The 56,016-nt window shown below is 60.6% G+C and carries 53 protein-coding genes and 1 riboswitch (2 of these 54 cut by a window edge); of the genes, 31 read left to right on the top strand and 22 right to left on the bottom strand.

What is annotated here, in order from left to right:
• The 9 genes in view from mdcA to madM are tightly spaced (at most 57 nt apart) and all read left to right on the top strand, a layout consistent with a single transcriptional unit that may run on beyond the window.
• Nucleotides 1-1,652 carry the 3' portion of a malonate decarboxylase subunit alpha gene (gene mdcA / locus BSF40_RS04180; protein WP_095964193.1) on the top strand. It extends 19 nt beyond the left edge of the window, so the window shows 1,652 of its 1,671 coding nt (coding positions 20-1,671); its start codon lies beyond the left edge, outside the window; the stop codon is at nt 1,650-1,652.
• The gene (locus BSF40_RS04175; protein WP_095964192.1) at nt 1,652-2,527 is read left to right on the top strand and encodes a triphosphoribosyl-dephospho-CoA synthase; all 876 of its coding nucleotides are present in this window, start codon (nt 1,652-1,654) and stop codon (nt 2,525-2,527) included. The genes mdcA and BSF40_RS04175 overlap by 1 nt, the downstream gene beginning before the upstream one ends.
• Complete coding sequence (locus BSF40_RS04170; protein WP_095964191.1) at nt 2,527-2,826, top strand: malonate decarboxylase subunit delta; 300 nt, start codon at nt 2,527-2,529, stop codon at nt 2,824-2,826. Before BSF40_RS04175 ends, BSF40_RS04170 begins: the two co-directional genes overlap by 1 nt.
• The gene (locus tag BSF40_RS04165; RefSeq protein ID WP_095964190.1) at nt 2,819-3,670 is read left to right on the top strand and encodes a biotin-independent malonate decarboxylase subunit beta; all 852 of its coding nucleotides are present in this window, start codon (nt 2,819-2,821) and stop codon (nt 3,668-3,670) included. Before BSF40_RS04170 ends, BSF40_RS04165 begins: the two co-directional genes overlap by 8 nt.
• Nucleotides 3,667-4,470: a biotin-independent malonate decarboxylase subunit gamma gene (gene mdcE / locus BSF40_RS04160; RefSeq protein WP_095964189.1), complete on the top strand. Its 804-nt coding sequence runs from the start codon at nt 3,667-3,669 to the stop codon at nt 4,468-4,470. The genes BSF40_RS04165 and mdcE overlap by 4 nt, the downstream gene beginning before the upstream one ends.
• Nucleotides 4,464-5,084 (top strand): malonate decarboxylase holo-ACP synthase, encoded by a 621-nt coding sequence (locus tag BSF40_RS04155; RefSeq protein ID WP_095964188.1) that lies wholly within the window; start codon nt 4,464-4,466, stop codon nt 5,082-5,084. The genes mdcE and BSF40_RS04155 overlap by 7 nt, the downstream gene beginning before the upstream one ends.
• Entirely contained in the window at nt 5,081-5,992 is a 912-nt protein-coding gene (gene mdcH, locus BSF40_RS04150) for a malonate decarboxylase subunit epsilon (RefSeq protein ID WP_095964187.1), read from the top strand. The genes BSF40_RS04155 and mdcH overlap by 4 nt, the downstream gene beginning before the upstream one ends.
• A 57-nt stretch (nt 5,993-6,049) precedes the next feature.
• Nucleotides 6,050-6,466, top strand: coding sequence for a malonate transporter subunit MadL (madL, locus tag BSF40_RS04145; RefSeq protein ID WP_095964186.1), 417 nt, complete (start codon nt 6,050-6,052; stop codon nt 6,464-6,466).
• A 1-nt stretch (nt 6,467) separates the two neighbouring features.
• Entirely contained in the window at nt 6,468-7,232 is a 765-nt protein-coding gene (gene madM / locus BSF40_RS04140; RefSeq protein WP_095964185.1) for a malonate transporter subunit MadM, read from the top strand.
• 111 nt (nt 7,233-7,343) lie between these two features.
• On the opposite strand, the gene BSF40_RS04135 is transcribed toward madM, so the two are convergent.
• Nucleotides 7,344-8,258, bottom strand: a complete 915-nt coding sequence (locus BSF40_RS04135) for a LysR substrate-binding domain-containing protein (protein WP_015097186.1) — start codon at nt 8,256-8,258, stop codon at nt 7,344-7,346.
• A gap of 167 nt (nt 8,259-8,425) precedes the next feature.
• On the opposite strand from BSF40_RS04135, the gene BSF40_RS04130 reads away from it, so the two are divergent.
• Nucleotides 8,426-9,043, top strand: coding sequence for a hemolysin III family protein (locus tag BSF40_RS04130; RefSeq protein ID WP_007975433.1), 618 nt, complete (start codon nt 8,426-8,428; stop codon nt 9,041-9,043).
• Here the strand turns inward: BSF40_RS04130 and BSF40_RS04125 are convergent.
• The gene (locus BSF40_RS04125) at nt 9,040-9,957 is read right to left on the bottom strand and encodes a LysR family transcriptional regulator (protein WP_095964184.1); all 918 of its coding nucleotides are present in this window, start codon (nt 9,955-9,957) and stop codon (nt 9,040-9,042) included. The genes BSF40_RS04130 and BSF40_RS04125 overlap by 4 nt on opposite strands.
• A gap of 108 nt (nt 9,958-10,065) precedes the next feature.
• Between BSF40_RS04125 and BSF40_RS04120 the strand changes: the two genes are divergently transcribed.
• The 3 genes from BSF40_RS04120 to BSF40_RS04110 are packed head-to-tail and all read left to right on the top strand — an operon-like array spanning nt 10,066 to nt 12,617.
• Nucleotides 10,066-11,307, top strand: coding sequence for a D-amino acid dehydrogenase (locus BSF40_RS04120; protein WP_095964183.1), 1,242 nt, complete (start codon nt 10,066-10,068; stop codon nt 11,305-11,307).
• A 27-nt stretch (nt 11,308-11,334) separates the two neighbouring features.
• Entirely contained in the window at nt 11,335-11,685 is a 351-nt protein-coding gene (locus BSF40_RS04115; protein ID WP_007975437.1) for a RidA family protein, read from the top strand.
• Between the two features lie 29 nt (nt 11,686-11,714).
• Nucleotides 11,715-12,617: a transporter substrate-binding domain-containing protein gene (locus BSF40_RS04110; protein WP_095964182.1), complete on the top strand. Its 903-nt coding sequence runs from the start codon at nt 11,715-11,717 to the stop codon at nt 12,615-12,617.
• Between the two features lie 101 nt (nt 12,618-12,718).
• Here BSF40_RS04110 and BSF40_RS04105 read toward each other — a convergent pair whose 3' ends face one another.
• Together BSF40_RS04105 and BSF40_RS04100 are read right to left on the bottom strand one after the other, a co-directional pair.
• Complete coding sequence (locus BSF40_RS04105) at nt 12,719-13,438, bottom strand: 16S rRNA (uracil(1498)-N(3))-methyltransferase (RefSeq protein WP_095964181.1); 720 nt, start codon at nt 13,436-13,438, stop codon at nt 12,719-12,721.
• A 144-nt stretch (nt 13,439-13,582) separates the two neighbouring features.
• Nucleotides 13,583-14,989, bottom strand: a complete 1,407-nt coding sequence (locus BSF40_RS04100) for an adenosylmethionine--8-amino-7-oxononanoate transaminase (protein WP_095964180.1) — start codon at nt 14,987-14,989, stop codon at nt 13,583-13,585.
• A gap of 223 nt (nt 14,990-15,212) precedes the next feature.
• On the opposite strand from BSF40_RS04100, the gene BSF40_RS04095 reads away from it, so the two are divergent.
• On the top strand, nt 15,213-16,976 hold the full coding sequence (locus BSF40_RS04095; RefSeq protein WP_095964179.1) for a flavin monoamine oxidase family protein: 1,764 nt from the start codon (nt 15,213-15,215) through the stop codon (nt 16,974-16,976).
• Between the two features lie 416 nt (nt 16,977-17,392).
• Here the strand turns inward: BSF40_RS04095 and BSF40_RS04085 are convergent, their stop codons facing one another.
• Together BSF40_RS04085 and BSF40_RS32940 are read right to left on the bottom strand one after the other, a co-directional pair.
• On the bottom strand, nt 17,393-17,881 hold the full coding sequence (locus BSF40_RS04085) for a hypothetical protein (protein ID WP_095964177.1): 489 nt from the start codon (nt 17,879-17,881) through the stop codon (nt 17,393-17,395).
• Between the two features lie 531 nt (nt 17,882-18,412).
• Nucleotides 18,413-18,691, bottom strand: coding sequence for a hypothetical protein (locus BSF40_RS32940; RefSeq protein ID WP_256589412.1), 279 nt, complete (start codon nt 18,689-18,691; stop codon nt 18,413-18,415).
• Nucleotides 18,692-19,459: 768 nt separating this feature from the next.
• Between BSF40_RS32940 and BSF40_RS04075 the strand changes: the two genes are divergently transcribed.
• Nucleotides 19,460-20,011: a cytochrome b gene (locus BSF40_RS04075; protein WP_095964176.1), complete on the top strand. Its 552-nt coding sequence runs from the start codon at nt 19,460-19,462 to the stop codon at nt 20,009-20,011.
• Nucleotides 20,012-20,043: 32 nt separating this feature from the next.
• Complete coding sequence (locus BSF40_RS04070) at nt 20,044-20,631, top strand: YceI family protein (RefSeq protein ID WP_015097179.1); 588 nt, start codon at nt 20,044-20,046, stop codon at nt 20,629-20,631.
• A gap of 179 nt (nt 20,632-20,810) precedes the next feature.
• Here the strand turns inward: BSF40_RS04070 and BSF40_RS04065 are convergent, their stop codons facing one another.
• The 4 genes from BSF40_RS04065 to ahcY all read right to left on the bottom strand — a co-directional run bounded on the left by BSF40_RS04065 (nt 20,811) and on the right by ahcY (nt 26,301).
• A complete protein-coding gene (locus BSF40_RS04065; RefSeq protein ID WP_007975446.1) occupies nt 20,811-22,673 on the bottom strand; it encodes a DEAD/DEAH box helicase in 1,863 nt (620 codons plus the stop codon).
• Nucleotides 22,674-22,895: 222 nt separating this feature from the next.
• A complete protein-coding gene (locus tag BSF40_RS04060) occupies nt 22,896-23,711 on the bottom strand; it encodes an ABC transporter substrate-binding protein (protein WP_015097178.1) in 816 nt (271 codons plus the stop codon).
• 175 nt (nt 23,712-23,886) lie between these two features.
• Nucleotides 23,887-24,732 carry a methylenetetrahydrofolate reductase [NAD(P)H] gene (gene metF, locus BSF40_RS04055; RefSeq protein WP_095964175.1) on the bottom strand — a complete coding sequence of 282 codons (846 nt, stop codon included), beginning with the start codon at nt 24,730-24,732 and terminating at the stop codon, nt 23,887-23,889.
• Nucleotides 24,733-24,891: 159 nt separating this feature from the next.
• Nucleotides 24,892-26,301, bottom strand: coding sequence for an adenosylhomocysteinase (gene ahcY / locus BSF40_RS04050; RefSeq protein WP_007975450.1), 1,410 nt, complete (start codon nt 26,299-26,301; stop codon nt 24,892-24,894).
• 23 nt (nt 26,302-26,324) lie between these two features.
• Nucleotides 26,325-26,424: riboswitch (S-adenosyl-L-homocysteine riboswitch) on the bottom strand.
• 188 nt (nt 26,425-26,612) lie between these two features.
• On the opposite strand from ahcY, the gene BSF40_RS04045 reads away from it, so the two are divergent.
• Together BSF40_RS04045 and BSF40_RS04040 are read left to right on the top strand one after the other, a co-directional pair.
• Nucleotides 26,613-27,017: an acyl-CoA thioesterase gene (locus BSF40_RS04045; protein ID WP_007975451.1), complete on the top strand. Its 405-nt coding sequence runs from the start codon at nt 26,613-26,615 to the stop codon at nt 27,015-27,017.
• A 176-nt stretch (nt 27,018-27,193) separates the two neighbouring features.
• Nucleotides 27,194-28,090, top strand: a complete 897-nt coding sequence (locus tag BSF40_RS04040; protein WP_095964174.1) for a formate/nitrite transporter family protein — start codon at nt 27,194-27,196, stop codon at nt 28,088-28,090.
• A gap of 3 nt (nt 28,091-28,093) precedes the next feature.
• Here BSF40_RS04040 and BSF40_RS04035 read toward each other — a convergent pair whose 3' ends face one another.
• Complete coding sequence (locus BSF40_RS04035) at nt 28,094-29,263, bottom strand: MFS transporter (RefSeq protein ID WP_095964173.1); 1,170 nt, start codon at nt 29,261-29,263, stop codon at nt 28,094-28,096.
• A 319-nt stretch (nt 29,264-29,582) separates the two neighbouring features.
• On the opposite strand from BSF40_RS04035, the gene BSF40_RS04030 reads away from it, so the two are divergent.
• The gene (locus BSF40_RS04030; RefSeq protein WP_095964172.1) at nt 29,583-30,416 is read left to right on the top strand and encodes an EamA family transporter; all 834 of its coding nucleotides are present in this window, start codon (nt 29,583-29,585) and stop codon (nt 30,414-30,416) included.
• A gap of 49 nt (nt 30,417-30,465) precedes the next feature.
• Nucleotides 30,466-30,849 (top strand): MAPEG family protein, encoded by a 384-nt coding sequence (locus tag BSF40_RS04025; RefSeq protein ID WP_095964171.1) that lies wholly within the window; start codon nt 30,466-30,468, stop codon nt 30,847-30,849.
• A 142-nt stretch (nt 30,850-30,991) separates the two neighbouring features.
• Here BSF40_RS04025 and BSF40_RS04020 read toward each other — a convergent pair whose 3' ends face one another.
• Nucleotides 30,992-32,176 carry a murein transglycosylase A gene (locus tag BSF40_RS04020; RefSeq protein ID WP_095964170.1) on the bottom strand — a complete coding sequence of 395 codons (1,185 nt, stop codon included), beginning with the start codon at nt 32,174-32,176 and terminating at the stop codon, nt 30,992-30,994.
• A gap of 128 nt (nt 32,177-32,304) precedes the next feature.
• Between BSF40_RS04020 and BSF40_RS04015 the strand changes: the two genes are divergently transcribed.
• Complete coding sequence (locus tag BSF40_RS04015; protein ID WP_095964169.1) at nt 32,305-32,754, top strand: cytochrome c; 450 nt, start codon at nt 32,305-32,307, stop codon at nt 32,752-32,754.
• A gap of 159 nt (nt 32,755-32,913) precedes the next feature.
• On the opposite strand, the gene BSF40_RS04010 is transcribed toward BSF40_RS04015, so the two are convergent.
• The 4 genes from BSF40_RS04010 to BSF40_RS03995 all read right to left on the bottom strand — a co-directional run bounded on the left by BSF40_RS04010 (nt 32,914) and on the right by BSF40_RS03995 (nt 37,561).
• The gene (locus BSF40_RS04010) at nt 32,914-33,309 is read right to left on the bottom strand and encodes a DUF1090 domain-containing protein (RefSeq protein WP_095964168.1); all 396 of its coding nucleotides are present in this window, start codon (nt 33,307-33,309) and stop codon (nt 32,914-32,916) included.
• Nucleotides 33,310-33,405: 96 nt separating this feature from the next.
• The gene (gene ligB, locus BSF40_RS04005) at nt 33,406-35,085 is read right to left on the bottom strand and encodes an NAD-dependent DNA ligase LigB (protein WP_095964167.1); all 1,680 of its coding nucleotides are present in this window, start codon (nt 35,083-35,085) and stop codon (nt 33,406-33,408) included.
• A 271-nt stretch (nt 35,086-35,356) separates the two neighbouring features.
• Nucleotides 35,357-36,547: a methionine adenosyltransferase gene (gene metK / locus BSF40_RS04000; protein WP_008050251.1), complete on the bottom strand. Its 1,191-nt coding sequence runs from the start codon at nt 36,545-36,547 to the stop codon at nt 35,357-35,359.
• An 18-nt stretch (nt 36,548-36,565) separates the two neighbouring features.
• Nucleotides 36,566-37,561 carry a metalloregulator ArsR/SmtB family transcription factor gene (locus tag BSF40_RS03995; protein WP_095964166.1) on the bottom strand — a complete coding sequence of 332 codons (996 nt, stop codon included), beginning with the start codon at nt 37,559-37,561 and terminating at the stop codon, nt 36,566-36,568.
• A 262-nt stretch (nt 37,562-37,823) separates the two neighbouring features.
• On the opposite strand from BSF40_RS03995, the gene tkt reads away from it, so the two are divergent.
• The 6 genes from tkt to fba all read left to right on the top strand — a co-directional run bounded on the left by tkt (nt 37,824) and on the right by fba (nt 44,233).
• Nucleotides 37,824-39,821 carry a transketolase gene (gene tkt, locus BSF40_RS03990; protein WP_095964165.1) on the top strand — a complete coding sequence of 666 codons (1,998 nt, stop codon included), beginning with the start codon at nt 37,824-37,826 and terminating at the stop codon, nt 39,819-39,821.
• A gap of 185 nt (nt 39,822-40,006) precedes the next feature.
• Nucleotides 40,007-41,059 carry an erythrose-4-phosphate dehydrogenase gene (gene epd, locus BSF40_RS03985; protein ID WP_015097166.1) on the top strand — a complete coding sequence of 351 codons (1,053 nt, stop codon included), beginning with the start codon at nt 40,007-40,009 and terminating at the stop codon, nt 41,057-41,059.
• Between the two features lie 12 nt (nt 41,060-41,071).
• A complete protein-coding gene (locus BSF40_RS03980; protein WP_007975464.1) occupies nt 41,072-42,235 on the top strand; it encodes a phosphoglycerate kinase in 1,164 nt (387 codons plus the stop codon).
• A 35-nt stretch (nt 42,236-42,270) separates the two neighbouring features.
• Nucleotides 42,271-42,492: a hypothetical protein gene (locus BSF40_RS03975; protein ID WP_015097165.1), complete on the top strand. Its 222-nt coding sequence runs from the start codon at nt 42,271-42,273 to the stop codon at nt 42,490-42,492.
• A gap of 56 nt (nt 42,493-42,548) precedes the next feature.
• Entirely contained in the window at nt 42,549-42,890 is a 342-nt protein-coding gene (locus BSF40_RS03970) for an MliC family protein (RefSeq protein WP_095964164.1), read from the top strand.
• A gap of 278 nt (nt 42,891-43,168) precedes the next feature.
• Nucleotides 43,169-44,233: a class II fructose-bisphosphate aldolase gene (gene fba / locus BSF40_RS03965; protein ID WP_007981624.1), complete on the top strand. Its 1,065-nt coding sequence runs from the start codon at nt 43,169-43,171 to the stop codon at nt 44,231-44,233.
• A gap of 192 nt (nt 44,234-44,425) precedes the next feature.
• Here fba and BSF40_RS03955 read toward each other — a convergent pair whose 3' ends face one another.
• Nucleotides 44,426-45,094, bottom strand: a complete 669-nt coding sequence (locus BSF40_RS03955) for a polysaccharide lyase family 7 protein (RefSeq protein WP_095964163.1) — start codon at nt 45,092-45,094, stop codon at nt 44,426-44,428.
• 321 nt (nt 45,095-45,415) lie between these two features.
• Here BSF40_RS03955 and BSF40_RS03950 point away from each other — a divergent pair, with 321 nt between their 5' ends.
• From BSF40_RS03950 to BSF40_RS03940, 3 genes are read left to right on the top strand one after another with little or no spacing between them, the layout of a single operon-like run.
• The gene (locus tag BSF40_RS03950) at nt 45,416-47,539 is read left to right on the top strand and encodes a bifunctional diguanylate cyclase/phosphodiesterase (RefSeq protein WP_095964162.1); all 2,124 of its coding nucleotides are present in this window, start codon (nt 45,416-45,418) and stop codon (nt 47,537-47,539) included.
• A gap of 45 nt (nt 47,540-47,584) precedes the next feature.
• On the top strand, nt 47,585-48,073 hold the full coding sequence (locus tag BSF40_RS03945; RefSeq protein WP_095964161.1) for a YgjP-like metallopeptidase domain-containing protein: 489 nt from the start codon (nt 47,585-47,587) through the stop codon (nt 48,071-48,073).
• 37 nt (nt 48,074-48,110) lie between these two features.
• A complete protein-coding gene (locus BSF40_RS03940) occupies nt 48,111-48,407 on the top strand; it encodes a helix-turn-helix domain-containing protein (protein ID WP_095964160.1) in 297 nt (98 codons plus the stop codon).
• Between the two features lie 97 nt (nt 48,408-48,504).
• Here BSF40_RS03940 and BSF40_RS03935 read toward each other — a convergent pair whose 3' ends face one another.
• The gene (locus BSF40_RS03935) at nt 48,505-48,957 is read right to left on the bottom strand and encodes a GNAT family N-acetyltransferase (RefSeq protein ID WP_095964159.1); all 453 of its coding nucleotides are present in this window, start codon (nt 48,955-48,957) and stop codon (nt 48,505-48,507) included.
• A 258-nt stretch (nt 48,958-49,215) separates the two neighbouring features.
• Here BSF40_RS03935 and BSF40_RS03930 point away from each other — a divergent pair, with 258 nt between their 5' ends.
• Complete coding sequence (locus BSF40_RS03930; RefSeq protein WP_095964158.1) at nt 49,216-49,953, top strand: ABC transporter substrate-binding protein; 738 nt, start codon at nt 49,216-49,218, stop codon at nt 49,951-49,953.
• 139 nt (nt 49,954-50,092) lie between these two features.
• Here the strand turns inward: BSF40_RS03930 and yccS are convergent, their stop codons facing one another.
• The 4 genes from yccS to mdtD all read right to left on the bottom strand — a co-directional run.
• A complete protein-coding gene (yccS, locus tag BSF40_RS03925) occupies nt 50,093-52,276 on the bottom strand; it encodes a YccS family putative transporter (protein ID WP_095964157.1) in 2,184 nt (727 codons plus the stop codon).
• Between the two features lie 256 nt (nt 52,277-52,532).
• Complete coding sequence (locus BSF40_RS03920; RefSeq protein ID WP_095964156.1) at nt 52,533-53,711, bottom strand: NAD(P)/FAD-dependent oxidoreductase; 1,179 nt, start codon at nt 53,709-53,711, stop codon at nt 52,533-52,535.
• Nucleotides 53,712-53,863: 152 nt separating this feature from the next.
• Entirely contained in the window at nt 53,864-55,201 is a 1,338-nt protein-coding gene (dbpA, locus tag BSF40_RS03915) for an ATP-dependent RNA helicase DbpA (protein WP_238540823.1), read from the bottom strand.
• 105 nt (nt 55,202-55,306) lie between these two features.
• Nucleotides 55,307-56,016, bottom strand: the end of a protein-coding gene (gene mdtD / locus BSF40_RS03910) for a multidrug transporter subunit MdtD (RefSeq protein WP_015097157.1). Its footprint extends 718 nt past the window's final position; only the last 710 of its 1,428 coding nucleotides appear in the window; its start codon lies off the right edge, out of view — the gene reads right to left on this strand; its stop codon occupies nt 55,307-55,309.

Below are 56,016 nucleotides of genomic sequence, written 5' to 3'. Positions count from 1 at the left end.
CCGACTCGCGATGGACGCGGCGGCGCAGCGAAAAGCAGCGGCGTCTCGAGCTGGTGCGAGGTCTTGCCGACGGTGTGGTGTTGCCCACCGATAACATCGTCGCGGCGCTGGAGGCGTTGATCCTGCCGGGCGACCGCGTGGTGCTCGAAGGCAACAACCAGAAGCAGGCGGATTTCCTTTCACGTTCCCTGGCCAAGGCCGACCCCGCGAAGTTGCATGACCTGCACATGATCATGCCCAGCGTCGGGCGCTCCGAGCACCTGGACCTGTTCGAACGCGGTATCGCGCGCAAGCTCGACTTCTCTTTCGCCGGCACCCAAAGCCTGCGCATCAGCCAGTTGCTCGAAGACGGCCTGCTGGAAATCGGCGCGATCCACACCTACATCGAGCTCTACGCACGGCTGGTGGTGGACCTGATTCCCAACGTCGTGCTCTCGGCCGGCTTCATGGCCGACCGCGCCGGCAACATCTATACCGGGCCGAGCACCGAAGACACCCCGGCACTGATCGAACCGGCGGCCTTCAGCGACGGCATCGTCATCGTCCAGGTCAACCAGTTGGTGGACGATGTCAGCGACCTGCCGCGCGTCGACATTCCCGCCTCCTGGGTCGACTTCGTGGTGGTGGCCGACAAACCGTTCTACATCGAACCGCTGTTCACCCGCGATCCACGGCACATCAAGCCGGTGCACGTGCTGATGGCGATGATGGCGATTCGCGGCATCTACGAAAAACACAACGTGCAGTCCCTCAACCACGGCATCGGTTTCAACACCGCGGCCATCGAGCTGATCCTGCCGACCTACGGCGAATCCCTCGGCCTCAAAGGCAAGATCTGCCGCAACTGGACGCTCAATCCGCACCCGACCCTGATTCCGGCGATTGAAAGTGGCTGGGTCGAAAGCGTGCATTGCTTCGGCACCGAACTGGGGATGGAGAACTACATTGCAGCGCGGCCGGATGTGTTCTTTACCGGGCGCGACGGTTCCCTGCGTTCCAACCGGATGTTCAGCCAACTGGCCGGGCAATACGCCGTGGACCTGTTCATCGGCGCGACATTGCAGGTCGATGGCGACGGCCATTCCTCCACCGTGACCCGTGGGCGTCTGGCCGGTTTCGGCGGTGCGCCGAACATGGGCCACGACCCGCGCGGTCGTCGCCACGGTACACCCGCCTGGCTCGACATGCGCAACACCGACGTGGCCGAGCCGATGCTCGAGCGCGGCAAGAAACTCGTGGTGCAGATGGTCGAGACCTTCCAGGAGGGCGGCAAACCGACCTTCGTCGAAACCCTTGATGCCGTTGAGGTGGCGAAGAAAAGCGGCATGCCGCTGGCACCGATCATGGTCTACGGCGACGACGTCACCCATTTGTTGACCGAAGAAGGCATCGCCTACCTGTACAAGGCGCGCTCGCTGGAAGAACGCCAGGCGATGATCGCCGCCGTCGCCGGGGTGACCGCCATCGGTTTGCGCCACAACCCCAAAGACACCGCGCGCATGCGCCGCGAAGGCCTGATCGCTTTGCCCGAAGACCTCGGCATCCGTCGCACCGACGCCACCCGCGAACTGCTCGCGGCGAAAAGCGTGGCCGATCTGGTGGAGTGGTCCGGTGGCCTCTACAACCCGCCCGCCAAGTTCAGGAGCTGGTAATGCACGCATTCAACCTGCAACCCAAAACCCTGAGCCTGGCCGAACGGCTGGCGGACCTGGCGGTGGACGCGCTGATCGACGAGGCTGATCTGTCGCCGAAGCCGGCACTGGTCGACCGTCGTGGCAATGGCGCCCACAGCGATTTGCACCTGGGGCTGATGCACGATTCGGCGCTGTCCCTGTGGCCGGCCTTCAAGGCGATGGCCGATGCTGCGACAGCGTTCGGTGAGATCGGCTTGCCCCTGCGCGAAGCCGTCGGCCGCATCGGTCGCGAAGGCGAGCAAGCGATGCTCGACACCACGGGCGGCGTGAATACTCATCGCGGGGCGATCTGGGCCTTGGGCCTGTTGGTGACGGCCGCTGCGCTGGACCCTGAGTCCACGGCTGCAAGCAGCGTATCGATTCGTGCGGCGCGCCTGGCTCTGCTCGACGACCGTTACGCGCCGCGCCCGCTCAGTCATGGCGCTCAAGTCGCCCAACGCTACGGCGCACGGGGCGCCCGTGAGGAGGCACAACTCGGTTTTCCGGCAGTGACCCAACGCGCTCTGCCACAACTCTTGCGCAGTCGTGCAGCCGGTCATGGCGAGCAGCACGCCCGGCTCGATGCGCTGCTGGCGATCATGACGAATCTGGCCGACACCTGCGTGCTTTACCGCGCCGGGGAACAAGGCCTGAACACCATGCAACGGGGCGCCCAAGCGGTGCTCGATGCGGGTGGCAGTTCCAGCCTCGCCGGACGTCGCCGCCTGCATGAGCTGGACCAACAACTCATCGCGTTGAATGCCTCGCCCGGCGGCGCTGCCGACCTGCTCGCAGCCTGCCTGTTCATCGACCGCATCGAGTCGGGCGACAGCCTCAAACAGGGAGCTTTCTGATGGAAACCTTATCTTTTGAATTCCTCGCCGGGCAGCCGCCACGTGGCCGCACCCTGGTGGGTTGTGTCGGCTCGGGCGATCTGGAAGTGCTGATCGAACCGGGTCAGGCCGGCAAGCTGACGATCAACGTGCAGACCTCGGTCAATGGCAGCGAACAACGCTGGCGGCATCTGTTCGCACGGATGTTCGACGGCCAGACGCCACCGGCGATGGACATCGACATCCACGATTTCGGCGCGACCCCCGGCGTGGTGCGCCTGCGTCTGGAACAGGGTTTCGAGGAGATCGGCCATGACTGACAGCGCATCCCTGCTGAACAAGCACAGCTTCGTCGAACTCGGTGCGCGGCAACGGGCCAAGGCCCTGCTCGACGCCGGCACCTTCCGCGAACTGCTCGATCCCTTTCAACGGATCATGTCGCCATGGCTGTCGCGCCAGGGCGTGGTGCCGCAAGCCGACGACGGCGTGGTGATCGTCAAGGGCAACCTTGATGGGTTGCCGGTGGTGATCGCCGCCATTGAAGGCGCGTTCCAGGGCGGCAGCCTCGGTGAAGTCGGCGGGGCAAAAATCGCCGGTGCGCTGGAACTGGCCGCCGAAGACAACCGCAACGGCATCCCGACCCGCGCCGTGCTGCTGCTGGAAACCGGCGGCGTACGTTTGCAGGAAGCCAACCTAGGCCTGGCGGCGATTGCTGACATCCACGCGGCGATTGTCGATTTGCAGCAGTACCAACCCGTGGTCGGAGTCGTGGCGGGCAGCGTCGGTTGCTTTGGCGGCATGTCGATTGCTGCCGGGTTGTGCAGCTACCTGTTGGTGACCCAGGAAGCGCGACTGGGTCTGAATGGGCCGCAGGTGATTGAACAGGAGGCCGGGCTTGAAGAGTACGACTCCCGCGACCGGCCCTTCATCTGGAGCCTGACCGGTGGCGAACAGCGCTTCGCCAGTGGTCTGGTGGATCGCTATGTGGCCGACGACGTGGCGCAGATTCGCCAGCAGGTGGGTGAGTTGCTCCAGCAAGGTTTGCAGGCGCAATCACGCAGTCGTCAGGCCGAACTGTTCCTGCAACGCCTGGCACGCCTGGACGCCGAACCGCAAATCGAGCCGTCCGTGGTTCGCGATCTGTACCAAGGAGAACGCCCATGAGCTCGTATTCCCTGCGTGGTTTGAACTGGTTCAACGCCTTGAGTGCCGGGGCGAAAGCGGTCGAAGGCTTGCCGGCTTCGCTGAAGGTCGCGGACGGTGCGCTGGGCGATCAGCCTGTGCGTTTCATCGCAGTGGTGGCCGACCCGGAAAACCGCTTCGTCCGTGCACGCAATGGCGAAGTGGGGTTGCTCGAAGGCTGGGGCCTGGCCAAGGCCGTGGATGAAGTCATCGCCGCCGATCAGAGCAAGGCCCGCAAACGCGCCCTGATCGCCATCGTCGACGTGCCGAGCCAGGCTTACGGTCGCCGCGAAGAAGCCCTCGGCATTCATCAGGCGCTGGCCGCAGCGGCGGGCAGTTACGCCCGTGCCCGCCTGGCCGGTCATGCGGTGATCGGTTTGCTGGTGGGCAAGGCAATGTCCGGGGCGTTCCTGGCCCACGGCTATCAGGCCAATCGCTTGGTCGCCCTGCGCGATCCGGGGGTGATGGTGCATGCCATGGGCAAGGCGTCGGCGGCGCGGGTGACCTTGCGCAGTGTCGAAGAACTCGAAGCCCTGGCGGCCAGCGTGCCGCCGATGGCCTATGACATCGACAGCTATGCCAGCCTCGGGCTGCTGTGGGAAACCTTGTCGGTGGAACAGATCGAGCAGCCGACTGCGGCGGATCTGGCGCGGGTGACCGAGTGCCTGGGTCAGGCGATGGGCGATATCGCCGAGAAGGGGGCAGATCTCAGCGGTCGTCTCGGTGCGGCCAATCGTGCGGCGTCGAGCAAGGTTCGCCAATTGCTGAGGGCACAGTGGTGAGTGCGCTTCTGGCTCACGACCTGCTGTGGGGCATGACCCCGCGGCAGGTGTCTGCGGATGCCCCGACCTGGGTGATCGACTCGATCAGTGCCGGCCAGCCGGTGGTGGTCCGTCGCGCCTTGAGCGCGGCGGGGCAGGTGGCGGTGGGTGTGCGCGGACCGTTGCGCGAGCAGCGGTTTGCGACACAGATGGAAGTCGCCGCCATCACACGGCGGGTGCGGCCGGAAGAACTTTGCCATGTTCAAGGCCTGCGTGACTTCCCGGCGCTGCGTGCCTTGGCGCAACTGCGTTCGCACCTTGATGAGAGTGGCTGGGTCTGGGGTGTCAGTGGCAGTGCCGGGTTTGAGTTGGCCAGCGGGTTTGCCGCGCTGCACGAGGGCAGCGATCTCGATCTGATCCTGCGTACACCGCGTCCGTTGAGTCGTGCCGATGCGCAGGCGCTGGTGGCCGTTCTCGACACGGCCGTGTGCCGTGTGGACCTGCAGTTGCAGACACCCTTGGGCGCCGTTGCCTTGCGCGAATGGGCCGGCACTGCGTCGCGGGTCCTGCTGAAAAATGCCACTCAGGCCCGTCTGGTCACTGACCCGTGGCATCCACAGGAGCAGGCAGCGTGAGCAGCTTGCTGGTGTTCCCCGGCCAAGGTGCGCAGCAACCCGGCATGCTGGCGCGTTTGCCTCGGGAAACGTTGAACGAGGCGAGCGATTGGCTCGGTGAAGACGTGACGCAGCTGGATTCTGCCGAAGCACTGCGGTCGACGAGGGCGGTTCAGCTTTGCCTGCTGATCGCTGGCGTCGCCGCTTCACGCCAGCTGGCCATGGCCCCGGACTACGTGGCCGGCTTGTCGATCGGCGCTTATCCGGCGGCAGTGGTGGCGGGTGCCTTGGGTTTCAGCGATGCACTGCACCTGGTCAGCCTGCGCGGTGAGCTGATGCAGCAGGCTTATCCACAGGGTTACGGCATGACCGCGATCATCGGTCTGGACCTGGCCAAAGTGGAAGGATTACTGGCTCTGGTGCACAGCGTAGAAATGCCGGTTTATCTGGCCAATATCAACGCCGATAACCAGGTAGTGATTGCCGGCAGCGATGCAGCGATGAAAGCGGTGGCGGAGTTGGCGAAAGGTTGCGGAGCTGGCCTGGTCAAGCGTCTGGCAGTGAGCGTGCCATCCCACTGCCCATTACTTGAAGCACCCGCGCAACAGTTGGCCGAAGCCTTCGCCAAGGTGCCGCTGCAAACCCCGAAGGTGGGCTATCTGAGCGGCAGCCGTGCGCGTCCGCTGATCAAGCCTGAAGCCTTGCGTGACGACCTGGCGTTCAACATGTGCCGCATCGTCGACTGGCGCGGCACGGTACAAAGCGCCTACGAGCGCGGCGTACGTCTACAGATCGAACTGCCGCCCGGTGCGGTACTGACCGGGCTGGCGCGCCGGGTGTTCGAGCAGGGCACCGTGATTGCCTTCGACGGTGCGCGGCTCGATACCTTGCAGGCGCTGATGCGTGAGGAGGGAAGCCGCCACTCCTGAAACTCAGGCTTCGAACAACAAAAACAACATTCGAAATGCACTTTGAGGACTACGACAATGATTATTTACGGTGTGGCGCTGTTGGCGATCTGTACGCTGGCAGGGGTGATCATGGGTGACATGCTCGGCGTGTTGCTGGGCGTGAAATCAAACGTCGGCGGCGTCGGGATCGCGATGATCCTGCTGATTTGCGCACGGTTGTGGATGCACAGGCGTGGCGGCATGACCCGGGAGTGCGAGATGGGCGTCGGCTTCTGGGGCGCGATGTACATCCCGGTGGTGGTGGCGATGGCGGCGCAACAAAACGTGGTCACGGCGCTGCACGGTGGTCCGGTAGCGGTGTTGGCGGCGATCGGTTCGGTGGTGGTCTGCGGTTGCACCATTGCCCTGATCAGCCGGACCCACAAAGGCGAACCCTTGCCCGATGAACCGGCGGATGTAACGTCGGTTGGCGCACCGGCAGGAGGTCGCTGATATGTGGGATCTGATCAAGAGCGGTCTGGAACACAACGGTCTGGTCACCGCATTCGCCTTCGTCGGCGTGATCATGTGGGTGTCAGTGGTGATCTCCAAACGCCTGACCTTCGGACGCATCCACGGTTCGGCGATTGCCATCGTCATCGGCCTGGTGCTGGCCTGGGTTGGCGGAACTATGACCGGCGGGCAAAAGGGCCTGGCGGACTTGACGCTGTTTTCCGGTATCGGGTTGATGGGTGGTGCCATGCTGCGGGACTTTGCCATCGTCGCCACGGCATTCGAGGTGCAGGCCACCGAAGCGAAAAAGGCCGGTTTGATCGGCGTGATCGCGCTTTTGTTGGGCACGGTGCTGCCGTTTATCGTCGGCGCGTGCATGGCCTGGGTATTCGGTTACCGCGATGCGGTGAGCATGACCACCATTGGCGCTGGTGCGGTGACCTACATCGTCGGGCCAGTGACCGGGGCCGCGATTGGCGCCAGTTCCGATGTGATGGCGCTGTCGATTGCCACCGGCCTGATCAAGGCGATCCTGGTGATGGTCGGCACGCCGATGGCGGCGCGCTGGATGGGCCTGGACAACCCGCGCTCGGCGATGGTGTTTGGCGGGCTGGCCGGCACTGTGAGCGGTGTGACGGCGGGGCTGGCGGCGACAGATCGACGCCTGGTGCCTTATGGCGCGTTGACCGCGACCTTCCACACCGGGCTTGGCTGCTTGCTGGGGCCTTCGCTGTTGTTCTTCATTGTTCGCGGGATTGTCGGCTAGGTTCAGGGGCTGAGTTTTCGGGTCTGACGCTTTCGCGAGCAAGCCCGCTCCCACATTTGGAATGCGGTCGAATGTGGGAGCGGGCTTGCTCGCGAAGGGCGCGACTCGGTTTCAAGCCTGCCGATTGGCATACATCCGACACTCCGCCAGCAACGCCAGCAGGTTTGGATCACGCTCCTTGGCCTTCAGAAACACCACGCCAATGTGTTGCTGTAACCGATACTTTTCCTGCAACGGGATCAGCTTCACCCGATTCTCATACACCGCCGCAATCCGTCCCGGCAGCAACGCATAACCCACGCCCGAACTGACCATGCTCAGCAGGGTGAATATGTCGTTGACCTGCATCGCCACCTTCGGCTCGAACCCTGCCTGCTCGAATACCCGCTTGCCGTCCTGATGGGTGGCGAAGCCCTGGGTCAGGGTGATGAAGGTTTCGTCGCGGACCTCGGCCAGGTCGACTTCAGTCCGCTGGGCAAACTTCGAGTCGGCGGGTGTGGCGAGGAAGATGTCATCGGAAAACAACGGGATCTGTTCGCAATCCGGGTCGTTGATGCTGTCGTCCAGCGACACCAGGATCGCATCGACTTCCATGTTCTTGAGCTTGTAGAGCAGGTCGATGTTGGAGCCCAGAATCAGGTCGATGTTGAGTTCGCTGCGGCGGATTTTCAGGCCCATGATCAGTTGCGGTACGGTCTTCACCGTCAGCGAATACAGCGAGCCCAACTTGAAACGCTCGGCCGAGAACCCAGCGGCCTCGCGGGTCAGGCGCACGCTTTCGACGACATCCTGAATCAGCTTCTGCGCCCGTTCTTCCAGCACGTAAGCGCTTTCCAGCGGCGTAAGGCTACGGCCTTCGTGTTTGAACAACGGACAGCGCAGGGCACTTTCCAGGGAATGGATCGCCCGATGCACGCTGACGTTGCTGGTCTGCAATTCGGCGGCGGCGCGTGCCAGGTTGCCGGTGCGCATGAAGGCCAGGAACACCTCGAGTTTTTTCAGGGTCAACTCTTCATCGATCAGCATGGGGCGGACTCTTTTTGGTATCGGTCAATTGTGCCCGTTAAACACTGAGCGTTGTAGGAGCTGCCGAAGGCTCCTACACGGGATTGCGCTATACGGAAACATTGCGCTTTTAACCTTGAGGCCTGAGCCTAGCGCGTTGTGCTGATGAAATTCGAGGTGAGCACCACATGTATCACGGAGAAAGACTGAACGCCTGGACGCATCTGGCCGGGGCGGTGGCGGCGTTTATCGGCGGGGTGTGGCTGATTGTGCTGGCCAGTCTCGACGGCAGCCCGTGGAAGATTGTCAGCATGGCGATCTACGCCTTTACCTTGCTGGTGCTTTACAGCGCATCGACCGTGTACCACAGCGTGCGCGGGCGCAAGAAAGCGATCATGCAGAAGGTCGATCACTTCTCGATCTACCTGTTGATCGCCGGCAGCTACACGCCGTTCTGCCTGGTGACCCTGCGCGGGCCGTGGGGCTGGACCTTGTTCGGGATTGTCTGGGGGCTGGCGCTGATCGGCATCCTGCAAGAAATCAAGCCGCGCTCGGAGGCGCGGATTCTGTCGATCGTGATTTATGCGGTGATGGGCTGGATTGTGCTGGTGGCGGTCAAGCCACTGCTCGCGGCGCTGGGCGGCGCCGGATTTGCGTGGTTGGCCTCGGGCGGGGTGTTGTACACGGTGGGGATTATCTTTTTTGCCCTTGATCATCGCCTGCGCCATGCCCACGGGATCTGGCATCTGTTCGTGATCGCCGGGAGTTTGCTGCACTTTGTGGCGATTTTCTTTTATGTCCTTTAAGGCTGTACCGGGGCCAGCCGATCCAGCTGCTCCCGGGCTCGGCGGCTGAACACCTGCAACAGGTCGTTCAAGGTGTGGGGCGGCGGTTCGGCGGCACGGGTCACTGCGTACAGGGTGATGGGTAACGGCGGTGCCAGGGGGCGGATCATTGTGTTGGCGGGAGAGGCGCCAAGGGCGGTGAACGGATCGATCACCGCCAGGCCCGCGCCGGATTCCACCATCGCCCGTGCCAGTGAGTAGGTTTGCACGGCGATGCGTACCCGGGGCGGCGGTTCGACCGCTTCCAGGTAACTGTCGAGCCGCGCGGCCAGTGGATCGGCGCTGGATAGGCCGATCAGCGGCGCATCCGCCAGCGCCATCAGCGGCAACGGTTTACCCACTTCTCCCTGAGGCCAGTAACCACTCGGCGCCAGCGCCACCAACACGCCGGACGCCAGCGCCTGAGCCTTGAGTCCCGGGTGATCCGGGCGTTGCAGGGTCAGGGCGACATCCACTTCGCGCATCAACAGGTTCTGTACCAGTTCGCGACTGTGGGCACTGGAGAGTTCGCAAGCGATGTCCGGGTAACGCCTGGTCCATTCGTGAATGGCCGGCGGCAGCAATGACAGGGCCAGCGCCGGGGTGGCACCGATGCGCAGGCTGTGGCCCGGTTCGCGGCGCAGGCTCTGCGCCAAGCGTCGCACGCCTTGCAGGCTTTCACTGACCTTGTCCACTTCACGCTCCAGCTCCAGCGCTTCCGGCGTCGCCTGCAACTTGCCGCGTACCCGCAGGAACAGCGGGAAACCCAATTGTTGCTCGGCGTGCTGCAACACCTTGCTCACCGCTGGCTGCGAGACGTGCAGCAATTGCGCAGCAGCGCTGATCGAACCGGTCTGGCGGATGGCCTGGAAAATCTCGATATGGCGAAGGCGCATGGCAAGTCCATAACCTTTTTTTATGGGTTTGCCATCTTTATGCATTGTTCAACGTCTGTCACCTGGCTCTAACCTTGGCCTCGTCTTCACAACGGTTTAAGGACGGACATGGCTCAGCGTGTGTGCATCATCGGTGGCGGTGTGATTGGCCTGGCAACGGCCTATGCGCTGGTGCGCGACGGCTTTGAGGTGACGGTGGTCGAGGCACGGGACTCGCTGGGCAGCGAAACCAGCTTCGCCAACGGCGGCCAGTTGTCCTATCGCTATGTCGCGCCCCTGGCCGACGCCGGTGTGCCTTTGCAAGCCATTGGCTGGATGCTGCGCGGCGACTCACCGTTGAAGCTGCGCCCGCGCTTTGACCCGGCCCAGTGGCGCTGGATGGCATCGTTCCTCGGCGCCTGCCGCCGCTCGGTCAACCGCGAGAACGCCGCGCACTTGCTGCGCCTGGCGCTGTTCAGCCAGGACACTTTGAAGTCCTGGCGCGAGGACGATGGGCTGACGGGATTCCAGTGGCGGCGCAATGGCAAACTGGTGACTTTCCGTCAGGACAGCAGCTTCGAGCATGCGCGCCAGAGCCTGGCCGACCCGCAGCAACAGCAGGTGTTGTCGCCGGCCGAATGCGTGCAACTGGAACCGGCGCTGATCGATGCGCCCTTTGTCGGGGCGATCTACACCCCGGACGAAGAGGTGGGCGACTGCCACGGTTTTTGCCAGCAACTGGCCGCCCGGCTGCAAGCGTCCGGTCGTTGCGAGTTTCGTCTCGGGCAAGCGGTAACCGGCATCCGCCACAGCAATGGCAGCGTCAACGCCATCGAACTGGGCGAGCAAGTGCTGCCGGTCGATCAACTGGTGATCGCCGCCGGTCACCGCAGTCCGCTGTTGGCGCTGCCCGGGCTGCAGCTGCCGCTTTATCCGCTCAAGGGCTACAGCCTGACCGTGCCGATCGGCGCCGGTCACCGGGCGCCGGACGTGAGCATCACCGACTACGACCGCAAGATCGTCTATGCCCGCATCGGCAAGCAATTGCGAGTGGCGGCAATGGTCGACATTGTCGGCTTCGACCCTGCTTTGGACCCCAAGCGCCTGGCGCTGATCAAGCGCCAGGCCCATGACACCTTTCCAAATGCCGGCGCCTACGACGAAGCCGTCGAGTGGGCTGGCATGCGCCCGGCCACCCCTGGCGGTGTGCCGTTGCTGGGCGCGACGGCGTATCGCAACCTGTGGCTCAACCTCGGCCACGGCGCGCTGGGTTTCACCCTGGCATGCGGCAGCGGGTGCTTGCTCAGCGAGCTGATCGGCGAGCGCGAGCCTTCCATCGACCTGCGCGGTTTCAACCACCGGGCCGCCTGAATAGCGATTTCTGAAGAGGACACTGTAATGACCATTACCCGACTGCACAGCAACCCGCGCCTGTCCGGCGCCGTGACCTTTGGCGACCTGGTGTTTCTCTCCGGGCAGGTGCCGGGCGATGCCCGGGATGCCAGCGGCCAGACCCGCGAAGTGCTGGCGAAAATCGATACCTTGCTGGCCGAGGCGGGCAGCGACAAGGATCATCTGCTCAGTGCGACCATTTACCTGAAGAACATCACCGAGGATTTCGCCGCGATGAACGAGGTCTGGTCGGCCTGGCTATCGCCGGGGCAGGCACCGAGCCGCACCACGGTGCAGGCCGAACTGGCCCGCCCGCAGGTGCTGGTGGAAATCACCGTCATCGCTGCACGCGTCTGATAAACCAACACCCACAACGGAGAATAACAATGCAAAAAATCACGTTGCTCGCTTGTACGCTTGGCCTGTTGCTCGGCAGTCAGGTTCAGGCCAATGAAGCGCCGCTGACCGGCACCCTGAGTAAAATCGCCAGCGCCAACAGCATCACCCTGGGCTATCGCGATGCTTCGGTGCCGTTCTCCTACGTGGGTGATCACAGCGGCACGCCGATGGGTTACTCGGTGGATCTGGCGGGCAAGATCGTCGAGCGCATCCAGCAGCAACTGGCGCTACCGGACTTGAAGGTGAAGTACAACCTGGTGACCTCGCAGACCCGTATTCCACTGGTGCAAAACGGCACCGTGGACCTGGAGTGCGGCTCTACCGGCGTGACTGCCGAACGACAGAAGCAGGTGGCGTTCTCTTATGGTTTCATCTACGTCAAAGGCCAGTTGCTGACCGCGAAGGACAGCGGGATCAAGAGCTTCGCTGACCTGCGCGGCAAGAACGTGGTGACCACCGCCGGCACCACCAACGAGCGCTTCCTGAAAAGCTACAACGTCGATCACAAGATCGACATGTTCGTGATCAGCGCCAAGGACCACGGCGAAGCCTTCCAGATGCTGCAGTCGGGCCGGGCGGTGGCGTTCTACATGGACGACGCGCTGCTCTATGGCGAACGCGCAAAGGCCAACGACCCGCACAAATGGGTGGTGGTCGGGGAGGAGCAATCGCGGGAGATCTACAGCTGCATGGTGCGCAAGGACGATCCGCAGTTCCTGGCGCTGGTCAACGGTGCGTTGGCGGAGCTGTACAGCTCGGGCGAGATCAATGGCATCTACAAACGCTGGTTCGAGCAGCCGATCCCGCCGAAGGGTTTGAACCTTGAGTTCCCGATGACCAGCGAACTCAAGGCGATCATTGCCAAACCGGTGAGTGATCCGGTGCAGTAGCAGCCAGATCGGCCTCTAGACCGTGTCGCGGCCATTCGCGAGCAAGCCCGCTCCCACAGAACGCGTTCCAATGTGGGAGCGAGCTTGCTCGCGAAGAGGCACTAGAAGTCACCCCAGAGTTGCTGGGCCACCGCCAACGCCACCACCGGCGCGGTTTCGGTGCGCAGTACTCGTGGACCGAGGCGGGCGGCGTGGAAGCCGCCGGCCTTGGCCTGATCGACTTCGGCATCGGACAAACCACCCTCCGGACCGATCAGAAATGCCAGGCTTGAAGGTTTGGCATGGCTCACCAGCGGCTCGGCCACCGGGTGCAGCACCAGCTTCAACTCGGCTTGCGTCTGCTTCAACCAGTCAGCCAGCAGCAGCGGCGGATGAATCACCGGTACCCGTGAGCGCCCGCATTGCTCGCAAGCGCTGATCGCCACCTGGCGCCAGTGCAGCAGGCGTTTGTCGGCGCGCTCGTCCTTGAGCCGGACTTCGCAGCGTTCGGTGAAGATCGGGGTGATTTCGCTGACGCCCAGTTCCGTGGCTTTCTGAATCGCCCAGTCCATGCGCTCGCCCCGGGACAGGCCCTGGCCGAGATGGATCTGCAGCGGCGATTCGATCTGCCCGGCAAAGCTTTCATCGATCTGCACCACCACGCGCTTTTTGCCGACTTCGACCAGCCTGGCGCGAAACTCCTGGCCCGAGCCGTCGAACAATTGCAACGCATCGCCCTCGGCCATGCGCAGCACGCGGCTGATGTAATGGGCCTGGGCTTCGGGCAACTCGTGCTCGCCGGTGCTCAGGGGGGCGTCGATGAAGAAGCGGGACAGTCTCATGCGGGGTCTCTGTAATTCGTGTGTAGGTCTTATGGGCGCCTTCGCGAGCAAGCCCGCTCCCACAGGGTAATGCGGTCAACTGTGGGAGCGGGCTTGCTCGCGAAGGCGTCAGCCCTGACCCCACAACAGTCCAGGTAAAAACAATCAACCCGGATCACGGAACCCCGGATGGAAGTCCTTCGGCACCGCCACGCTGACGCTGTCACGGGTGGCAATGTCGATCCCTTCGCTGGCCACATCGGCCAGGAAGTCGATCTGCTCCGGGGTGATCACGTACGGCGGCAGGAAATACACCACGCTGCCCAATGGACGCAGTAAGGCACCGCGCTCCAGGGCGTGCTGGAACACCTTCAGGCCTCGGCGTTCCTGCCACGGGTAAGCCTCTTTGCTGGCCTTGTCCTTGACCATCTCGATGGCCAGCACCATGCCGGTCTGGCGCACTTCGGACACGTTCGGATGATCCACCAGATGCGCCGTCGACGAAGCCATGCGCTGCGCCAGGGCCTTGTTGTTCTCGATGACGTTGTCTTCTTCGAAAATGTCCAGGGTCGCCAGGGCCGCCGCGCACGCCAGCGGGTTGCCGGTGTAGCTGTGGGAGTGCAGGAAGGCGCGCAGGGTCGGGTAGTCGTCGTAGAAGGCGCTGTAGACCTCGTCTGTGGTCATGCACGCCGCCAGCGGCAGATAGCCGCCGGTCAGGGCCTTGGACAGGCACAAGAAGTCCGGGCGGATACCGGCCTGTTCACAGGCGAACATCGTCCCGGTGCGGCCGAAACCGACGGCGATTTCGTCGTGGATCAGGTGCACGCCGTAGCGGTCGCAGGCTTCGCGCAGCAGCCTGAGGTACACCGGATGGTACATGCGCATGCCACCGGCGCCCTGGATCAGCGGCTCGACAATCACGGCTGCGACGCTGTCATGGTTCTCGGCCAGGGTCTGCTCCATCGCAGCGAACATATTGCGCGAATGGTCTTCCCAGCTCATGCCCTCGGGACGCTGGTAGCAGTCCGGGCTCGGCACTTTGATGGTGTCCATCAATAGCGCCTTGTAGGTCTCGGTGAACAGCGGCACGTCGCCCACCGACATCGCCGCCATGGTTTCGCCGTGGTAGCTGTTGGTCAGGGTGACGAAGCGCTTCTTGTTCGGCTGACCGCGATTGAGCCAGTAGTGAAAGCTCATTTTCAGCGCGACTTCGATGCAGGACGAGCCGTTATCGGCGTAGAAGCACCGGGTCAGGCCTTCCGGCGTCATTTTCACCAGGCGTTCGGACAACTCGATCACCGGTTGATGACTGAAGCCGGCAAGGATCACATGTTCGAGCTGATCGACCTGATCCTTGATGCGCTGATTGATCCGCGGGTTGGCGTGCCCGAACACATTGACCCACCAGGAGCTGACCGCATCGAGGTAGCGTTTGCCTTCGAAGTCTTCCAGCCACACGCCTTCCCCGCGTTTGATCGGGATCAGCGGCAGTTGTTCGTGATCTTTCATCTGGGTGCAGGGATGCCACAACACGGCGAGATCGCGTTGCATCCACTGATTATTCAGGCCCATTTTCACTCTCCTGGAGGCGGTCCGTGACCTGCGCGGACAAACAATCGGGCAAGCCTATGCAATGCGTGCCACGGGGACAACCCATTGTGTCGAATGAACTACTTTGTTCAGGCCGATCGACGTTGCTGGCAGGTGCCTGATGGCTGACGTATCCTTCGCGGCTCTTGAGCCGTCTGGCTCGCAAAAACTGCTGTTTTCCTTGTGTAATTCCGGAGTTCGCTGAATGTCTGTCGGTTGGCTGCGCGCCTGTGCGCTGGTGATGTTGGGGCTGTTCAGCGTGTCTGCGCTGGCCAAGGATAAAACCGCGATCGTGATCGGCGGCGGCCTGTCGGGCCTGACTGCCGCGTACGAGCTGCAGAGCAAGGGCTGGCAGGTCACCCTGCTGGAAGCCAGGTCGAGCCTGGGCGGCCGTTCCGGCATGGCCACCAGCGAGTGGATCGGCAACGACAAGACTCAGCCGGTGCTGAACAAGTACGTATCGAACTTCAAGCTGAGCACCACGCCGGCCCCTGAATTCGTGCGGACCCCAAGCTACCTGATCGATGGCGAGTATTTCTCTGCCGCCGATCTGGCGACTAAACAACCGGCCACCGCCGAGGCGCTCAAGCGCTTCGACAAGACCGTCGACGATCTGGCGCGTTCGATCGATGACCCGCTGAACCCGGCCGCCAACAACACGCTGCACGCGCTGGATCAGATCAACGTGTCGAGCTGGCTCGACAAGCAGAACCTGCCGGCCACCGCCCGTCAGTTGATCAACCAGCAGATCCGTACCCGCTACGACGAACCTTCGCGCTTGTCGCTGCTGTACTTCGCGCAGCAGAGCCGCGTCTACCGTGGCGTCTCCGATCGCGACCTGCGCGCTTCGCGGCTGGTCGGTGGCAGCCCGGTGCTGGCCCAGGCCCTGGTCAAGCAGCTTAAAACCATCAAGACCAACTCCCCCGTCTCGTCGATCATTCAGGACAAGGATGGCGTGGCCGTCAAAGTCGATGGTGTTGGCTATCGGGCTGACTACGTGGTGTTGGCGGTGCCACTGCGCGCCCTGAACAAGATCCAGATGACCCCGGCGCTGGACGCCCAGCACCTGGCGGCGATCAAGGGCACCAACTACGGCTGGCGTGACCAGATCATGCTGAAGTTCAAGACGCCGGTGTGGGAAAGCAAGGCGCGCATGTCCGGCGAGATCTACAGCAACACCGGCCTGGGCATGTTGTGGGTCGAGCCTGCCCTGAAGGGCGGCGCCAACGTGGTGATCAACCTGTCCGGCGACAATGCGCGAGTAATGCAGGCGTTCGGCGACAAGCAGATGGTCGATCAGGTGTTGATCCGCCTGCACGCGTTCTATCCACAGGCCCGTGGTTCGTTCACCGGTTATGAAATCCGTCGCTACAGCACCGACCCATCGACTGGTGGCGCCTACCTGGCCTTCGGCCCGGGCCAGATCAGCAAGTTCTGGCGCCTGTGGGAACGCCCGGTTCAGCGCGTAGCCTTCGCTGGCGAACACACCGATACCCTGTACCCGGGCACTCTGGAAGGCGCGCTGCGCACCGGTCAACGTGCAGCCAGCCAGGTTGAAGACCTGGCGGCGGGCAAGTCGTTCGAACCCGCCAAAGTAGTCCCGGCAGCGGCTGCTGCGGCAGGCGCTGGTGCGGTGGCGGCGAAAAAAGGCAACTTCTTCAGCAACCTGTTCGGCGGCTCGGATGACGAGAAGAAGCCGGAACCGGTCAAGACGCCTGAGCCTGTTGCACCGCCAGCACCTGCTCCGACACCAGCCCCGGCCGCCGCGCCGGCCCCGGTGGAAGCACCGAAGCCTGCGGCACCGGTAAAAACCGAGCCAGCCAAGAAGGCTCCAGCCAAGACCGCGGCGAAACCGGCAGCCAAGACCGAGGCCAAAAAAGCCCCGGCCAAGGCTCCGGCAAAAAAAACTGAACCGGCGAAGAAGCCAGCAGCCAAGCCGGCGGCGACCACTGAGACCAAGGCTCAGTAACGTTCAGGCGTAAAAAAGCGCGGCCCGAGGGCCGCGTTTTTTTTGTTCATTTGGTTTTGCTTGCACTCCATCTCTGCAATCGTAACGTCATAATTTCAGTCCTACAGGTTTTTACGATGTATCAGAAGCTTCCCACAAAATAATCAGATTTAAATGATCGATAGGCTTGAGTTTGAAGCATATGTTCTTCAAAAATGTGGAGGGATATATGAAATTACTTCTGATGGTTTTGGTTTTTATGACGTTTTCTGGCTGTGTAGTCGGCGATTATAGAGATCCTCTAAAGATACATATGCTTTCCAAGCGAGATGCTGAGCTGGCTCACAAATGCCAAATGGACGCTTACAAGCCAGAGTGCTCAGTTAATTAATTGCTGTAATTTGATGGTTTTTCTGTGTTTAAAGCGGAGTGGCTAATTACCACTCCCAATGAAAAATCGGTATGCCTTGGATTACAAAAATCTGCCTTTGCTTGGGGAAACGACCTGGAACAAATCCAAAGCGAGCCCAGCACGGATTACCCGTGCGCTGATCGTAAATGACCAAATTTCCGTCATCCTGAATGATCATGCACGTGTTGTACCAGAGCGATTTATCAGTGCTGTGAGTGCTTTCAGCAATCCATGTCCTCCTTCTGGTTGGATCATAAAGAAAGCCGCTATTACTGATTACAAACATCAGAGGTTCACGCATTTTTTTCGGATGCAAAGTTCTACTATAAGGCTGGTTGGCATCTGCAATCCAAGTTATAGCACCATTGTCCGTAATGACTAAGTTTCCATCTGCCTGCAACAATAATCGAAATCGCCCGCTCTGCGACATTAGATATTGTCCCGGTGACATTGTTTGATTGGGCGGTAGCACCATCGAGCCACTTGCTTGAAATGGGGTGTAAGTAATAGCCATATTTAGATCCTTGTTAACAAGTTAGTGAGAGCTCATTCAATAAATATTTAATAGATGGGTGGCGATATATATTTATCGCTTTTCTTATTAGTAGTCAGCGCAGGTTGATGTGAAGCGAAACGAAGCGGCAGCCATAGTCTTCCAGCGCTTTGGTTCGGTGAAGGCGAACCTCACCCGCATTCAGGCGCAAAACCTTTTTTTTGCCATCAAACATGAAACATCCGGTTTTTGCTGCGCGGTCCTACATGCGGCAGTGATGCATCAGAAGCTTCCCACAAAAAATTCGGAACTAAATGATAGCTGGATACTGATATTTATTTTTATACTCTTCAGGTAATTGGAGGGTATATGAGATCACTAGCAGTAATAATCATATTGATAGCACTTTCTGGCTGTGTAAGTAGCGAATGGTTTCCTAAGGGGTATAGCCATGAACTGGCCTATAAATGCCAGATAAATCCGTACGATCCTGATTGTTTGCAACCACCTCCGGTTTTCAAAAGTTCTTAATTGTGTAAGTGGTTTACACGGTTAAAGAGGGTCTAATGAGAACTTCCAAGTTTTAATCTCCTTATCTTCAAATAAAATTTTTATCGGATTTGGCTTTGAAATGCGACCAGGGACGAATCCAAAGCGGGCCCAGCACAGGCTGCCATTGCGCTGATCGTAAATGACTAAATTTCCATCGTCTTGAATAGCCATACAAGCGTTGTACCAAAGCGATTTATCAATGCTGTGGGTGCTTTCAGCAACCCATAAGCGCCTTCTGGACGGATCATAGAGAAAACCACTATTGCTGATTGCATACATCAGAGGCTCTCGCATTCTTTTTGGGTAGGTAGTTCGACTATAAGGCTGATTGCTATCTGCAACCCAGATTACAGCTTCGCCATCTTTAATGATCAGATTACCATCAGCCTGTAATATCAATTTAAAGCGTCCATGTCGCGGACATAAGGTACTGCCCCGGCGACATCCTTTGATTGGGAGGCAGCAAAGGCAAGCCGCTTGCTTGAAAGGGTGTGTAAGTAATAGCCATATTTTTTCCTTGATTAATGAGTTGTTGAGCTCTCATTCAATCAGGTCAAAAATCGAAAGTGGCTATACATATTTATATCTTTTCTAAAACCTACATTACAGGTTCGCGTGAAACAGAAAGGCAACGGGCGCCATCAAGGGCTCTGGATCGGTGAAGGTTGTGCCGTCGCTCATTGTAGGCGCGAGCTTGCTCGCGATGGTCGTAAACGATGATGCAGACCCACTGGGTACCCCGCGGTGTTCTTGAGCCCATCGCGAGCAGGCTCGCTCCCACAAAATCCTTAACCGATCAGCATTCGGCTCAAGGGCCGCGCTTTTTTTTGCCTGGAGAAAAACCGGGACCAGAATCGAATAAATCTTTTGATACAGGTGTTCTCTGGTTTGTATTCACTTTTCCTCACAATTTCGACTTTAATCTTTCCTTAACTCGCAGGCTTCAGACTGTTGATCGTATTTTTCGATATTTCAAAGCAAATTTTTCCGCTTTAATTCGATAGATAACTCGATACTCTTGAGCCGGCACATACAGGGATCCAGGCAATGCAGCTACGAAACTCTACCTCCCGCTACGGCTGGGTCAGTATCTTCATGCACTGGGGCGTGGCACTGGCCGTATTCGGTTTGTTCGCGCTTGGGTTGTGGATGGTCGGGCTCGACTACTACAGCACCTGGCGCAAAGACGCGCCGGACCTGCACAAGAGCATCGGCCTGGTGGTGCTGGGTGTGATGCTGCTGCGGGTACTGTGGCGCTTCATCAGCCCGCCGCCGCCAACCCTGACCAGCTACAGCCGCATGACGCGCCTCGGCGCCAGGTTCGGTCATGGCTTCCTGTACCTCAGTCTGTTTGCCGTGTTGATTGCCGGTTACCTGATTTCCACCGCAGAAGGCGTCGGTATCCCGGTGTTTGGCTTGTTTGAAGTGCCTGCTCTGGTCTCCGGATTGCCGGACCAGGCAGATACCGCTGGCGTGATTCACCTCTATCTGGCGTGGGTGCTGGTAATTTTTTCCGGCCTCCATGCGTTGGCAGCATTGAAGCACCACTTTATCGACCGTGATGTGACCCTCAAGCGAATGCTGGGTCGCAAAGCCTGAAGTTCAACCTCGACTCCCAAGGAAAACAAAGCATGTTGAAAAAGACTCTGGCCGCTCTGGCAATCGGTTCGGCCCTGTTGTCCGCCGGTAACGTAATGGCCGCTGATTACGTGGTCGACAAGGAAGGCCAGCACGCCTTCGTTGACTTCAAGATCAGCCACCTGGGCTACAGCTTCATCACCGGTACTTTCAAGGACATCGACGGCAAGTTCAGCTTCGACGCTGCCAAGCCTGAAGACAGCAAGATCGAGTTCAACGTGAATACCGCCAGCGTGTTCACCAACAACGCCGAGCGTGACAAGCACATCGCCAGCAAAGATTTCCTGAACGCCAGCAAAGCCACTTTTGTTTCCACCAGCGTCAAACCCACCGGCAAAAACGCCGCTGGCAAGGACACTGCTGACGTGGCTGGCGACCTGACGATCCTTGGCGTGACCAAGCCAATCGTGGTCAAGGCCACTTTCCTGGGCGAAGGCAAGGATCCATGGGGCGGCTACCGTGCAGGCTTTGAGGGTACTTTCAGCCTCAAGCGTTCCGATTTCGGCAAGCAGAAAGACCTGGGCCCATCGTCCGACGCGGTTGAGATGTACGTGACGTTCGAAGGTGTCAAAGCGAAGTGATGCTGAGTCTGTAGGAGCGAGCCTGCTCGCGATAGACGTGAGAGCGCCGCGGAGCATCAGGCTTCCAGCGTTATCGTTGACGACCATCGCGAGCAAGCTCGCTCCTGCAGGGTTTTACATCAGCCACAAAAAATGCCCCGGTTCTCACAAACCGGGGCATTTTTTATTGCAGCGACAAATCAGCGATTGCGGGTCAGCAGCGCTGGTTTCTCACCACGAGGACGGCTTGGCAGTTGATCCAGCTGCTCAGGTGTCGGGAAGCGGTCGGCTTTCGATTCCTTGTGCATGATCTTCGGTGCCGGGCCACGCGGGTTCTGCACAGCCGGTTCCGAACGAGGCTGGTCGTCACGGGCCGGGCGGCGATTGCGTGAGTCTTCGCGGCGGGCCTGGCCATCGCGCGGTGCGCCACTGCGAGGACCGTTACGCTTGGCCGGCGGGGTACCGGTGCTGGCGCCATCGCTGTTGCGCGGACCATTCTGGCGACCTTGTGGCTTGCCGGAGCGTGGAGTGCCTGCGGCGGTGCCCTGTGCCGGAGCACCCGGACGGCGACCACGGCCTTGCGCGGGTTTCTGCTGCGGTACGTAGTCGACGCGGTTACCGAAGTTATCGATATCGTCGTCCAGGAACTCGTCCGGGGCACGGTCAGCGGCGGCACGTGGTGGTTGGCTCGGACGCTGTTCGCGTGCCGGAGTGCCTTCACGTGGCTTCTGCTGACGGGCAGGGCGCTCGCCGCGTTCGCCGGCCGGTTTTTCCTTGCCCTTGTCCTTGCCTTTGTCCTTGCGCCCGCCGCCGCCACCGCTGCCGTTCGGGCCGTCGCCGCGCGGGCCACGCGGATTGCGCGGGTTGCGCATGTCCGGACGCTCGCGCACTTCAGGCTTTTCCGCCTCGATGGTGCTTGCATCGAAGCCCATCAGGTCGCCGTCGGCGATTTTCTGTTTGGTCATGCGTTCGATGCTTTTGAGCAGTTTTTCTTCGTCCGGGGCGACCAGCGAAATCGCCTCGCCCGAACGACCGGCACGACCGGTACGGCCGATACGGTGCACGTAGTCTTCATCGACATTCGGCAGTTCGAAGTTGACCACGTGTGGCAACTGGTCGATGTCCAGGCCGCGGGCGGCGATGTCGGTGGCCACCAGGATGCGCACGGTGCCGGCCTTGAAGTCGGCCAGGGCTTTGGTGCGGGCGTTCTGGCTCTTGTTGCCGTGGATCGCGACGGCGCTCAGGCCGTGCTTGTCCAGATACTCGGCCAGGCGGTTGGCGCCGTGCTTGGTGCGGGTGAACACCAGCACCTGTTCCCAGGCGCCAGCGGTGATCAGGTGCGCCAACAAGGCACGCTTGTGGCTGGCCGGCAGACGGAATACGCGTTGTTCGATACGCTCGACCGTGGTGTTCGGCGGCGTGACTTCGATGCGTTCCGGGTTGTGCAGCAGCTTGCCGGCGAGGTCGGTGATGTCCTTGGAGAAGGTCGCCGAGAACAGCAGGTTCTGGCGTTTGGCCGGCAGGCGGGCCAGGACCTTTTTCACGTCATGAACGAAACCCATGTCGAGCATGCGGTCGGCCTCGTCCAGCACGAGGATTTCCACGTGGGACAGATCGACACTGCCTTGGCCGGCCAGGTCGAGCAGGCGGCCGGGGCAGGCCACCAGCACGTCTACGCCACGGGACATGGCCTGAACCTGCGGGTTCATGCCGACACCACCGAAGATGCAGGCGCTGACGAACTTCAGGTCACGGGCATAGACCTTGAAGCTTTCATGCACTTGCGCGGCGAGTTCGCGAGTCGGGGTCAGGACCAGCACGCGCGGCTGGCGCGGGCCGTGACGCTGGGATTTGTCCGGGTGACCGTTGGGGAACAACCGCTCCAGGATCGGAAGGGCGAAACCACCGGTTTTACCAGTACCTGTCTGTGCCGCGACCATCAGGTCGCGACCTTGCAACACGGCGGGAATGGCCCGCTGTTGCACCGGAGTAGGCTCGGTATAGCCCGCTGCCTCGATGGCGCGGACTAAAGCCTCGGAGAGACCGAGGGAAGCAAAGGACATGAGTAATCCTGTTTTAGTTAGGGCTTGGCCCAATGGGAGTCTTGCCTGGCGCGAATTGCGTTTAAGAGGACGCAATCCCGTCCGGTCCTGCTGGGTCTCGAAGGCTCGTCTGCAAGCGCTCGCGCGGGCTGAAAGCTGCGCAGTAGCGGGGTTGAGATGCCTTTAACGATTCCGGGCGTCCGGGCGTGAGCCTGGCGGGAAGGCCGGAGTATAACAGAGCAATCACTGCGCGCCGCTTTCCTGCTGCTCAACGGTTTTTTCCGTGGCAGCCGTGGCCTTTTCAGTCTTCATGCTGGCAGCCGGTTCCGCGCCATAGCGGGCACTCAGTTCGGCGTAGGCGGGCTCGCGCTTGAAGCGTTTGAGTTCGGCGCCGAAACGTTGCACCAGCAGATCCATGCCCGCATTGCGCCGCACCGCGAGAAACTGGCTTTGCTGGCTGATGATCGTGGGGTTTTCGGTGATCTTGTCGCGGATGCCCAGTTCATCGAGCAAATGCTGGCCGACCCGGCGGTCGGTAATCAACAGGTCAATCCGCCCGCGCAGCAGTTTGCCGAAGTTGGCTTCGTGGGTGGGCGCCGGCTCGCGGGTGAACAGCGTAGAGTCGCTGAAGTCCTTGCTGTACAGGTAACCCGGCGAGGTGCCGATGGTCAGGCCGCGCAAGTCATCAAGGGTGCGAAACGGATGGGGCCGCTCATTGGCGTAGAACAACACGAACTGCACTTCAGACAGTGGTTCGCTGGGGTAGAGAAGGGTCGCATCACGCTCATCGCTATGAAAGATGTCCAGCGCGCCGTCGGCCTGGCCTGATTCAAGCATCGACAGGCAGCGTTTCCATGGCAGGAACTGCCACTCCACTTCGATGCCCAGGCGCTTGAAGACAATGGCGGTGGTTTCGTAGTCCAGCCCCAGTGATTTGCCGTTGTCCTCGTACACATAAGGCGCCCACGGCTCGGTGACAATGCGCAACTTCTCGCCCCGGGCGGCGAAGCTCAGGCAAGTGAAGACAAGCACGGCGATTAACTGCGTGATCAAAGGCATGGGCTTGAGATTACGACGAGAAACCGGAAAGAGCCAGAAACTGACCGCAGATGCTCTAACTCCGTGGATTGCTGCACATTTATAGTGCGTTGAAGCAAAAGATCGCAGCCAGCGGCAGCTCCTGTAGGAGCTACCACTGGCTGCGATCTTTTGATCTTGCTTTGCTTTGCTTTGCTTAACGCGGCAACTTCAGGTTGTTCCACACCGCCAGGCTCGCTTCAGCCTGGTTCAGCGTGTAGAAGTGCAGCCCTGGAGCGCCACCTTGCAGCAGTTGTTCGCACATCTCGGTGATGACTTGTTCGCCAAAGCGCTGAATGCTCTGGGTGTCGTCGCCGTAGGCTTCCAGTTGCTTGCGGATCCAGCGCGGGATTTCCGCACCGCAGGCATCGGAGAAGCGCGCCAGCTTGCTGTAGTTGGTGATCGGCATGATGCCCGGCACGATCGGGATGTCCACGCCCAATGCCCGCACGCGTTCCACGAAGTAGAAGTAGCAGTCGGCGTTGAAGAAGTACTGGGTGATCGCGCTGTCGGCGCCGGCGTTGGCCTTGCGCACGAAGTTGGCGACATCGTCTTCGAAATTGCGCGCTTGCGGATGCATTTCCGGGTAAGCGGCAACTTCGATGTGGAAATGATCACCGGTTTCTTCACGAATGAACTCAACCAGGTCATTGGCGTGGCGCATTTCGCCACTGGCCATGCCCATGCCCGAAGGCAGGTCACCGCGCAGGGCAACGATGCGCTTGATGCCGGCGGCCTTGTACTGGGCCAGCAGGCCGCGCAGGTCGTCCTTGCTGTCGCCGACGCAGGACAGGTGCGGAGCGGCAGGGATTTTGACTTCGCTTTCCAGCTGCAACACGGTGTTCAGCGTGCGATCACGGGTCGAACCGCCGGCGCCGTAGGTGCAGGAGAAGAAATCGGGGTTGTAGGTGGCCAGCTGGCGAGCAGTGGCGAGCAGCTTTTCTTGCCCAGCATCGGTCTTCGTAGGGAAGAACTCGAAGCTGTAGCGACGATCTTGGGACATGGTCATATCCTTGGAAACACGTAAGCCGGACGCAGGCTCCCTGTAGGAGCGAGCTTGCTCGCGAAAAACGTAAAGGCAACGCGTTTATCCAGACAGCACGCGTTATCGTTGACGTCCATCGCGAGCAAGCTCGCTCCTACAAGGGAGCAGCAGGGCGTATCAGTAGCGGTAAGCGTGCGGCTTGAACGGACCTTCGACGGTCACGCCGATGTAGTCGGCCTGGGTCTTGGTCAGTTGAGTCACAACGCCGCCGAAGCCACGGACCATTTCCAGGGCTACTTCTTCGTCGAGTTTCTTCGGCAGTACTTCAACGGTCAGGCGCTCGGCTTTCTGGGCTGGCGACAGGTCGGCGTACTTCTGGCCGAACAGGAAGATCTGCGCCAGAACCTGGTTGGCGAACGAACCGTCCATGATGCGGCTCGGGTGGCCGGTGGCGTTGCCCAGGTTAACCAGGCGGCCTTCGGCCAGCAGGATCAGGTAGTCGTCGTTCTGCGGGTCGAAATCGCCAGCGCCGGTGCGGTGGATCTTGTGAACCTGTGGCTTCACTTCTTCCCATGCCCAGTTCTTGCGCATGAAAGCGGTGTCGATTTCGTTGTCGAAGTGGCCGATGTTGCAGACAACGGCGCGCTTCTTCAGAGCCTTGAGCATGTTCGAATCGCAAACATTGACGTTGCCGGTGGTGGTCACGATCAGGTCGATCTTGCCCAGCAGTGCCTTGTCGATGCTGGCTTCGGTACCGTTGTTGATACCGTCGATGAACGGCGAAACCACTTCGAAACCGTCCATGCAGGCTTGCATGGCGCAGATCGGGTCAACTTCGGAAACCTTGACGATCATGCCTTCCTGACGCAGGGACTGAGCGGAACCCTTGCCCACGTCACCGTAGCCGATGACCAGCGCTTGCTTGCCGGACAGCAGGTGGTCGGTGCCGCGCTTGATGGCATCGTTCAGGCTGTGACGGCAGCCGTACTTGTTGTCGTTCTTGCTCTTGGTCACCGAGTCGTTGACGTTGATGGCCGGGATTTTCAGCTCGCCCTTGGCCAGCATGTCCAGCAGGCGGTGAACGCCGGTGGTGGTTTCTTCGGTCACGCCGTGGACGCGATCCAGAACCTGTGGGTACTTCTTGTGCAGCAGCTCGGTCAGGTCGCCGCCGTCGTCGAGGATCATGTTGGCGTCCCATGGCTGGCCATCCTTGAGGATGGTTTGCTCCAGGCACCACTCGTACTCTTGCTCGGTTTCACCTTTCCAGGCGAAAACCGGAATGCCGGCAGCGGCGATGGAAGCGGCGGCCTGATCCTGAGTCGAGAAAATGTTGCAGGACGACCAGCGCACTTCGGCACCCAGGGCAACCAGGGTTTCGATCAGCACGGCAGTCTGGATGGTCATGTGGATGCAGCCGAGGATCTTCGCGCCCTTGAGCGGTTGCTCTTCGGAGTACTTGCGACGCAGACCCATCAGGGCTGGCATTTCGGATTCGGCGATGATGGTTTCGCGACGGCCCCAGGCAGCCAGGGACATGTCGGCGACTTTGTAATCGGTAAAATCTGCAGGCGTGATAACAGCGCTCATGAAGAGCCTCCATTCGTAATGTATGCGAATGGGCGCCGTTGTGCGTTTAGTGTCTGGCTTAAGGCCAGGCAACGCCCCATCCGAGCCTGACAGGTCGAACCTGCTGCAGCGCCCCTCGGACAGGTGGCGGGAAAACGGTATCAAGTGATGATGACCGTTTTGAAACGGTGGCGATTATAGCTTTCTTTAAGCGGCAAGTTGCAAGCTGCAAGCGACAAGCGAGAGCAGGACGGTTTTTACTTGCAGCTTGTGGCTTGAGACTTGAAGCTGGGGGCATCCACCACCATCGTTCAAACGCCTCGGAGCCCCCCATGAATTTCCACACCCGCAAATGGGTAAAACCCGAAGACCTCAATCCTAACGGCACGTTGTTCGGCGGCAGCCTGCTGCGCTGGATCGACGAAGAGGCGGCGATCTACGCCATCGTCCAGTTGGGCAACCAGCGTGTGGTGACCAAGTACATTTCCGAAATCAACTTCGTCAGCGCCTCGCGCCAGGGCGACATCATCGAGCTGGGCATCACCGCCACCGAGTTCGGCCGTACCTCGATCACCCTGACCTGCGAAGTGCGCAACAAGATCACCCGCAAGAGCATCCTCACGGTCGAGAAAATGGTCTTCGTGAATCTCGGTGAAGACGGCTTGCCGGCGCCCCACGGCCGGACCGAGATCAAGTACGTCAAAGACCAGTTCCAGGACGATGACGCCGTTCAGTAAGATCGGCGTCGTTTTCTTCGCGAGCAAGCCCGCTCCCACATTTGAAACGCATTCCAATGTGGGGGCGGGCTTGCTCGCGAAAGCGGTTCTGCATTCGCTGAAGATTTGTCTGGGCACTGAACAGCTGTGAACCCCGCGTGTCGTAGCTAAATAGCCCGCCACTGGTTGCGCACATCATGAACTCGGCACAAGACGGCAAGACCCCGAACCTTTCGGCGCAAGAAGAGCACGATGTCGAAAAGAGCCAGCCGCCCCGTGCCGCTGTGTTGCACGAGATCATCCGCACCCAGGGCGATCAGGAGCTCGAGCGCAGCATTGCCGCTTTGTGGTGGTCGGCGCTGGCGGCGGGGTTGACCATGGGCTTGTCGCTGATGGGCATGGGCCTGCTCAATTCGCGTTTGCCGGACGGCGAGGGATTCAAGGTGATCGCCAGTTTCGGTTATTGCGCCGGTTTCCTCGCGGTGATCCTCGCGCGTCAGCAACTGTTCACCGAAAACACCCTGACCGCCGTGCTGCCGGTGATGACGAAGCCGACCCTGGCCAACTTCGGCCGTCTGCTGCGGCTGTGGACGGTGGTGCTGATCGGTAACCTCTGCGGCACCTTGCTGGTGGCGTACGTGATGCTGGAGCTGCCGATTTTCGACAGCAAGACCGACGTCGCCTTCCTCGATATCGGTCGCAAGGTCATGGAAAACCACGCCAGCCAGATGTTCGCCAAGGGCATCGTTTCCGGCTGGATGATCGCGACCATGGTCTGGATGATTCCGTCCATGGAGAGCGCCAAGATGTGGATCATCATCCTCATCACCTACCTCATGGCGCTGGGAGACTTCACCCACATCGTCGTCGGCTCGTTGGAGGTTTCGTATCTGGTGTTTGCCGGGGAGTTGCCGTGGAAGGACTTCTGGCTGGTGTTCGCCGGGCCGACGCTGGTGGGGAACATCATAGGTGGCAGCTTTATTTTCGCGCTGATCAGTCATGCGCAGATTCGCAGCGAAAGCGGGCCGCCGAAAGCATCAGCGGATCAGAGCGAAGCTGCTGATCCGCAGAAGATCAAAAAACCATCAAGGTGATGCTCAGCCCGCTACATTCAGCGCAGCCGCACCGCGACGCTGGCGATAGATGAAGAACAGTGCGGTCAGCACGGTCAAGCCGCTGAGCAGTGCGCCGGTCCACGGCAAGTCCGCCAGATTCGCGCCGCTGGCCACTACCAGGCCGCCAATCCATGCGCCGGCGGCGTTGCCGAGGTTGAAGGCACTCTGGTTCAACGTTGAACCGAGGTTCGGTGCTTCATGGGCCTGATCGATGATCAGCAGTTGCAGGATCGGGCATAGCGCGAAGGCGAACGTCCCCCACAGCACCAGTGTGATTGCCGCCGGGATCACCGATTGGCTGGTTTGTGTGAATGCCGCCAGCACCACCAGCACCGCCAATGCCATGCCCACCAGCGATGGCAGCAAGCGGCTGTCCGCCAGGCGACCGCCGAGCATGCTGCCGGCGGTCAAGCCAACGCCGAACAGCAGCAACATGATGGTGACGCCGTGGGGGCTGACGCCAGTGATGTCCTGCAGGATCGGTGCGATGTAAGTGAACACACTGAACAGGCTGGTAGAGGCCAGCACGCTCATGCCCAGGGCCAGCAGCACATTGGCCTTGCCCAGCACCTTGAACTCGCTGGCCAGGTTGGCCTTATCCATCGCGATGTTTTTCGGCAGCCAGACCCATTGCGCAATCGCGGCCAGCACACCGATAACCGACACCGCCCAGAACGTCGAGCGCCAACCCGCGTATTGCCCGAGCGCGGTACCCAATGGCACGCCGAGCACGTTGGCCAGGGTCAGGCCGGTGAACATCATGGCAATCGCCTGGGCCCGTTTGTTGGGGGCAACCAGCCCTGCGGCCACCACCGAACCGATGCCGAAAAAGGCGCCGTGGCAGAGTGCCGTGATCACCCGCGCGGCCATCAGCGTGGCGTAGTTCGGTGCCAGCGCGCAGAGCATATTGCCGAGGATGAACATCAGCGTCATGCCTAGCAGGGTGGCTTTGCGTGGCATGTTGGCGGTGCCGACGGCGAGGATCGGCGCGCCGAACACCACGCCCAGGGCGTAACCGGTGATCAGCAATCCGGCATCGGGAATGCTGACGCCGAGATCGCGGGCGACGTCGGGCAACAGGCCCATGATGACGAATTCGGTGGTGCCGATGCCGAAGGCGGCAACAGCGAGGGCAAGCAAAGCGAGTGGCATGCGCAAGGTCTCTGTCGGTAGTCTTGACGCTGTGATCAGGCATACGCAGGCCGACGACCGTTCTCGATGAGAGCGGGCCGGACAGGATTTTTATTGGAATTGGTCTGTGCGCAACTGAGTGCGGCGTGGTCGTTTGCAGTATAAACAGCTGCTGACATATGGCGAATCAATTCTCTGCCCGGATTCTCTGTAGGAGCGAGCTTGCTCGCGAAAGACGTCAAGTCGACGCGTTTATCCAGACAGCACGCGTTATCGTTAACGTCCATCGCGAGCAAGCTCGCTCCTACAGGGATCGTGTAGACAACAAAAGGAGTGGGCCGTGCTTGCGACGGCGTTGGTGTTGGTGGCGGCGCTGTTGCACGCGGCGTGGAATACCCTGATCAAGTTCAGTGCGGAGCGGCTGTTGGTGGTGGCCTGCATGGACAGCGTGGCGCTGCTCTTTGTCGCGCTGATGGTGCCGTTCCTGAGCATGCCGCCGCTGGAGATCTGGCCGTGGATCCTGGCCTCGGCAGCGTTCGAGTTGCTCTATCGCTACTTGCTGATCCAGGCCTATCGGGTCGGCGACCTCGGGCTGGTTTATCCGCTGATGCGCGGCCTGTCACCGTTGGTGGTGCTGGCTCTGACGCTGATTTTTGCCGGGGAGGTGCTGACCCATCAGCAGATTTTCGGAATCCTGCTGATCCCGGTCGGCATGCTGTGCCTGCTCTGGCAGGGGGGTGGCGGTGCGCGTTTGCCGTGGTCGATGCTGCCGGTGGTGGCGTTGATCGGCCTGTGCATCGGTTGCTACACCTACATCGACGGTCAGGCCTTGCGGCGCTGGTCTCATCCTCTGGATTATCTGGTCTGGGTCACCTTGCTCAGTGCCTGGCCGTTTCCATTGTTGGCATTGGTGCGCAAGCGCCCCGCGTTCATGCTGTTCTGGCGCGAACAGTGGCGCCTGGGCCTGGCGGTCGGGTTTTGCGTGTTGTTCAGCTACGCTCTGGTGCTGTGGGCGATGCAATTGGGCTCGATTGCAGAAGCGGCAGCGTTGCGGGAGATCAGCGTCATTCTGGTGGTGCTGTTTGGCATGCGTTACCTCAAAGAACCTTTTGGCGGGCCACGCCTCTTAGCCTGTGGGCTGGTGCTGATCGGCATACTGGTGATGAAGTTTTGATCGCCGTTGATGGATTCGATTTTCTACAACATGAAGAAGGGACTGCGTAATGACGGTTGCTCTGTGGTGCATTTTGATTGCGATCTTCCTGCCGTATCTGTGCACGGGTGTCGCGAAGGTCAGTGGCGGGTACCGACTGAAAGACAATCATGATCCACGAGGGTTTCTCGACTCCCTGGAGGGTTTGGGCAAGCGGGCGAATGCGGCGCAGCTGAACAGTTTTGAAGTGACGCCGGCGTTTGCAGCCGCGGTGATCGTGGCGCACCTGGCGGGCAACGCCGAATTGGTGACCATCAATGTGTTGTCGGTGTTGTTCATCACCAGCCGTCTGCTTTTCATCATTTTCTATCTGGCGGACCTGGCGACGCTGCGGTCGTTGATGTGGTTCGTGGGGATGGGGCTGATCGTGAGTTTCTTTGTGGTGTCCGTCTGAGTCTCAGGCGCTAATCAAGGCCTCTTCGCGAGCAAGCCCGCTCCCACATTTGATCCTCAGTGGACACAGATTCTGTGTTCGACAGTGATCCGGTGTGGGAGCGGGCTTGCTCGCGAAAGCTGTCTGTCAGGCGATGCGAGACTCAAGGATTGGTTTTAACCGCATCCGCCACCTGCGGCACTTGCGGTAACGCCGCACCTTTGGGCCAGAGCATCCAGATCTGCCCCTGCTGTTTCATGTCCCCGGCCAGTTGCCCGGCCGCATCGCCGGTGCCCCAGAACAGATCCGCCCGGACTTCACCGGCAATCGCGCCGCCGGTGTCCTGTGCTGCTACGGGGCGAACCAGGGCTGTGCCGTCCGGCTTGGTGGTGGACAGCCACAGCAGGCTACCCAGTGGAATCACCTTGCGATCCACGGCTGCGCTGTAGCCGGCGGTCAAGGGTACGTTCAACGAACCGCGCGGACCTTCGTTGCTGTCCGGGTTACGGGTGAAGAACACATAGCTGGGGTTGCTGCCGAGCAGTTCGGGAATCCGCGACGGATTGGCCTTGGCCCAGGTGCTGATGGCGCCCATGGTCACGTCTTCTTTTTTCAACTCGCCCTGTTCCACCAGCCAGCGGCCGATCGGTCGATACGGATGGCCGTTCTGGTCGGCATAGGCGATGCGCAACTGGCGGCCGTTATCGAGCTGGATGCGACCCGAACCCTGGATTTGCAGGAACTGCAGGTTCATCGGATCGGTCAGCCAGGCCACGACCGGTGCCTTGACCCCTTTGCTCTCGATGGTTGCCGCATCGTCGTACGGTTTGAGCACGCGACCTTCAAGTCGACCGCGCAGGCGTTTGCCCTTGAGTTCCGGGTAAATGCTGTCGAGGGCGACGATGATCATGTCTTCGGGGACGCCATAGACCGGGACATTGGCCATGCCGGTCTGGGTCAGGCTGCCCGGATAGACCGGCTCGTAGTAGCCGGTGATCAAGCCGTTGGGGTTGTCGTTGGCGGCGCGCAGGCCATACACATCGAGGTTCTGTTTCAGAAAGCCGCGAATGTCGCTGGCGGTTTGCGGCACGTTGGCCGCCGCCGCGCAGGTGCCACCCCAGACCGGGTCGGCCTTGAGTCGGGTGCAGGCGCTGCGCCAGGAGCCGAAACCGGCGACCAGGTCGGTGTCGGACACCGCCGGCAGCGCTTCCCATGTAGCGCTGGAGTAAGTGGCCAGGGCATGGGTTTTCGGTTGTTGCTTGTCGCCACCGGTGCAGCCTGCGAGCAGGGCCATCATCGGCAGGGTCCAGGCCAGGCTGTGACGCCATGCCTTGAAACGGCTGTTCATGGAGTGATTCCTTTGCCGGTTGCCTGATCGCTCCATGCGCTCAAGCAACCCTTATTGATAATAGGGCTATTGGTCTTTGCCGATGACGCGAGGATACTGGCCGCCGTTTCCCGTGACCTGAAGCCACCATGACTCTTAAAAGACTTTCTGTTGTATTGCTGGCCTGCCTGACATTGTCCGCTTGTGGCGGTGTTGACCCCAACTCGCCGCTCGGTCAGCGCAAGGCCATTTTCAAGCAGATGCTCAAGACCGGCGAAGACCTGGGCGGTATGTTGCGCGGACGTATCCCGTTCGATGGACCGCAATTCGCCGAGGGCGCGATGAAGCTCGATGGGTTGTCCCGCGAGCCGTGGCAACATTTTCCGCAGGCACGTGAGGAGGATCACACCAGCGCCAAGAGCGATGTCTGGGAGCAGCAGGCGCGCTTTCAGGGCATGGCCCGCGATCTTGAATCCGCCACCGGTGAATTGGTGATCGCCAGTCAGATTCAACCCTACAAGGCCAGCAACCTGGGGCCGGCGGTGCAGAAAGTCGAAGATGCTTGCAGTGCTTGTCATAAGGCGTTTCGGGATCATTGATTGGCGTTGTTTGGTCTGACGCCTTCGCGAGCAAGCCCGCTCCCACATTTGATTTTCAGTGGACACAAAATCTGTGCTCGACGGTGATCCAGTGTGGGAGCGGGCTTGCTCGCGAAGGCTGCTTTAGTAGCACCAAAGATCCATGTTCGCTGCCAGTGCTTATTTATCCAGCTCATCCAAAGCGTCCTGCAATTCCTTGCGGGCATCGGCGAGTTTGTCTTTGCGTGTGTTGATCTTCTCGGAGTCACCTTTGCTCATGGCCTTGTCGAGGTCTGCCTGGCGCTTGCTGACTTCGTGCCTGGCGTCGAGCACCTTGTTTTCCCGCTCCTTCTTCAGCGAGGCGTCGGTGCAGTTGGCTTCGACTTCGCTCAGGGCCTTTTCCAGGCCGGCCTGCTGGTCGGCGTTGCCGTGGACCTTGGCCAATTCGATCTGGTTGACGATACCTTGCTTCTTGGCGGCGCAACCGGACAGCCCCGGCGCTTCTTCGTCCGCCATCAACGGGGTTGCCAGCATGCTGCACAGGGCCAGGAGGGCGAGCGGTGAAAGAAATTTCATAAAAGCTCCATGTAAGAAGGCCAGCGGGCCGGTATGGCAATGGCTTGTTGGAGCCCAGCGATCCCCAGGGGTTCCCGGTGGGCACGGGGCTGGCAGCTAAAAGCCGTCAATCCCCGTTTCACGTAACGTTTCACTCAAGGCCAGGACCTGCGGATCGCGGAAAAAAGCGCTCAGTTGCGCCGCGCGTCCCGGACCGATACCGGCCTCGGCCCGCCATTGCTCGATGTCTCGCTGCGCCAGCGTCTGCCATGAATCGCCGAGAGACACCGGACCTGTCGGCGGCAATCCCAGGGCTTTCAGCCAGTGCGCGAACGGGCGTTGCCGGGCCCGGTTGAAGCTGTCTGCAAGGCGAGTCGCACCGCGTTCGCCGAAACCGTCAATGGTAGCAAGCTCTTGGGCATCAAGGGTCAACCAATCCAGCAGACCGTTCAGGCGACCTGTTGCAAGAAGTTTTTCCCAAGTGCCCGGACCGACATAGGGCAGCGCCAGACCCTGTTTGCCGCTGAGCCAGGTCAGGCGTGCGAGAAATTGGCCCTCACAACCCGGAGTCGGTTGCCAGCAACTCAATGAATGAAAGTCCGCTGCCTTCGGCACGGTCAATTCGACGCGCTCGCTGCTGCGCAACACGACGTCATCGAGCCTGGGAATGGTCAGCCCGGCCAGGCTGATGGCGACCTGATCGCCCGGACGTATGTCCATTGCCCGCCAGCGTTGCAGCGAGCTGACGCTGACGCGTTTGATCTGCCGGTCATCGAGCGTCACCGGGGTCAGTTCAAGCACCGGAGTGATCCGCCCGGTCCGGCCGATGTTGAAATGAACCTGGCGGACTTCGGCCAGTGCCTGGGCGAACGGATATTTCCAGGCGATGGCCCAGTAGGGTGGCCGGGCTTGCCAGCGTTCGGCGGCCGGACGCTGGTTCTGGCGCAGGACGATGCCGTCGCTGGCAAAGGGCAGGGAGGCGCGATACCAGTGTTCGCGCCAGCGTTCGGCATCGCTGACGGAGGCGATTGGCTGGCTGTATGCCGTGGTACTGGGGAAGCCCAGTGCCGTCAGTGCTGCGGCCTGGGCGGGTGTGCTTGTCGGCCCTTGGGGCCAGTCCCAGACAAACAGGTCGATGCCGGCGGCCTGTTCGGTGCTCAAGACCTTGCGCGCCATCAGGCCCGCCACCGTGGCGCGGGCGTTGAGGCTGCCAGCGCGGGCCTGCACATGATCGGTCAGGCGCCAATACAGTTCACCTTGCACGAGCAGATCCCGGGGCTGGGATAGCTGCTGCGGGATGGCCGGAATCTGTCGTGCCGGAGTGGTCCAGTCCTGGCCGCTCTCGCCGTTTCCGCGGCTGATGGCCTGGGTCAGCAGACCATTACGGTAAACCAGGGTCACCGCCACCCCGTCGATTTTAGGCTGGGCCCAGACGTCCACCCGGTCACGCAGCCATTTTTCGACGGCGGGCCGATCATGCAGTTTGCCCAGTCCGGTGTGGGCGATGGGATGGGGCAGCGCGCCGCGCGCAGTGCGCAAGGGGTGTGCGGGCGGGTTCAGGTTGAAGCAGTGGCGCCATTGGGTGAGTCGCGCGCGGGACTGGTCGTAGAGTTCATCGGCGACCAGTGAATGTCCTTGGCGGTGATAGGTGTCGTCCCATAAGTCGATCTGTTGTTGCAGTGTGCCGACTTCCTTCAGGGCGCGTTCGGATGGCCAGTCCGGGCACTCGGTGGCGCTGGTGTTCAGGCAGGCAAGGGTCAGCAGGGCGGCGAAAAACAGGCGCAGGTCGGGAAGCATCTTGAGCGTCCTTGCTCGGTGAGGTGTGTGAAGGCTAGGTCAGTATCTGTTGGTGCAGCGGGTGGGGTTTTTACCGAGTGTTTCTGGTGACTGGGCGGGCCTCTTCGCGAGCAAGCCCGCTCCCACAGGGTTATGAGTTAGTCGGAACACCGCCGTCAACTGTGGGAGCGGGCTTGCTCGCGAAGGCTGCGACGCGGTGTAAAGCGAATCCCCAATAAAAAGCCCCGCAAGGCGCGAACCGTGCGGGGCTTCGGGTGTTGCGGGGGAAGTCTTACAGGCCGGCAGCAGAACGCAGGGCGTCGGCGCGGTCGGTTTTTTCCCAGGTGAACGTGGTGAAGGTGTCGTCACCAACGGTCTTGGTCGCCGGGGTGCGACCGAAGTGGCCGTACGCAGCGGTTTCCTGATACATCGGGTGCAGCAGGTCGAGCATGGTGGTGATCGCGTATGGACGCAGGTCGAACACTTCGCGAACCAGTTTGACGATCTTGTCGTCGCTGATCTTGCCGGTGCCGAAGGTGTTCAATGAGATCGAAGTCGGTTGGGCAACACCGATCGCGTAGGAAACCTGGATCTCGCAACGCTCGGCCAGGCCGGCGGCAACGATGTTCTTGGCCACGTAACGACCGGCGTAGGCCGCCGAACGGTCAACCTTCGATGGATCTTTACCGGAGAACGCGCCACCGCCGTGACGGGCCATGCCGCCGTAGCTGTCGACGATGATCTTGCGACCGGTCAGGCCGCAGTCACCCACCGGGCCGCCAATGATGAACTGGCCGGTCGGGTTGATGTGGAACTGGGTGTCCTTGCTCAGCAGCTCGGCAGGCAGCACGTGCTTGACGATCAACTCCATCACGCCTTCGCGCAGGTCGTTGTACGACACTTCCGGGTTGTGCTGGGTCGACAGGACGACCGCGTCGATACCGACAACCTTGCCGTTTTCGTAGCGGCAGGTCACTTGCGACTTGGCGTCCGGACGCAGCCAAGGCAGCAGGCCGGATTTGCGGGCTTCGGCCTGGCGCTGCACCAACTGGTGCGAGAAGGTGATAGGCGCAGGCATCAGCACGTCTGTTTCGTTGCTGGCGTAGCCGAACATCAGGCCCTGGTCGCCGGCACCCTGATCTTCAGGCTTGGCACGGTCGACACCCTGGTTGATGTCAGGGGACTGCTTGCCGATGATGTTCATCACGCCGCAGGTGGCGCCGTCGAAGCCGACGTCGGAGCTGGTGTAGCCGATGTTGGTGATCACGTCACGAACGATCTGCTCCAGGTCAACCCAGGCCGAAGTGGTGACTTCGCCGGCGATGATGGCCACGCCCGTTTTCACCAGAGTCTCGCACGCCACACGGGCGAACTTGTCTTCAGCAATGATGGCGTCCAGCACCGCATCAGAAATCTGGTCGGCGATTTTGTCCGGATGCCCTTCAGACACGGACTCGGAGGTGAAAAGGGAGTATTCGCTCATCTCGATGTTTTCCTGAAATTACCGATGGTGAGTGTCGCCAGCCGGTCGCTGAAAGTGGCGGACCTGGATCTGGAAACCATTACGTAAGCCTACATAGAGGCTTTCCCCGGGAACGAGTCCCGCAGCGGTGGCCCAACGGGCCAGATCGTCCTGTTCAAACCCCAGCCAGAGATCACCGCAGGCCTCCTTGGCCCAACTCTGGTTGTGGCTGCATAACTCTGTCACCAACAGGCTACCGCCTGGTTGCAGCAAATTGGCCATGTGCTTGAGCGCATCGGCCGGTGCGGCAAAATGGTGCAGCACCATGTTCAGTACCACGCAATCGGCCTTGAGGCTGACGCCGTTCAATGCATCGGCCAATTGCAGGCTGACGTTAGTCAGCTTGTCGCGTTCGCAGACCTGGCGCGCCAGTTCGAGCATCGCGGTGCTGTTGTCCAGCGCCGTGACCTGTGAAAAGCGGCGCGCCAGTTCCGGCAGGAATGCGCCATCGCCGGGGCCGACTTCAATGGCCGTGGCGTCTTTGCCCAGGCTCAACTTGTCGAGCAGGGCCACCACGCTTTCGCGGTACTGCGGCAGGCCGGCGATCAAGTCTTGCTGGGCGCGAAACTTCTCCGCTACCCGTGAGAAAAAGTCCTGGCTGGCGGCTGCTCGTTGCCCGTGGACCTGGGCGATGCGCGCCTGCACTTCGGCTGGCAGCGTCAGGTTGTCCACTTCTTCGAGCAGGGCTGCGTGCAATTTGCCGCCCAGCAGTTCGGTATGGGGCAGGGCGCGACGGTAAAAAATCGCATTGCCTTCGCGGCGTGTTGCCACCAGGCCGGCCTGGGCCAGGACCTTGAGGTGGTGGCTCATGCCTGACTGGCCGATGCCGAAGATCTGCGCCAGTTCCAGCACGCCAAACGAATCGTTGGCCAGTGCGCGCAAAACATTCAACCGCAGGGGGTCGCCGCCAGCCTTGCACAGGGCCGCCAGCTCATCGCAATCGTCATGTTGAATGGAGGGCACGCGTAAGTTCATAAGGCCGGCAGTCTAGTCACGGGTCGAAGGCATCGCAAGAGCAATATCAAAAAGTTTTGATATTGCTCGATAGATGGCACTTCTCGACGTTAGCTTCAGTCAACAAACCGATGGCGGAAAGGTTTCATCAGGCGAATACGTCGTTATCCATTGGAAAAACGCCTTCAGATGACTATCTGTCATTGCCCCGAGGCGTCCGGGTGAGGGAAAATGCTCGCCTTTTTTCCGTTTCGTTTTATTCAAGTCCCCCAGGAGAACAGCGATGCCTAGCCGTCGTGAGCGTGCCAACGCCATTCGTGCCCTCAGCATGGATGCCGTGCAAAAAGCCAACAGCGGCCATCCCGGTGCCCCAATGGGTATGGCGGATATCGCCGAGGTACTTTGGCGCGACTACCTCAAGCACAACCCGAGCAATCCATCGTTCGCCGACCGTGACCGCTTCGTGCTGTCCAACGGCCACGGCTCGATGCTGATCTACTCGCTGCTGCACCTGACCGGCTACGACCTGTCGATCGAAGATCTCAAGCAGTTCCGTCAACTGCACAGCCGCACCCCGGGCCACCCGGAACTCGGCTACACCCCGGGCGTTGAAACCACCACCGGTCCACTGGGCCAGGGCCTGGCCAACGCCGTGGGTTTTGCCCTGGCTGAAAAAGTCATGGCAGCGCAGTTCAACCGTCCTGGCCACAACATCATCGACCACCACACCTATGTGTTCCTGGGTGATGGCTGCATGATGGAAGGCATTTCCCACGAAGTCGCTTCCCTGGCCGGTACCCTGGGCCTGGGCAAGCTGATCGCCTTCTACGACGACAACGGTATCTCCATCGACGGCGAAGTCGAAGGCTGGTTCACCGACGACACGCCGAAGCGTTTCGAGTCCTACAACTGGCAAGTGATCCGCAACGTTGACGGTCACGATCCGGAAGAGATCAAGACCGCGATCGACACTGCGCGCAAAAGCACGCAGCCAACCCTGATCTGCTGCAAGACCACCATCGGCTTCGGTTCGCCGAACAAGCAAGGCAAGGAAGACTGCCACGGCGCCCCGCTGGGTGACGCGGAAATCGCCCTGACCCGTGCGGCGCTGAAGTGGAACCACGGCCCGTTCGAAATCCCGGCCGACATCTACGCCGAGTGGGACGCCAAGGAAGCAGGTAAAGCTGTCGAAGCCGAGTGGGACCAGCGTTTCGCTGCCTACTCCGCTGCCTTCCCGACTGAAGCCAACGAACTGATTCGTCGCCTGAGCGGTGAACTGCCAGCTGACTTCAGCGAAAAAGCCGCGGCCTACATCGCCGAAGTGGCTGCCAAGGGCGAAACCATCGCCAGCCGTAAAGCCAGCCAGAATGCACTGAACGCATTTGGCCCGCTGCTGCCCGAGTTCCTCGGCGGTTCGGCTGACCTGGCCGGTTCCAACCTGACCCTGTGGAAAGGTTGCAAAGGCGTTACCGCCGAAGACGCCAGCGGCAACTACATGTACTACGGCGTGCGCGAGTTCGGCATGACCGCGATCATGAACGGCGTTGCCCTGCACGGCGGCCTGGTGCCTTACGGCGCGACCTTCCTGATGTTCATGGAGTACGCCCGCAACGCAGTGCGCATGTCGGCCCTGATGAAGCAGCGCGTGATCCACGTCTACACCCACGACTCCATCGGTCTGGGCGAAGACGGCCCGACTCACCAGCCAATCGAGCAACTGGCCAGCCTGCGCTGCACGCCGAACCTCGACACCTGGCGTCCAGCCGACGCCGTTGAATCGGCGGTGTGCTGGAAGTATGCGCTGGAGCGCAAGGACGGCCCTTCGGCCCTGATCTTCTCGCGTCAGAACCTGCAGCACCAAACCCGCAATGCGATTCAGATTGAAGAGATTGCGCGTGGCGGTTACGTATTGAAGGACTGCGCAGGCGAGCCTGAGCTGATCCTGATCGCTACCGGTTCGGAAGTCGGCCTGGCTGTTCAGGCCTTCGACAAACTGACCGAGCAGGGCCGCAAGGTTCGCGTGGTTTCCATGCCGTGCACCAGCGTGTTCGATGCCCAGGACGCCGGCTACAAGCAATCGGTCCTGCCGTTGCAGGTCAGCGCACGTATCGCCATCGAGGCCGCTCACGCGGACTACTGGTACAAGTACGTGGGCCTGGAAGGCCGTGTGATCGGCATGACCACCTACGGCGAGTCGGCGCCTGCGTCGGCCCTGTTCGAAGAGTTCGGCTTCACCCTGGAAAACATCCTGGGTCAGGCTGAAGAGCTGCTGGAAGACTAAAACACGACGCGGTGGCCCTGGCCACCGCGATCCCCTGTAGGAGCGAGCTTGCTCGCGATGGTCGTTAACGATAACGCTGGCTGTCTGGATGAACGCGTTGTCCTGAAGTCCATCGCGAGCAAGCTCGCTCCTACAAGGGTGTGTTGTTAGCGACAATTCGTCTGACTGCGTCTATCGAGAACCCCATGCCTCAACCGCGTCCCTACAAAGTTGCACTCAACGGCTACGGCCGGATTGGTCGTTGCGTCTTGCGTGCGTTGTTCGAGCGAGGCTCGACGGCTGGGTTCGAGATTGTCGCGATCAACGATCTGGCGGACATGGCCAGCATCGAATACCTGACACGCTTCGACTCCACCCATGGCCGGTTCCCCGGCGAAGTGAAGGTCGACGGCGATTGTCTGCATATTAATGGTGACTGCGTGAAGGTCTTGCGCAGTGCCACCCCCGAAGGCATCGATTGGGCATCCCTGGGCATCGATCTGGTGCTGGAGTGCTCCGGCGCTTATCACACTCGCGAAGACGGCCAGCGTTTCCTCGACGCCGGCGCCCCGCGTGTGCTGTTTTCCCAGCCGATGGCCAGCGAGACCGATGTCGACGCGACCATTGTCTACGGCGTGAACCAGGATTGCCTGACCGGCGATGAACTGCTGGTGTCCAACGCGTCCTGCACTACCAACTGCGGCGTGCCGCTGTTGCGCCTGCTGAATCAGGCCATTGGCCTGGATTACGTATCGATCACCACCATTCACTCGGCGATGAACGATCAGCCGGTCATCGATGCCTATCACCACGAAGATCTGCGCCGCACCCGTTCGGCGTTCCAGTCGGTGATTCCGGTGTCCACCGGTCTGGCGCGCGGTATCGAACGCCTGTTGCCGGAACTTGCCGGACGAATTCAGGCCAAAGCCGTGCGGGTGCCGACGGTCAACGTGTCCTGCCTCGATATCACGATGCAGACTGCCACCGCGACCGACGCCACCGAGGTCAACCGGATCCTGCGCGAAGCCGCCACCAGCGGCCCGCTCAAAGGCCTGCTGGCTTACACCGAGTTACCCCACGCAAGCTGTGATTTCAACCATGACCCACATTCGGCGATCGTCGATGCCAGTCAGACCCGCGTTTCCGGCCCACGGCTGGTGAACATCCTGGCCTGGTTCGACAACGAATGGGGTTTTGCCAACCGAATGCTGGACGTTGCAGAACACTATCTGCAAACAGCAACTTCAAAAAAACCGTAGGAAGTGCGACCCATGACCGTGTTGAAGATGTCCGACCTCGATCTGCAAGGTAAGCGCGTATTGATCCGCGAAGACCTCAACGTCCCAGTCAAGGACGGTGTTGTCACCAGCGATGCGCGTATCCTGGCCTCGCTGCCGACCATCAAGCTGGCCCTGGAAAAAGGCGCGGCCGTGATGGTCTGCTCGCACCTTGGCCGTCCGACCGAAGGCGAGTTCTCCGCCGAGAACAGCCTCAAGCCGGTTGCCGACTACTTGAGCCGTGCCCTGGGCCGTGAAGTGCCGCTGGTGGCCGATTACCTGGGCGGTGTTGACGTCAAGGCCGGCGATATCGTGCTGTTCGAGAACGTGCGCTTCAACAAAGGCGAGAAAAAGAACGCCGACGAACTGGCCCAGCAATACGCGGCCCTGTGCGACGTGTTCGTGATGGACGCCTTCGGCACCGCTCACCGTGCCGAGGGTTCGACCCACGGCGTGGCCAAGTTCGCCAAAGTCGCCGCTGCCGGCCCACTGCTGGCCGCTGAACTGGACGCACTGGGCAAGGCCCTGGGCGCCCCGGCCCAGCCGATGGCGGCCATCGTCGCCGGTTCCAAGGTGTCGACCAAGCTCGACGTACTGAACAGCCTGAGCCAGATCTGCGATCAGTTGATCGTCGGCGGCGGCATTGCCAACACCTTCCTGGCCGCTGCCGGTCACCCGGTCGGCAAGTCGCTGTACGAGCCGGACCTGCTCGACACCGCTCGCGCCATCGCCGCCAAGGTCAGCGTGCCGCTGCCAGTGGACGTGGTGGTTGCCAAGGAATTCGCTGAAAGCGCCGCTGCGACCGTCAAGTTGATCGCAGACGTCGCTGCCGACGACATGATCTTGGACATCGGCCCGCAAACCGCCGCGAACTTCGCCGAACTGCTGAAATCGTCAAAGACCATCCTGTGGAATGGTCCGGTCGGCGTGTTCGAGTTCGACCAGTTCGGCAATGGCACCAAAGTGCTGGCCCAGGCCATCGCAGACAGCGCGGCGTTCTCCATTGCCGGCGGTGGCGACACCCTGGCAGCCATCGACAAATATGGCGTGGCCGAGCAGATCTCCTACATTTCTACCGGTGGTGGCGCGTTCCTCGAGTTCGTCGAAGGCAAGGTGCTGCCAGCCGTTGAAGTCCTGGAAAGCCGGGCCAAGGCCTGAGGGTCGCCCGTTTGACCAGGCAAGGGAGTGTTGACATGGTCAAGACGTTAGCGCTGTTGATCGTCGCAGGTTCGCTGGTGGCGTGCGGGAGTAACCCGAAGGCCACTGCGGAACCGGCGCCGTCCGAGTTGGACAAGGGCTGCTACCAGGCTGACTGGCAGGCCGAAACCAACCCGGTGCTCAACAAGCGTTCCGGGCCCGAAGGCCTGGACAAATACGAGACCCGGACGCCCGCCAAGGAACATGGCTGCCCTTGACGGGTCTGACTCATTACTCAGGGCTGGCAGCGTGCGCCGCCAGTCGAGGGACACGGATGAAAGGTTTTATCGCCGTTACGGCGCTGGCGCTGTTGGCCGGTTGTGCTCAGATGGATCAGTTGAACCCGTTCCAGTCGTCCGCGCCTGTGGATAACTGGACCACCTGGACCTGCGACAGCCAGGCCAAAGTGCTGTGGCGCTACACCGACGACAGCCGCAACGAAGTCGATGTGCGCCTGGGCGGTGCCGATCAGGTCTACCGCTTGAAGCAGGAACCGGGTGCATCGGGTTCGCTGTACAGCAATGACATGCTGGCGCTTCACATAAAAGGTGAGGAAGGCCTGGTTTACTGGGTCGCCACCAATGATTTGATCGGCCGTGGCTGTAAGGCTGGGTAACACGATTGATTTGACGTAAAGAGATCCAAATGTGGGAGCGGGCTTGCTCGCGAAAGCGGTGGATCAGCTTGCATAGATGTTGAATGTTGAGCCGCATTCGTCGGAACGCCGCCCGGAGCAAGCCCGCTCCCACAAGGGTTCTGTGCAGTTGTTGAAATTTTGGCAACACCCGAATTCGCAGCCCGGGCTCAACCCCCGATCTGCAATAACTTGAATAGCCGCCGCCGCTACGGCAGGCTGGCACGATTAACGACCCTCAACCGGGAGAGACACACACAATGGCACTTATCAGCATGCGCCAGATGCTGGACCACGCAGCCGAGTTCGGCTACGGCGTTCCAGCCTTCAACGTCAACAACCTTGAGCAGATGCGCGCCATCATGGAAGCCGCTGACAAGACTGACTCCCCGGTGATCGTCCAGGCTTCGGCCGGTGCTCGCAAATACGCCGGTGCACCGTTCCTGCGTCACCTGATCCTGGCGGCAATCGAAGAATTCCCGCACATCCCGGTGTGCATGCACCAGGACCACGGCACCAGCCCTGACGTCTGCCAGCGCTCCATCCAGTTGGGCTTCAGCTCGGTGATGATGGACGGTTCCCTGGGCGAAGACGGCAAGACCCCGACCGACTACGACTACAACGTGCGTGTCACCCAGCAGACCGTGGCCATGGCTCACGCCTGCGGTGTTTCGGTAGAAGGCGAACTGGGTTGCCTGGGTTCGCTGGAAACCGGCATGGCCGGTGAAGAAGACGGCATCGGTGCCGAAGGCGTTCTGGACCACAGCCAGATGCTGACCGACCCGGAAGAAGCCGCTGACTTCGTAAAACGTACTCAGGTGGATGCCCTGGCCATCGCCATCGGTACCAGCCACGGCGCGTACAAGTTCACCAAGCCGCCTACCGGCGACGTGCTGGCCATCGACCGCATCAAGGAAATCCACAAGCGCATTCCGAACACTCACCTGGTGATGCACGGTTCGTCTTCGGTTCCGCAAGAGTGGCTGGCGATCATCAACCAGTACGGTGGCGACATCAAGGAAACCTACGGCGTACCGGTTGAAGAAATCGTCGAAGGCATCAAGCACGGCGTGCGCAAGGTCAACATCGACACCGACCTGCGTCTGGCGTCCACCGGCGCAATGCGTCGCCTGATGGCCACCAACCCGAGCGAGTTCGACCCACGTAAATTCTTCGGCGCCACCGTCACCGCCATGCGCGACGTGTGCATCGCTCGCTACGAAGCCTTCGGCACTGCCGGCAACGCTTCGAAGATCAAGGCGATCTCGCTGGAAGGCATGTATCAGCGTTACCTGAAAGGTGAGTTGAACGCCAAGGTCAACTAAGACCGGGCGTTAAGCTGCACAAATAAAGAACCCGCCGCGAGGCGGGTTTTTTGTGGGCGATGATCCATCGTCGACGCGGTCAGTGTGGGAGCGGGCTTGCTCGCGAAAGCGTTGTGTCATTCAACATCAATGTCGCCTGACATTACGCCTTCGCGAGCAAGCCCGCTCCCACAGGGTCAACGGTGCCCGACATCATTGATTGTGATCGATATCCAGCTTGCTGAAGGTCACTTTCCCGCCTTCGGTGGTGTACCCGGTGTTGTCCTGCACATAGACCCCGGCCTTGAAGTACAGCGGCTTGTCGCGCCAGGTTGTGCTGATTTGCGTATCCCACTGATAACCTGCCGCGCTGATGCCCAAGGCCCCGCCGGGGCTGAGGTGGATGAGGTAGTTGAACTCCTGGTCGAGTTTCACCCCAGTCGCAACGACGATCACCCGGCCTGTATCGTCATCGGGATGCATCCGGACCTTGGCGACAATATTGCCGGTGGCCGTACTGGTTTTGTATTGGTACTCGACCTTCACCAGAGGTTTCTGGCTTTGATAGGCATGGATCTGGCCGATGACGATTTTCCCGGAGCTCGGTACCTGGTTCACTGCCAGCGTGGCATACAACAAATTGTCGGCCTGCGGGTAATACCAGTTTTTCAACGTGCCGTTGCTGTAGGTTTCACGTAATTCGGTGCGCGGATAAATCGCGTTTTCGGTACGGGAACCGGTCACGGGCGTCCAGAAAAACAATGTGCCGGTGTCGGAATGGAAGTATTGATCCTTGAAGCCATCCACCAGTTTGGCGGTTTCGACGGTGTACGGCGGGCTGCCAACGGGAACGCTGAGGTTCCAGGTTGCGAGATCGATCATGTCGGTTCTTCCACTGGGTTCATGCTGCACGGGCGTGCCAGAAGCTCTAGATCGCGCCTTTTGGGCGGCCTTTATAATCGTAGCGGGTTATTTTGTTAACGCTCGTCTGACGGGTGGTTGACGTCAACATCCTGTCTAAATGCCATCTTTCCCGGTTTTATGGGGCTGAACCATCGACCGTTAGTCGGCTAAAAGTCACAATAGTGAATGCTGGCTCACTGATACCTTCTGCTTTTGCAGAACCGGGTCTAGAGTGAAGGCACAGTATTTGGCCGGTTTTCACGAGAAACCAGCCTGACGCCCCGCAATTAGAGAAGCAGCATGGAATGCGCGCAACCCACGCCAGTAGAAGGCGGCTCAACCCTTTTAGTCGTAGACGATTACCCTGAAAACCTGATCAGCATGCGCGCGTTGTTACAGCGCCAGGGCTGGCGAGTCATTACTGCCACCTCGGGATTCGAGGCCCTCGGCTTGTTGCTTGAACACGATATCGACCTGGTGCTGCTGGACGTGCAGATGCCGGGCATGGACGGTTATGAAGTGGCGCGCCTGATGCGCGGTAGCCAGCGGACCCGCCTCACGCCGATCATTTTCCTGACCGCCAATGAACAGTCCCAGGACGCGGTCATCAAGGGCTATGCCAGCGGTGCGGTGGATTACCTGTTCAAGCCGTTCGACCCGCAGATCTTCACGCCCAAGGTCCAGGCGTTGCTCGAACACCAGCGCAACCGCCGGGCTTTGCAGCGCTTGAGTCATGATCTGGAATCCGCCCGGGCCTTTAATGCATCGGTGCTGGATAACGCGGCCGAAGGCATTCTGGTGTTGGGTGAGGACGGCCTGATTCGTTTTGCCAATCCGGCGATGTCGCGGCTGCTCAATGCCCCGGTGCAGGAACTGCAAGGCAAGGAGTTTCTGGACTATCTGCAAAAGCCACATGTCCCGGTCTGGGCCGATTCAGAGTTTTTCACGGGCTACAAACGTGGCGAAACCTTGCGCCTGCACGATGCTCTGCTGCGTACGACGCGTGGCCAGCAGGTGCCGGTGGCCTTGTCCTGTGCGCCATTGCCTGCCGAGCAACATGCAATGGTCGTGACCGTGCTGGACATGTCGGTGGTGCGTCATTTGCATCAGCAACTGGAGTTTCAGGCGGTCACCGATCCGCTGACCGGATTGCTCAACCGCCGCGGTTTCTACCAGACCGTAGAGAACCTGTTGTTGCGCGGTGAGCGTTCCGACAGTTCCTGGGTCTTGATGTATCTGGACCTCGACGGCTTCAAGCGCGTCAATGATTCGCTCGGGCACGATGCCGGCGATCGGGTGCTGCGCTGGGTCTCCGAACAATTGAAGGCTTGCTTGCGGCCCTTCGACATTCTGGCGCGGATGGGCGGCGATGAATTCACCGCGCTGCTGGATCTGGAGTTTCCCGAGCAAGCGGCGAAGATTGCCGAAAAGCTCATCGAGCGCGTGTCGATCTGTCAGCAGGTCGACGGCCTCGATATCGCCCTGGGTGCCAGTATCGGCATTGCTACGTTCCCCGATTGTGGTGCCAATCTCGACGGGATGCTGCGGGCGGCCGACATCGCCATGTACGAAGCCAAGCGTGCCGGTCGTCAGCAATACCGCTTCTACGATCACGAAATGAACGGTCGGGCGCGCTCGCGGCTGATGCTTGAAGAAAGTGTGAGCACGGCCATCGAGAACCGGGATTTCAACCTGGTGTATCAGCCTCAGGTTGCGATTGCGAACGGGCGGATTCGTGGCTTCGAGGCCCTGCTGCGCTGGCAGCATCCGAGCGTAGGCGACGTGCCGCCGGGGCTGTTTTTGCCATTGCTGGAAGAGGCGCGGCTGATCAGTCGTCTGGGCAGCTGGATCTACCACCGCAGCGCCGGGCAGCGTAAAGCCTGGGAAAGCCTGTTCACCGAGGATCTGGTGCTCGGCGTCAGCTTGAGCAGTACACAGTTCGGCATGCCCAATCTGGCCACCGAACTGCGCCAGGTGCTGGAGCGCCATGGCTTGCAACCGCGTCATCTGGAGGTCGAGATCACGGAAGAGGCCTTGACGCATCGCCCCGAGGAAACCCGCAAGCAGTTACGCCTGTTGCACAATCTGGGCGTACGAGTGGCATTGGATGACTTCGGGGCCGGCCCGTGCTCCCTGTCGCACCTGCGCGACCTGGAGCTGGACACCCTCAAGCTCGACCGCCATTTGATAGCCCGGTTGCCGGACTCGGCACGGGATGCGGCGCTGGTGCGCAGTGTGATCGACCTGTGCAAACAGTTCGGGGTGCTGGTGATTGCCGAAGGGGTGGAAACCATCGCGCAGTATGAATGGCTGCGGGCCAACGGCTGCGAATATGTGCAAGGCTTTCTGGTGGCCCGGCCGATGATGGCCGAGGACGCCGGGGTCTTTGTCCAGCCGTTTGACTGGAGCGCGCTGCCCCGCTGAATTCGCTACACTGGCGACCTTTCAGTGACCTGTATTGCCGCCCCGATGACCGTGTTGAAATATCTCCAGGCCTATCCCGCCACCTTGCAGGATCAGGTGCGCCAGCTGATCGCCGACGGTCGGCTGGGCGATTACCTGAGCCAGCGTTACCCGCAAAAGCACGGTGTGCAGAGCGACAAGGCGCTGTACACCTATGCCCTGGACCTCAAGCAGGAATACCTGCGTAATGCTCCTGCCATCGACAAGGTGCTGTTCGACAATCGCCTGGACCTCACTCACCGTGCCCTTGGCCTGCACACCACGATCTCCCGGGTGCAAGGCGGCAAGCTCAAGGCCAAGAAGGAAATCCGCATCGCTTCGCTGTTCAAGGAAGCGCCTTGCGAGTTCCTGAAAATGATCGTGGTGCATGAGCTGGCGCACTTCAAGGAATCGGACCACAACAAGGCTTTCTACAAACTGTGCGAGCACATGCTGCCGGGGTATCACCAGGTGGAGTTCGATGTGCGGGTGTACCTGACGTGGCGGGATCTGTAGGTGCTGCCGCAGGCTGCGATCTTTTAAGGAGCAATGGATGGACGTGAGCAAGACCAAGAGCAGCTTCTATCGCCGTTTGTATGTGGCGTACCTGATCGACAGCGGACTGGCCTGCAGCGTCCCGGCGCTCACCGAAGTGACCGGCATGCCCCGGCGCACGGCGCAGGACACCATCGCGGCGTTGGCGGATCTGGATATCGTCTGTGAATTCGAGCAGGAAGAGGGCGCGCGCAACCATGCGGGACGCTATCGGATTCGCGAGTGGGGTGCGATTGATCGTGGCTGGATCGAGCGTAATCTGCGGCAGATCAAGGCGGTGCTGGAGTATCCCTGAAATCTTTCAGTGGTTTGACTGACGCCTTCGCGGGCAAGCCCGCTCCCACAGGGGACCGCATTCCAGTGTGGGAGCGGGCTTGCTCGCGAAGAGGCCCTTACGGACGACGCATGCCAATGTGTGGAATGCCATCTTCGACAAACTCGTCACCCGTCACAAAAAACCCGTACCGCCCGTAATACCCCTGCAAATGTGTCTGGGCTGAGAGGTAGATCGGCGTTTCCGGCCAGCGTTCTTCAATCTGCTTTAACGCCTGGTCCATCAATGCATGTCCAAGCCCGGCTCCTCGTGCGTGTGGAGCAATGATCACCCGACCGATCACTACGTCCCCGCCTTGCAGTTCCGGGTCGAGCAGCCGCAGATAGGCCACCAGTTGATTGCTGTCCCAGGCCATCAAGTGGCAAGTGTCACCTTCCAGGTCCTGGCCATCCACGTCTTGATAAGCGCATTGTTGCTCGACGACGAACACTTGCGCGCGCAACTGCAAAATGGCGTACAGCTGCTCCTTGCCCAGGTCGCTGTGATGTTTGCAGATCCAATCGACTGTCATGTTTTGATTCCCTGAAAACGTTGTTCCGATACTAAGCGCACTCACGCCAGAAGTCTTTATGGCGGGAGAATCTGTGACAAAGGCCAAAATGCCATCATTCATTTCTCGCGTGGATGTCTTCTTTGTGTAATCTGGATCGAAGCGCTGTGCTGTGGCTTCGATGAGCTAATGTTGAGTACCCGGGTATTGCCGGATCAGGGGCCTTGGGGTTTTGGCTGAAAACACGTCGGGCAATCGCCCGCTAAGGATTTTTCTAGCATGCCGCGATTGCATCGAGCTTTTGCCTTGATTGGATTGCTGTTGCTGGTTCAGGGGGCAGCGGCAGAAAAACTGCGGTTGGTCGCTGATGCCTGGCCACCCTTTACCGATGCCACGCTCATCAATGGTGGTCTGGCCACGGACATTGTCAGTACCGCGCTCGCCAGGGCTGGCTATGCCAGCGAGTTTGAACAAGTGCCCTGGGCGCGGGCCTTGATGGGGTTGGGTGAGGGCCGATATGACGTGCTGGTCAACGCCTGGTACACCGAGGAGCGGACAAGACTCGGCCAGTTTTCCGGCGAATACCTGCTCAATCGCGTACGTTTTCTCAAGCGTAAGGACGCGCCCATCGAATTCCATAACCTGCAGCAATTGCACACTTATCCGATTGCCATCGTGCGCGGTTACGCCTATTCGCCCGGGTTCGACAACGATGACTCGTTGCAGAAAGTCCCCGTGCACAGCTTCGCCATGGCCGTGCGTATGGTTGCTGCCGACCGGGTCAAACTGACACTGGAAGATGAGTACGTCGCCCGCTATTACCTGGCCCGGGAGTCACCCAAGGTACGAAACGCCGTGGAATTCCTGCCCAAGGCCTTGAGCGAGAACAGCCTGCATATTCTGGTCAGCCTGAAGAACCCGCAGCATGAGCAGATCGTTGCCGGGTTCGACCGGGAGATTGCGGCGATGAAGGCGGATGGCAGTTATGAAAAATTGATGAAGCAGCATGGGATGTGAGTGGGGTGTGCCAGTTTCTGTGTTGATGCTGATGACCCCATCGCGAGCAAGCTCGCTCCCACAGGGGGTCTGTGAGCGATGTAAATCCAGTGTGGGAGCGAGCTTGCTCGCGATGAGGGCCGCTCAGACAGCACAGATCTCAATCCTCACCGCTGTCCTTGATCAGATGCGCCGCCAGTGTCCGCAACGGCCCGAGCTGCCGACAGATCAATGCCAACTGCGTCTGCACCAGCCGCTGGCCTTCATCGATTTCATCCGGCATCTGTTCCAGCTCATTGGCCAGTGCTTCTTCTTCATCGCTCTGGATCGCAATCGAAGCCTTGCTCGCCAGCCCCTGGGCGATCTCGTCGATGCTGGCAGCCAGTTTCACCCCGGCCCCCTCGATCAACTGTTCACGCACGTCTGCCGGCAGTTGGGTTTCCCGGTGCGCTCCCAGGCCTGAGAGGTAACTGAGCAGCGTGTGCGACAGCACCAGGAAGCGGAAGCCCACGTCCGCTTCTTTTCGGAAATGCCCCGGCTCCATCAGCATATTGGCCAGCGTGGTCGACAGCGCCGCGTCGGCGTTGTGCGCGTTGCGGCGGGCCAGGCGGTAGGCCAGGTCGTCGCTTTTGCCCGCTGCGTACTGCTGCATGATCTGGCGCAGGTAAATGCTGTTGCAGGCCAGGGTGTTGGCCAGCACTTTGTTCAGGCGCCGGCCCTGCCAGTCCGGCAGGAACAGGAACACCGCCAGCCCGGCGATCAGGCTGCCGAGCAAGGTATCGAACAGCCGTGGCAGGAACAGTCCATAACCGTCACCCACCTGGTTGAAGCAGAACAGTACCATCAAGGTAATTGCCGCTGTCGCCAGGGTGTAGCGGGTGGTGCGGTTGGTAAAGAACACCACCCCGGCGGCAATGGCGAAGCACGACTGGATCAGCGGGTTCGGAAACAGGTCGAACAGCGCCCAGGCCAACGTCAGGCCGATGGCGGTGCCAATGATCCGTTGACCGAGTTTGCGGCGAGTGGCGCCGTAGTTCGGTTGGCAGACGAACAGCGTCGTGAGGATGATCCAGTAGCCCTGGGACGGGTGAATCAAATGCACCATGGCGTAGCCGATGCTCAACGCCAGGGGCAATCGCAGGGCATGACGGAACAGCAACGAGGTCGGTGTCAGCTGCGTGCGCAGGCGAACCCACACGTCCTTGAGGTTGCGGGGCGAACGGTCGAGCAAGCTGCTGTCGGTGGCGTCGGCCAGGGCGTCGGGGTTGCTGGCATCGCTGAGCAAGCGGTCGAGGGTGCCGAGGTTGGCCGCCAGTGCCCGCAGCGAACGCAGCAGGCCGCGCCAGGCCGGGTTGCTCTGGATGCGCAGGTGTTCGAGAGAGGCATCCAGATCGCTGAGGGCCTCGGTGAAACTGGCGTCATAGGTGAACGGTTGACGCATCTGGATCGATTCGGCCAGGGCACGGCAGGCTTTGCCTTGCTGACGCAACAGGCGTTGGCAGCGGAACATGACGTCACTGTGGAAAAACGCTTCTGCGAGTGCGTTGTACGGATAGTGTGAAGAGCTGGCGCGTTCGTGGATGTCCTGGGCGAGGAAGTACAGTTTCAGGTAGCGGCTGACCTTCGACCCCGGGCGCCCGTTGCCGACCCGGTGCAGGATGATTTCCTTGGCGGCATTCAGTGCCGCCACCACTCGACCGTTCTGCTGGGCCAGTTCCAGGCGCCGCGCCTCCACGTCCATCTGCCGGATCGGCTCGAACAGCGAAGATTTCAGCTTCAGGTAATAGCCCAGCTCGCGGAACAGCCGCGCCAGGCTCTGTTGTACCGGCTGATTGGAAAACAGTGCCTGCCACAACACCGACAGCAAGCCATACCAGGCGGCACCGGCCACCAGCAGCACCGGCTCGTGCCAGACGTCGGTCACCGCGCCGCCACGCTGGTCCACGCCGATCATGGTGTAGACCGACAGGATCAAGGTTGCCGAAGCAATCGCGCCATAGCGCTCGCCGAGAGCGCCGAGCATGGTCAGGCAGAACGCGGCCAGGGCGAAAGCGATGATAAACAGCGAGGGGTAGGGGAAGAGCAGTTCGACGGACAGGGCGGCAACCGCGAAACACACCAGCGTCACCGCCAGCGCGTTGAGACGGCCCTGCCAACTGTCGTCGGTCTCGGCCAGGGCACTGGCGATAATCCCCAGGAACAGCGGGATCAGCAGGCCCATTTCGTCCTGATACCAACACAGCGCCATGGTGCCGGTCAGGGCAATGAATACCCTTACGCTGTAGCTGAATTTATCCAGCGCCCAAAGGCGCCGCAGAGACTGGCGGAACGAAGTCGATGACATGAAGTGCGAAGGCCTTCCGAGGCAATGACGCTAAATTGAGCCACTAATGACGCCGACGCAATGGCGCCGATCACATCAGACAGCAAAATCTGTTCCTTTGAGCATTGGTGATCTGGGTTGATCACAAGTTTTGTGGCTGGCCGAGAAACCTGTGGGAGCGAGCTTGCTCGCGATGAGGCCATAACATTCAACAGAGATGTTGACTGATAGGCCGCCTTCGCGAGCAAGCCCGCTCCCACATTTTGATTTGTGTTTGTCAGACGTACTGCGCCGCGGCGTAACCGGAGGCCCAGGCCCACTGGAAGTTGAATCCGCCCAGATGCCCGGTGACGTCCAGCACTTCACCGATGAAATACAGGCCCGGGCTTTTCAGTGATTCCATGGTCTTGGACGACACTTCATTGGTATTGACACCGCCCAGTGTCACCTCGGCGGTGCGATAACCTTCGGTGCCCGCCGGCACGACTTTCCAGCTCGCCAGTTTCTCGGCGATGTCAGCCAGTTCCGCGTGGGTGTACTGCTTCATCGGTTTGGAGACGAACCAGTTGTCCGCCAGCAGGTTGGCCATCTTCTTGGTGAAGATTTCACCGAGCAGGGTTTTCAGCTCGCTGTTGGGGCGTTCGGCCTGTTGCTGTTGCAGCCAGCCCGGCACGTCGTGATCCGGCATCAGGTTGATCTCGACGGTATCGCCGGACTCCCAGAACGACGAAATCTGCAAAATCGCCGGGCCGCTGAGGCCGCGGTGGGTAAACAGGATGTTCTCGCGGAAGCTCTGGTCGTTGCAGCTCACCAGGCAATCCACCGAGGTACCGGACAACTCGGTGCACAACACCTTGAGCTGATCGGTGATGGTGAATGGCACCAGACCGGCGCGGGTCGGCAGCAGCTCGTGGCCGAACTGCCTGGCCACCTGGTAACCGAAGCCGGTGGCGCCCAGCGTCGGGATCGACAGGCCGCCGGTAGCGATCACCAGGGATTCGCAGGTGATCTGGTCGAGGGTCGTGTCCAGCAAATAGCCCTTCTCAAGCTTTTCGATGGTCTGGATAGAAGTGTCCAGGTGCAGGCTGACGCCGACCTGATCGCACTCGCTCAGCAGCATTTCGAGGATGTCGCTGGATTTGTTATCGCAAAACAGCTGGCCGAGTTTTTTCTCGTGGTACGGCACGCCGTGCTTGGCCACCATGCCGATGAAATCCCATTGGGTGTAACGGGCCAGGGCGGATTTACAGAAGTGCGCGTTCTGCGAGAGGAAATTGCCCGGTTCTGTGTACATGTTGGTGAAATTGCAGCGGCCACCGCCCGACATCAGGATTTTCTTGCCGGCCTTGTTGGCATGGTCGAGCAGCAACACCTTGCGCCCGCGCCCGGCGGCGGTCAGTGCACACATCAACCCTGCGGCGCCAGCGCCAATGATCACGACTTCGGTAGAGCGCAAAACGGTGTCCTCTTGATGACTCACCACAAAACAAACCTGTAGGAGCGAGCCTGCTCGCGATGGACGTCAACGATAACGCGGGGTGTCTGATACCCAGCGGTGTTCTGTCGTCCATCGCGAGCAGGCTCGCTCCTACAGGGGGCGATGCGTTTTTACAGGATGCGCACGCGCAACGAACGGCCCTTGATCTTGCCGTCGTTCAAGCGCTGCAAGGCTTGCTTGGCGACGCCGCGCTCCACGGCCACATAGGCCTGGAAGTCGAAAATCGCGATCTTGCCGACCTGGGCGCCGGGGATGCCGGCGTCACCGGTCAGTGCGCCAAGAATGTCGCCCGGACGGACCTTGTCCTTGCGGCCGCCAGCGATGCACAGGGTGCTCATCTGCGGCAACAGCGGACCACCGCCCTTGGAGGTGAGGTTGTCCACCTGATCCCAGGTCAGCGGTGTTTTCTGCAATTGTTCGATGGCTTGTGCACGCTGTGCTTCGGACGGTGCCACCAGGCTGATCGCCAGGCCTTTCTCGCCGGCGCGGCCGGTACGGCCGACGCGGTGGATGTGGATTTCCGAATCGCGGGCCAGCTCGACGTTGATCACCATGTCCAGGGAATCGATGTCCAGGCCACGGGCAGCAACGTCGGTGGCGACCAGTACCGAAGTACTGCGGTTGGCGAACATCGCCAGCACCTGGTCGCGGTCGCGCTGTTCCAGATCACCGTGCAGGCCAACGGCGGAGATGCCTTTGGCGGTCAGGTGATCGACGGTTTCCTGAACCTGCTGCTTGGTGAAGCAGAAGGCTACGCAGGACGCCGGGCGGAAGTGGCCAAGCACCTTGGTCACCGCACTCATGCGGTCATCCGGGGAAATTTCGTAGAAGCGCTGCTCGATCTGCGTGTCGTCGTGGAACGCTTCGGCCTTCACTTGCTGCGGGTTGCGCATGAACTTCGAGGCCAGCTGCTTGATGCCCACCGGGTAGGTCGCGGAGAACAACAGGGTCTGGCGACGCTCCGGGGCCTGCATGATGATTTCTTCGATGGAATCGTAGAAACCCATGTCGAGCATGCGGTCGGCTTCGTCGAGGATCAGGGTGTTGAGGCCGTGAAGGACCAGCGAGCCCTTGCGCAGGTGCTGCTGGATGCGCCCCGGCGTGCCGACGATGATGTGCGCGCCGTGCTCCAGCGAAGCGATCTGCGGGCCGAGGGACACGCCGCCGCACAGGGTCAGGACCTTGATGTTGTCTTCGGCACGGGCCAGGCGACGGATTTCCTTGGCGACCTGGTCGGCCAGCTCGCGGGTCGGGCACAGGATCAGTGCCTGGCAACCGAAGTAACGCGGATTGATCGGGTTCAGCAGGCCGATGCCGAAGGCCGCGGTCTTGCCGCTGCCGGTCTTGGCCTGGGCGATCAGGTCCATCCCTTTGAGGATCACCGGCAAGCTTTGCGCCTGGATCGGCGTCATCTGGGCATAACCGAGGGATTCGAGGTTAGCCAGCATGGCGGCAGACAGCGGCAAAGTATTAAATTCGGTGGCGATGGTGGTCACGGGACTGGCCTGCAAAACAAAATGTCGCGCAGTGTACCAGTCCGATGGCCATTCGCCCTAAGGCTCGATGTGTTCTTCCGGACGTTTAACTCGCCGTCCGTCATTTTTTGACAGTTGCGAGAAGATTGTAGCGGCCAGCATCGCCATGATTCCCACGGTCACGAAGGTCAATTGGAATGCCCCCAGGACCGTGTCCACGCCATCATTGCCAATCTCCGCCGTAAAGCCGCCGAGCAACGCACCGGCACAGGCAACGCCCAGGCTCAGGGACAATTGCGCGACCACCGACAGCAGGCTGTTGCCGCTGCTGGCGCTGGCGTCGTCGAGGTCGATCAGGGTCACGGTGTTCATCGCGGTGAACTGCAGGGAGTTGATCGCGCCAAGAATCGCCAGCAGGCACAGCAGCAGCCAATACGGCGTCTGCTCGCTGACCAGGCCCATGCTCGCCAGCATGATGCCCAATGCCAGGGTGTTGCCGGTCAGCACGATGCGATAACCCAAACGCTCGATCAGCGGCCGGGCCACCCACTTGGCGATCATCGCCGCAGCGGCCAGCGGCAGCATGCTCATCCCGGCCTGGGACGGCGAGTAGCCCAGCGCCACTTGCAGCAGCAACGGCACCAGAAAGGGCAGGGCGCCGCTGCCGAGGCGGGCAAACAGGTTGCCGAGAATGCCCACGGCAAAGGTCCGGGTCTTGAACAGCGACGGCGCGAACAACGGGTTTTCGATATGCCCCGCGCGCAACCAGTACGCCGCCAGGCACGCCA

It is taken from the genome of Pseudomonas sp. ACN5 (genome assembly GCF_002303975.1).
Taxonomy (GTDB): Bacteria; Pseudomonadota; Gammaproteobacteria; order Pseudomonadales; family Pseudomonadaceae; genus Aquipseudomonas; species Aquipseudomonas laurylsulfatiphila.
The sequence above is the reverse complement of the archived record's forward strand: the minus strand, read 5'-3'. Positions and strand labels throughout refer to the sequence as shown.

Bases quoted from the DNA above. Each gene is read 5' to 3' on its own strand.
- mdcE (WP_095964189.1), top strand. From the start codon at position 3,667: ATGAGCTCGTATTCCCTGCGTGGTTTGAACTGGTTCAACGCCTTGAGT.
- BSF40_RS03935 (WP_095964159.1), bottom strand. From the start codon at position 48,957: ATGACAGTCGATTGGATCTGCAAACATCACAGCGACCTGGGCAAGGAG.
- BSF40_RS04100 (WP_095964180.1), bottom strand. From the start codon at position 14,989: ATGGGCCTGAATAATCAGTGGATGCAACGCGATCTCGCCGTGTTGTGG.
- BSF40_RS03970 (WP_095964164.1), top strand. From the start codon at position 42,549: ATGAAAGGTTTTATCGCCGTTACGGCGCTGGCGCTGTTGGCCGGTTGT.
- BSF40_RS03995 (WP_095964166.1), bottom strand. From the start codon at position 37,561: ATGAACTTACGCGTGCCCTCCATTCAACATGACGATTGCGATGAGCTG.
- BSF40_RS04110 (WP_095964182.1), top strand. From the start codon at position 11,715: ATGCAAAAAATCACGTTGCTCGCTTGTACGCTTGGCCTGTTGCTCGGC.
- BSF40_RS03955 (WP_095964163.1), bottom strand. From the start codon at position 45,094: ATGATCGATCTCGCAACCTGGAACCTCAGCGTTCCCGTTGGCAGCCCG.
- dbpA (WP_238540823.1), bottom strand. From the start codon at position 55,201: ATGCTGGCTAACCTCGAATCCCTCGGTTATGCCCAGATGACGCCGATC.
- BSF40_RS03980 (WP_007975464.1), top strand. From the start codon at position 41,072: ATGACCGTGTTGAAGATGTCCGACCTCGATCTGCAAGGTAAGCGCGTA.
- ahcY (WP_007975450.1), bottom strand. From the start codon at position 26,301: ATGAGCGCTGTTATCACGCCTGCAGATTTTACCGATTACAAAGTCGCC.
- BSF40_RS04010 (WP_095964168.1), bottom strand. From the start codon at position 33,309: ATGAAATTTCTTTCACCGCTCGCCCTCCTGGCCCTGTGCAGCATGCTG.
- epd (WP_015097166.1), top strand. From the start codon at position 40,007: ATGCCTCAACCGCGTCCCTACAAAGTTGCACTCAACGGCTACGGCCGG.
- BSF40_RS04060 (WP_015097178.1), bottom strand. From the start codon at position 23,711: ATGCCTTTGATCACGCAGTTAATCGCCGTGCTTGTCTTCACTTGCCTG.
- BSF40_RS04135 (WP_015097186.1), bottom strand. From the start codon at position 8,258: ATGCTGATCGATGAAGAGTTGACCCTGAAAAAACTCGAGGTGTTCCTG.
- BSF40_RS04075 (WP_095964176.1), top strand. From the start codon at position 19,460: ATGCAGCTACGAAACTCTACCTCCCGCTACGGCTGGGTCAGTATCTTC.
- BSF40_RS03940 (WP_095964160.1), top strand. From the start codon at position 48,111: ATGGACGTGAGCAAGACCAAGAGCAGCTTCTATCGCCGTTTGTATGTG.
- madL (WP_095964186.1), top strand. From the start codon at position 6,050: ATGATTATTTACGGTGTGGCGCTGTTGGCGATCTGTACGCTGGCAGGG.
- BSF40_RS04070 (WP_015097179.1), top strand. From the start codon at position 20,044: ATGTTGAAAAAGACTCTGGCCGCTCTGGCAATCGGTTCGGCCCTGTTG.
- BSF40_RS03945 (WP_095964161.1), top strand. From the start codon at position 47,585: ATGACCGTGTTGAAATATCTCCAGGCCTATCCCGCCACCTTGCAGGAT.
- BSF40_RS04025 (WP_095964171.1), top strand. From the start codon at position 30,466: ATGACGGTTGCTCTGTGGTGCATTTTGATTGCGATCTTCCTGCCGTAT.
- BSF40_RS04125 (WP_095964184.1), bottom strand. From the start codon at position 9,957: ATGCGCCTTCGCCATATCGAGATTTTCCAGGCCATCCGCCAGACCGGT.
- metK (WP_008050251.1), bottom strand. From the start codon at position 36,547: ATGAGCGAATACTCCCTTTTCACCTCCGAGTCCGTGTCTGAAGGGCAT.
- BSF40_RS04065 (WP_007975446.1), bottom strand. From the start codon at position 22,673: ATGTCCTTTGCTTCCCTCGGTCTCTCCGAGGCTTTAGTCCGCGCCATC.
- BSF40_RS04040 (WP_095964174.1), top strand. From the start codon at position 27,194: ATGAACTCGGCACAAGACGGCAAGACCCCGAACCTTTCGGCGCAAGAA.
- BSF40_RS04170 (WP_095964191.1), top strand. From the start codon at position 2,527: ATGGAAACCTTATCTTTTGAATTCCTCGCCGGGCAGCCGCCACGTGGC.
- BSF40_RS04120 (WP_095964183.1), top strand. From the start codon at position 10,066: ATGGCTCAGCGTGTGTGCATCATCGGTGGCGGTGTGATTGGCCTGGCA.
- BSF40_RS04130 (WP_007975433.1), top strand. From the start codon at position 8,426: ATGTATCACGGAGAAAGACTGAACGCCTGGACGCATCTGGCCGGGGCG.
- yccS (WP_095964157.1), bottom strand. From the start codon at position 52,276: ATGTCATCGACTTCGTTCCGCCAGTCTCTGCGGCGCCTTTGGGCGCTG.
- fba (WP_007981624.1), top strand. From the start codon at position 43,169: ATGGCACTTATCAGCATGCGCCAGATGCTGGACCACGCAGCCGAGTTC.
- BSF40_RS04085 (WP_095964177.1), bottom strand. From the start codon at position 17,881: ATGGCTATTACTTACACCCCATTTCAAGCAAGTGGCTCGATGGTGCTA.
- metF (WP_095964175.1), bottom strand. From the start codon at position 24,732: ATGTCCCAAGATCGTCGCTACAGCTTCGAGTTCTTCCCTACGAAGACC.
- BSF40_RS04175 (WP_095964192.1), top strand. From the start codon at position 1,652: ATGCACGCATTCAACCTGCAACCCAAAACCCTGAGCCTGGCCGAACGG.
- BSF40_RS04020 (WP_095964170.1), bottom strand. From the start codon at position 32,176: ATGAACAGCCGTTTCAAGGCATGGCGTCACAGCCTGGCCTGGACCCTG.
- BSF40_RS04095 (WP_095964179.1), top strand. From the start codon at position 15,213: ATGTCTGTCGGTTGGCTGCGCGCCTGTGCGCTGGTGATGTTGGGGCTG.
- ligB (WP_095964167.1), bottom strand. From the start codon at position 35,085: ATGCTTCCCGACCTGCGCCTGTTTTTCGCCGCCCTGCTGACCCTTGCC.
- BSF40_RS04045 (WP_007975451.1), top strand. From the start codon at position 26,613: ATGAATTTCCACACCCGCAAATGGGTAAAACCCGAAGACCTCAATCCT.
- BSF40_RS03975 (WP_015097165.1), top strand. From the start codon at position 42,271: ATGGTCAAGACGTTAGCGCTGTTGATCGTCGCAGGTTCGCTGGTGGCG.
- BSF40_RS04105 (WP_095964181.1), bottom strand. From the start codon at position 13,438: ATGAGACTGTCCCGCTTCTTCATCGACGCCCCCCTGAGCACCGGCGAG.
- BSF40_RS04015 (WP_095964169.1), top strand. From the start codon at position 32,305: ATGACTCTTAAAAGACTTTCTGTTGTATTGCTGGCCTGCCTGACATTG.
- BSF40_RS32940 (WP_256589412.1), bottom strand. From the start codon at position 18,691: ATGTATGCAATCAGCAATAGTGGTTTTCTCTATGATCCGTCCAGAAGG.
- BSF40_RS04035 (WP_095964173.1), bottom strand. From the start codon at position 29,263: ATGCCACTCGCTTTGCTTGCCCTCGCTGTTGCCGCCTTCGGCATCGGC.
- BSF40_RS04115 (WP_007975437.1), top strand. From the start codon at position 11,335: ATGACCATTACCCGACTGCACAGCAACCCGCGCCTGTCCGGCGCCGTG.
- madM (WP_095964185.1), top strand. From the start codon at position 6,468: ATGTGGGATCTGATCAAGAGCGGTCTGGAACACAACGGTCTGGTCACC.
- BSF40_RS03930 (WP_095964158.1), top strand. From the start codon at position 49,216: ATGCCGCGATTGCATCGAGCTTTTGCCTTGATTGGATTGCTGTTGCTG.
- BSF40_RS04165 (WP_095964190.1), top strand. From the start codon at position 2,819: ATGACTGACAGCGCATCCCTGCTGAACAAGCACAGCTTCGTCGAACTC.
- BSF40_RS03950 (WP_095964162.1), top strand. From the start codon at position 45,416: ATGGAATGCGCGCAACCCACGCCAGTAGAAGGCGGCTCAACCCTTTTA.
- tkt (WP_095964165.1), top strand. From the start codon at position 37,824: ATGCCTAGCCGTCGTGAGCGTGCCAACGCCATTCGTGCCCTCAGCATG.